Source organism: Streptomyces sp. NBC_01635, from assembly GCF_045209715.1.
GTDB lineage: Bacteria > Actinomycetota > Actinomycetes > Streptomycetales > Streptomycetaceae > Streptomyces > Streptomyces hirsutus.
Map to the genome: position 1 here is coordinate 628,964 of NZ_CP109277.1, position 55,478 is coordinate 684,441.

Consider the following 55,478-nt stretch of genomic DNA (forward strand, 5'->3'; position numbering starts at 1 on the left):
GAGTCCGAGGTGGTCGCGCAGGGTGGTTCCCTCGTACTCGGTGCGGAAGACCCCCCGTTCCTGAAGCAGCGGCACCACCCGGTCGGCGAAGCCGTCGAGGCCGCCCGGGGTGAGGTGCGGGACGAGGATGAAGCCGTCGCTCACGTCCGCCTGCACGAAGTCGTCGATCGTGGCGGCGACGGTGTCCGGGGAGCCGACGAAGGTCTGACGGTTGCCGGTGTGGATGACGAGGTCGCGGATGGACCAGTTGTTCGCCGCCGCGAGTTCCCGCCACTGCCGGGCGGTGGTCCGCGGATCGCGGTACATGCGGACCTGGGCGCGGCCCCGTGCCACGGTGTTCTCGCCGGGCAACGGGTCGACGTCGGGCAGCGGGCCGTCCGGGTCGTACGAGGAGAGGTCCCGGTTCCACACCCATTCGAGCTGCTTGATGGCGGTGGCGCCGCTGACCTGGCTGCGGCGCACCTCATGGGCCAGTTCCGCGGCCTCGGCGTCGGTGTCGCCGAGGACGAAGGTGGCGGCGGGGAGGATCAGCAGGTCTTCGTGGCCGCGGCCGTACGTGGCCAGCCGGTTCTTGACGTCCGCGTAGAAGGCCTGACCCTCGGCGAGGGTGGCGTACCGGCTGAAGACGGCGTCGGCACCGGCGGCGGCGAACTCTCGGCCCTCCTCGGAGTCGCCCGCCTGGAAGATGACGGGGCGGCCCTGCGGCGAGCGGGGGACGTTGAAGCGCCCCTGGATGTCGAAGTGCTGTCCTCGGTGGGCGAACGCTCCGGCGCGGGCGTCGCCGAGGAAGGTGCCGGTGGCCCGGTCGGCGAGGATCTCGTCACCCTGCCAGGATTCGAGGAGTTCGATCGTCGTGGCGAGGAACTCCTTGGCGCGGGAGTACCGTTCCTCCTCGGGCAGGAAGCCGCCGCGGCGGAAGTTCTCACCGGTGAAGGCGTCCCAGGAGGTGACGACGTTCCAGGCCGCACGGCCGCCGGACAGGTGGTCGAGGGAGGCGAACTGGCGGGCCACCTCGTACGGTTCGTTGAAAGTGGCGCTGATGGTCCCGGTCAGGCCGAGGCGGTCGGTGACGGCGGCGAGAGCGGCGAGGACCGTGAAGGTGTCGGGGCGGCCGACGACGTCGAGGTCGTAGATCTTTCCGCCCTGTTCGCGCAGGCGCAGCCCTTCCGCGAGGAAAAGGAAGTCGAACTTGGCGCGTTCGGCGGTCCGCGCGAAGTGGACGAAGGAGCTGAAGTCGATGTGGCTGCCGGCGGCCGGGTCGCTCCATACGGTGGTGTTGTTGACGCCGGGAAAATGGGCGGCGAGATGGATCTGCTTGATCGGCTTGCTCATGAGGAAACGGTCCTCCGGCTCAGGCGGTGGCTGCGGCGGCGTAGCGGCTGACGGGGCGCTCGAGGCCCAGGAGGCCGCGCAGGGTGCTCGCCTCGTAGGTGCGGCGGAAGGCGCCCCGGCGCTGCAGTTCGGGCACGAGCCCCTGGGTGATGCGGGGCAGGTCGTGGCCGAGCACGGCGGGGCGGAGCCGGAATCCGCTCAGCCCCGTGCTGTTCAACTCCTGGAGAAGATCGGCGAGTTCGTGGGGCGTGCCGGTGAAGACGGGGGCGTCCGGGAGGTACGGGTACCCGGCGAGGGTGTCGAGGCGGTCGCGGCGGGCCCCGGCGACCGCCGGGTCGTCGTCCAGGAAGACCACCAGGTCGCCGAAGAGGTGCAGGGGTTCGGCGGCACGGCCTGCCGCCTGCTGCTCGCCGCGGATCTCGGTGACGATGGCGCGCGCGTGGTCGGTGTCGTGCGGAGTGAGGTAGCCGATGTCGGCCTGGCGGGCGACGAGACGGTACGGGATCGTCGCGTGGGCGAGAGCGCTGACGACCGGCTGGCCCTGGGGCGGGCGCGGGGTGATGGACGGGCCCTTGACGCTGAAGTGTCTGCCCTCGAAGCCGATGTGGTGCAGTTTGTCGCGGTCGACGAAGCGGCCGGTGGCGACGTCCCGGATCTCGGCGTCGTCCTCCCAGCTGTCCCAGAGGCGGCGGACGACGTCCACGTAGTCGGCGGCCTCGTCGAAGAGGTCGGCCAGCGTGTCCTGGGCGCCGGGGCTGTCGTAGCCGTCGATGCGGGGAACGGTGCGGCGTCCGAAGTGCGCGGCCTCGTTCGGCCGGGCCGTGATCTGCACGCGTACACCGGCGCGGCCGGAGCTGATGTGGTCGAGGGTGGCGACGGCCTTGGAGTGGTGGAACGGCTCGGTGTGCGTGACGACCACGGTCGGCACCAGCCCGATGTGCCGGGTCAGCGGTGCGATGCGGGAGGCGGTCAGGACGGCGTCCAGGCGGCCGCGGACCTGGTCGGTGCGGTCGTCCGGGTCGAAGGGGTGCGAGGACTGCGGGCCGAGACCGTCCTCGAAGGTCACGAAGTCGATCAGGCCGCGCTCGGCCTCGGCGACCAGGCCGGCCCAGTAGGCGGCGGTGAACAGGTCCTGCGGCCGGGCCACGGGTTCACGCCATGAGGCGGGGTGCCAGCCGGTGCCGTCCAGGGCGACGGCGAGGTGCAGACGGGAAGCGGGGGTCGACGACACGAGGGGTGCCTTCCTGAAGGTCCGTACGGGATCACCGGGCCCGGTACGCAAAGGGGCCGCGGCGGCTTCGGGGCGACGGGTCAGGGGCGACAGAGCGCGCCGGCGACGCGCTGGAGGTCGATGTGGGGCCGGGAGGAGAGACGGACGGTGCGCGGGGCGCGTGCCACGGGTGTCACGCGCGGCCCGCCCGCCGGCTGCCGTCCGAGGAGTGCCGCGGGTCCGGATGGCGGTGCGTCCCGTATCGCTCCAGGGCTCACGGTGTCCGTCCCTCGGGCGGTGTTCCGGGACTGCGGACCTGGAGGAGGGTGGCGCGGCGGCGCACCGTGAAACCGATCGCCTCGTAGAGACGGATGGCCGGTGTGTTGTCCGCCGCGGCGTGCAGGAACGGGCGGTCGCCGCGTTCCCGGATGCCGTCGGCGACGGCCCGGACCAGTCGGGTGCCGAGGCCCCGGCCGCGGTGGCCGGGGTCGGTGCAGACCGCGCTGATCTCCGTCCACCCGGGGACTCGGATGCGTTCACCGGCCAGGGCGACGAGTCTGCCCCGGTGACGGATGCCGAGGTAGGTGCCGAGTTCGACGGTCCGGCCGAGGAAGGGCCCCGGCCGGGTGCGGGCCACCAGGTCCAGGATCTCGGGCACGTCCGCGGGGCCGAGCCGCACCGCGTCGGGGGCGGGCTCGGTCCGCAGGGCCGTGCCGACGAGTTGTACCGCTGTGCCGCGGCCCATGACCTGCCAGCCGTCGGGGACGTCGTCGGCGGGCTTGAGCCGGACGGTGGTCCCCGGCCCGACGAGAGTGTGCAGGTCGTCCCAGGCGGCCGGATCGGCCGGATCGGCGAGCGCGGCGAAGTCGTAGACGTCCGCCGGGTAGCGGGCCGCCCGGCCGGCCCGCTCGGCGAGGTGGGCGTGCGGCCCGTCCAGGGCCGCCCATACCGCGTTGTCGAGCCGGGAGGCGTCCGGGAACTCCGGGACAGGTGCGGTGGGTGCGGGGGCAGAAGGAACGAGTACGGAAGGCACGGACACGGCCGGGGCGGGTGTGGGCGGGGCGGGTGCGGGCGGGGCGGGTGCCTCGTCGTCGAGGTCGATGGGGTGGGCCAAGGGAACGGAGTCCTCTCGGGTACGGCAGTCTGGCGCGGACGCCGGGGCGGCCGGGGTCCGCGGCCGGACGGGGTCAAGGGCCGGCGGTGTACGCGCCCGAAAGGGCACGGTCGGGCCAGGTGACGATCGGCACGGCGGTTCCGGTGGCCGCCGGGGCACGGCAGTGGGCGTGGTGGCGGCGGGCGATGGCGTCGACGTCGAGGTGGCCGCCGAAGGCCGGGTGGCCGGCCAGCCGGCGGGCGTAGGTCCACAGGGTCTCGTACGCGGCGATGTCCCGTACGGCCTCGGCGTCGAGGTGGTGACGGTGCACGGTGTCGAGCTGGACCAGGGTGACCCACAGCTCCACGTCCGCCACGGTGATCCGGTCGCGGATCATGTGGTCGCGGTCGACGAGCCAGCTGTTCAGTGAGCCCAGCGTGCGCAGCAGGGTGCCGAGCGCCTCGGCGGGGTCGCCCGCGGCCGACCCCGCGGAGCGTGCCGCCTCGTCGATGCCCTGGGCACACATGCGCTCCACGGCCTCGAGCTCCGACTCCGCGCCGCACGGGTACGCCGCGGAGCGGCCGCCGTCGAACCGCCGGGCCAGGTCGCGAGCGATGTCGGGGGCGTGGGTGCTCACGATCCTCCCCGACCAGTCGTCGCTGAGCACCGGTGCCAGGGCCGGTCCGGTGTAGCGGTGGGCACTGGCGTCGTACAGCGGGGACAGCTCGGTGTACCCGCCGTCCGGGAGGTCGGGGACGGCGGGCAGGACGGTGACCGCGCAGGCGTCGTCGAGGCCGAGCAGGGTGTGCGTGATGGCGATGCGCAGACAGGCGGGGTCGGCGGTGGACAGGTGGAGGCGGTAGCGGCGCGGCACGGCGTAGTGACCGCTGCGCGCGTCCCGGCCGATCCGGCCCCGGAAGGCGGAGGCGGACGGCGCGGGCGTGTGCGTGGCGGGCGAGATGACGGACATGGCTCTCCCCAGGGCAGGCGCGCGGACGGGGCGCGGAGGAAACGTCGTCTGTGCAGGGGCGCGTGGCACACCGGCACGGCGACGGGCGGGGGCCCGTGAGTGCGGAGCGGTGGGGTGTGGACGCGCGGAGGCGAGGCCGGCTAGGCGAAGGATCCGATGGCGCTGCAGACGCGCAGCAGATCGATGTGACGGCGGGAGGTCAGAAGAAGCGACCGTCGGGGCGCGCGGCTCACTCGGCTGGTGACCGGTTCGAGGCGCCCCATGCTTCCCTACCTGTTCACTAGGAATCCTTCATCGAGTGTCGAGCCGGCCGCGCTCCGCGTCAAGAGGCGTCCACAGGGTGACCACGGCACCCTGTGGACACCCTGAGCCGGGCGCCCTGGGTCTGCCGGGGAGCGCGGAGTGCGTCCGGGTGCCCGTCCGGCGCCTACTTGTTGGTCGTGGGCAGGCCGGCCGGGTTGATCTCGGAGTCGGTCACCGCCTCGTCGGTCAGCCCCCAGCGTTCCAGCACCTCGGCGTACGTACCGTTGTCGATGATCTCGTCGATCGCGCCGGCGAGCGCGTCGACCAGGCCGCTGTCCTTCTTCGTGGTGGCCGCGATGAGGCCCTGGAGGGTGGCGCCGCCACCGGAGTACGAGCCGACGACCTCGGTCCTGCCGGTGGTGGCCGCGTAATAGGCGGAGGTCGGGCTGGGACCGAGGTAGAGGTCGATGCGGCCGGACTGGAGCGCGAGATGCATGTCGCTGTCGTTCTGGTAGTACTTGATGTCCACCGGCTCCCGGCCGGCCTTCTCGTTGTCCTTGCTCCACTCGATCAGCAGCTTCTCCTGGTTGGTGCCGCTGCTCACGGCGACGGTCCTGCCCGCCACGTCCTCGGCCCCGGCGATCTTCAGGCCGCTGTTCTTCTTCGCCTCGAACGCCAGGTTGTCCTCGCGGTAGGTGGCGAAGTCGTACTTCTCCTTGCGTTCCTCGGTGACGGTGATGTTGCTGAAGCCGACGTCGTACTTGGCGCTGTCCAGGCCGACGAAGATGTTCTCCCAGGAGACGGGGTTCAGCCGCAGTTCGAGGCCGAGGACGTCGGCGACCAGCGAGGCGATGTCCGGCTCGACGCCGATGACGGTCTTGTTGTCGGTGGCGTGGAAGGTCAACGGCGCTGCGGATCCGGAGGAGTTGACGACCTCCAGCGTGCCTCTGCCGCGGATCTCCTCCGGCACCTGTGCGGCGATGGAGTCCACCTTTCGGGTGGTGACGCGGTTCTGGTCCGGGCTCAGGTTGATCTTCGTGAGGGCGCCGGACGTCTGCTTCACCTCGGTGGTCCCGCCGTCCGAGGGATTGCCGCAGGCGGCGAGGCCGACGAGGACGGCGGTGAGTCCCAGCGCGGCGGCGGTGCGGCGGACGGGCGAGGCGGTCATGGGCGTACTCCTTGGGTGCGGGACGGAGAGAAGAAGACGAAGGAAGAGAAGAAGGGAAGGGAAGGGAAGGAGGAGACGAGAAGGGGAAAGGGGAGGCCGGATGCGGCGGGTCAGAGGACCTTGGAGAGGAAGGCCCGGGTGCGCTCGTGCCGCGGAGCGTCCAGCACGGCCGCGGGCGACCCCTGCTCCACGACGACCCCGCCGTCCATGAACACCACGGTGTCGGCGACCTCGCGGGCGAAGCCGATCTCGTGGGTCACCACGATCATGGTGGTTCCGGTGCGGGCCAGGTCCTTGATGACGTCGAGGACCTCACCGACGAGTTCCGGGTCGAGCGCCGAGGTGGGTTCGTCGAACAACAGCACCTTCGGTTCGAGGGCGAGCGCGCGGGCGATGGCCACCCGCTGCTGCTGGCCGCCGGACAGTTGCCGCGGATAGGCGTCGGCCTTGTCGTCGAGCCCGACCCGCGCGAGCAGCCGCCGGGCCGTGGCCTCGGCCTCCCTGCGCGAGCGGCGCAGCGCGGAGACCGGTGCCTCGACGAGGTTCTCCAGCACGGTCAGGTGCGGGAAGAGGTTGAAGTTCTGGAAGACGAACCCGATACCGGTCCGCTGTTTGAGGACGTCCTTCTCCTTGAGCTCGTACAGCTTTCCGCCCGAGCTGCGGTAGCCGACGAGTTCGCCGTCGATGGCGATCCAGCCCTGGCCGGCCTTCTCCAGATGGTTGATGGTGCGCAGGAGCGTGGACTTCCCGGAGCCGGACGGGCCGAGGATCACGGTGACCTCGCCCGTGCGTACCCGGAGGTCGACGCCGCGCAGCACCTCCAGCGGGCCGAAGCTCTTGTGGACGCCGTGGACGTCCACCATGACCTGACGCGTCACCGGGTCCGTCGGCTCGCTCGTCACCGCACTCATCGGCTGCCTCCCAGGGGCTTCGGTGGTACGACGGGCTGTTCGCGCTGTGCCGCGGCCGCGCGCAGGGTGCGGATCAGGCGGCGGGCGCGCTGGAGCGGGGTGGGCGGCGGAGTGCGGTCGGCGCCCCGCGCGTAGTGCCGTTCCACGTAGTACTGCGCGGCCGACAGCAGCGAGGTCAGCACCACGTACCAGGCGGTGGCGACCAGCAGCAGGGGGATCACCCGGCCGTTGCGGCCGTAGATCACCTGTACCTGGTAGAACAGCTCGCCGATGGACATGACGTAGACGACCGAGGTGCCCTTGAGCAGGCCGATGATCTCGTTGCCGGCCGTGGGCAGGATGGCGCGCATCGCCTGCGGCAGCACGATCCGCCGGATCTGGCGCAGCCGCGGGATGCCCAGGGCGGCCGCGGCCTCCAGCTGTCCCGGGTCGACGGAGACGACTCCACCCCGGACGATCTCGGCGGCGTAGGCGGCCTGATGCAGTGTCAGCCCGATGACGGCGGCACCGATGGTGCCGATCAGGCTGTTGCTGTCGACGGACCAGAACACCGGTCCGAAGGGGACACCGACGCCCAACTCCTTGTACAGAGCGCTGAGATTGAACCAGAACACCAGCTGGACGATCATCGGGATCGACCGGAAGATCCAGATGTAGGTCCAGGCGACGGTCTGCAGCAGCGGGCTGCGGGACAGTCGCATGAAGGCGAGGACGGTCCCCAGGAGGAAACCCAGCACCGTGGCGTAGGCGGTGAGCTGGAGGGTGACCCACACCGCCTGGACGATGGTCTCCGAGAGGACGTAGTCACCGAAGACGGCCCATTCCCAGACGGGATTGGTGGCCATCCCGTGCACGAACTGCGCGACCAGGACGGCCACGGCGACGGTCGCGGTCCACCGGGCGTAGTGGCGTGCGGGGACGACCTTCAACGAGCCCGGATCGTCCGGGGCGGGTGCGGCCGAGGGGCGGCCGCGGCCCGGGGAGGACGCGCCGGGCGGTGCGGCGGTGGATTCGGTGGGGAGTCCCATCGTGGCGTTCCTGCTCACTCGTCAGGTGTGTTCGGGCGGGTTGATCCGCGAGGTCCCGATCGCGGAGGCGTCGGTGCCCCACTTCTTCAGGATCCGGAGGTAAGTGCCGTTCTCGATCAGCTCGTTGACGGCGGCCTGGAACGCCTTGGTGAGCGGGGAGCCCTTCTTGAAGGCGAAGCCGACGTCGAGCCGGTGGAACTCACCGAGGAACGTGGTCCGCGACGCGGGCTGGGCCGCCTGGTGGCGCAGACCGTTGATCGTCGACATGATCACGTCGATACGACCCTGCTGGAGCGCGGTGAGGGTCGCCGCGTTCTCCGCGTAGACCTTCACGTCGTACGGCTTCCGGCCGGCCTCGGCACACCGGCCCTTCTGCGCGGCGAGGGTCGCCTCGAAGGTGGTGCCGGCACCGGTGCCGATGGTCAGCCCGCACAACTGGAGGAGGTCGGTGACCCTTTTCCCGAGGGCCTTGTTGCCCTTGGCCACGGCGAAGCCCTGGCCGTCGTTGATGTAGGTGACGAAGTCGACGGTCTTCAGACGCTCGCCGGTCACGCCGAAGTTGCCGGTGCCGTCGTTGGTGGCTGCGATGCCAAGGAACTCCACGGGCATGGGAAAGGGCCTTTCCTCGGGTTCCGGGACGCCGCCGGCCTGCATGGAAACGGTGCTGAGGCGGCTCGGGGCGGTATGAAGGCGGCGGGGAAGCAGCAGGGGACGGTGGGGAGGAGCGCACGGAATCCGGGGGGGCAGCCGCCATCCGCGCAGCCGGGTCCGGCGGCGCTCCGGTGTACTGGGTGCCGGGGTGGGCCGAGCAGGTGTGACGACGTCGGGCATGAGCCGGGACCGGGGTGGAACGGGGCGGCGGCAGCGCGTGTCAGGTCCGGCGGGACCGGCCGTCACCGAACTCAGGGTGTGGCGTCGGGTCTTCTCGACGCCCGCTGACGGCGGTTCCGCGCGGAAGGGGATCCGGCCCCACGACGGGAGCGCCGGGGAAGGGACAGGCCGGTCGGACGGCCCGCTGCCGCGTCAGACGCAACACTGGGCGGACCACACACGACCGAAGTCGATGTGGTCGCGAGTCACCAAGTGCTGCGCGGCGTTCATGCGACCCATTGAGCAGTACATCGCGCTTCTCGTCAACTGCCTCCCGGACAGCGGACCGTCGCCGTGCCGCTGTCGAACATGGTTGACACGGCTGGGCGTTGGAAACCTACGATCGACGGGCCGTGTTGGACGGCACTGGACGCCCGGAGCGCGCCCGGGGGCCGGCGTGACCGATAACCGATTCCCCTTCCCCACTTTCCCTATCGATTTACTAGGGAAGTGTTGACGAGGCACGGCGCGGGTGCACAGGATGAGGAGCGGAATCCAGGTTCCGCACCGCGTGCCTGCGCCGCGCCGAGCGGCCGACCTCGAGGAGACCACCGCCATGGGCGTTGCCCCCGCGCCGGCCGGCCCCGTCCAGGACCTCGACCGGCACTCCTTCGGCCGGCAGGACTCCGACCGGACCGGGCCGGACCGCGCGCACTGGCTGCGCGTCGCCCGCGAGACGGCGGACGACCTGGCCACCGACGCGGCGGCCAGGGAACAGGCGGGCAAGGCCCCCGTCGACGAGGTGTCCCGGCTGCGCGAGGCGGGACTGCTGGCCCTGCTGGTGCCGGCCCGGTTCGGCGGCGGAGGCGCGGACTGGCGTACGGCCTACGCCGTCGTCCGGGAGGTAGCCGCTGCCGACGGCGCGATCGGCCAGTTGCTCGGCTCGCACTACTTCCTGTCGTGGAGCGCCCGGTTCTTCACCGATCCGGCCCGTGCCGCGCGGATCGAGCGGCGGTCGGCGGCGGAGCAGTGGTGCTGGGGCGGCGGTTTCGCCCACCAGGAGCCCCCGCTGACACTGACCGGGAAGGCCGGCGGGCAGGTGCTGGACGGCCGGCAGAGCTTCGCCGCCGGGGTCCTGGTCGCCGACCGGCTCGCCGTGCGCGCCGTCCGGGCCGACACCGGTGAACCACTGGCCGTCACGGTCGACCCGGCCCTGCCCGGCGTGAGGGTCGACGGGGAGGCGGACACCTTCGGCCAGCGGCTGGCGGCCGGCGGGTCCATGGAGTTCGACGCCGTTCCGGTCACCGCCGACGACGTCCTCGGTTCCCTGTCCGCGGACGAGGACGTCCTGTCGCCCCTGACGGCGCTGGCGTCCCCGGTCAGCCGCCTCCTCTCCGTGCAGCTCCGGCTCGGTCTGGCCGAGGGCGTGCTCGCCGAGGCCCGCGAGTACAGCAGGTCGGGGCAGTGGCCCTGGCATTCCGCCTGGCCCGCCGAACCGCCCCGGGATCCGCAGACGCTCACCGCGTTCGGGGAACTCACCGTCCTCACCCGTTCCGCGGCCGCGCTCACGGACCAGGCGGTGGACGCCTTACTGACGGGGCTGGAGCGCGGAGAAGGGCTCGCCTACGGCGAGTACGCGGAGATCTCCGTCCTCGTGGCGATGGCGGAAGCCGCCGCGTCCAGGGCCGCGCAGGAGTCCACGTCCCGCGCCCTCGACATCATCGGCGCCCGCTCCGTGTCCGCACGGCTGGGCTTCGACCGGTTCTGGCGCAACGCCAGGGCCCACACCCTGTACGAGCCGGTCTCCCACCGGCTGCGCGACATCGGCGACTACTTCCTCAACGGCGCGTACCCGCCGTTCGTCCTGCCGGCCTGATCGTCCGGGGCCCGCGCCGGACACCGGCCGCGGCGTGCGGGATACTACGGACATGCGGATCTCAGCCAGGGCGGACTACGCGGTACGGGCCGCGCTGCAGCTCGCCGCCTCACGGGACGACGCTCCCCTCAAGACCGAGGCCATCGCCGGCGCCCAGGACATTCCGCACAAGTTCCTCGAAGGCATCCTGAACGACATGCGCCGGGGCGGTCTCGTCCTCAGCCGGCGCGGCGGCAACGGCGGGTACCGGCTCGCCAGGCCGGCCGAGTCCATCAGCATCGCCGATGTCATACGTGTCGTGGACGGGCCGCTGGTCTCGGTGCGCGGGGTCCGCCCACCGGACCTGTCCTACTCCGGGCCGGCCCAGTCGCTGCTGCCCCTGTGGATCGCGTTGCGGTCCAATGTGCGCGAGATCCTCGAGGGTGTGTCGCTGGCCGACGTCGCCGCGGCCGAACTGCCCGCCGACGTCGCGGCGTTGACCGACGTCCCGGACGCCTGGATGAACCCCTGAAACACCGGCCGACCGGCCGAATATCAGATCGCGGGATGACTCCATCCAGCATATGAACACCCCCTTGGGGCGGGCGTCGTCTTCTGCCACGATCCCTAGCAACCAGGTAGGAAACCTAGGGATCAGGGGGTGGTCATGGCCGTACGTACGCTCGACCGTGCGGCTCGCCCGCTGCCCCGCCTGACCTCGCGCCGCCACATCGACTTCGGCCGCACGTCGAGCGCCATCTGTCGTCGCTCCGCGCCCCAGCACTCCCCCTCCGGGCAGCCCGACTTCGGGCCGTCGGATTCCGGACGGTCCGTCAGCGGACCGTCCGCCTCCCGGCACGCCTGAGGCGACCCGCTCACGGGGCGCGCGGGCTCTGCGCAGCTCACCGCTGCGCTCCTGCCCGCCCCGGCCCCGCCCGGCGGCCCTCCCGTCCGTCCGCGCCGTACGTCCTGCCCGGCCGTGAGCCAGGGCCCGGCGCCCGGCCACCCGTCGATGCGCTCCGGCCGGCCCGCCGCCGCACCCTGCCATTTCCGTCTTCTCACCCTTCCTGAAAGGACACCTCCGTGTCTGCCGCCAGACCGCTCACCCTCCTGCGCGCCATCGCCGTCGCCGCGACGTTGCCTCTCCTGCTCACCGCGTGCGGCTACGGCTCCGAGTCCACCGACGACGGCAAGCAGTCCGAGGTCGCGGCGGACGCCGAGAAGCTGTCCGTCGACGAGGTGAAGCTCGGCTACTTCCCGAATCTCACCCACGCCAACGCGCTGGTGGGTATCGAGGAGGGCCTGCTGCAGAAGGAGCTCGGCGCCACCAGGATCAAGTCGGCGACCTTCAACGCCGGACCGTCCGAGATCGAGGCGCTGAACGCCGGCTCCATCGACATCGGCTGGATCGGCCCCTCCCCCTCCATCAACGGATTCGCCAAGTCTCAGGGCAAGAACCTGCGCATCATCAGCGGTTCCGCCTCCGGCGGCGTGAAGCTGGTGGTGAACCCGGACAGGATCAAGTCCGAGGACGACCTCAAGGGCAAGAAGATCGCGACCCCGCAGCTCGGCAACACCCAGGACGTCGCGTTCCTCAACTGGATCGCGGAGAAGGGCTGGAAGGTCAACGCGCAGAGCGGCAAGGGCGCCGTCTCCGTCGTCCGCACCGACAACAAGGTGGCACCCGACGCCTACAAGTCCGGTTCGATCGACGGCGCCTGGGTCCCGGAGCCGACGGCGTCCAGGCTGGTCGCGGAGGGCGCCGAGGTGCTGCTCGACGAGGCCGACCTGTGGCCGGACAAGAAGTTCGTGATCACGAACATCATCGTGTCGCAGAAGTTCCTCAAGGAGCACCCGGACGTCGTCGAGGCCGTGCTGCGCGGTTCGGTGAAGACCAACGACTGGATCAAGGCCAACCCCGACAAGGCCAAGGCGTCCGCGAACAAGGCCCTCGAGGAGCTGTCCGGCAAGGCCCTGCCCAAGGACGTCCTCGACCCGGCCTGGGAATCCATCACCTTCCTGGACGACCCGCTGGCCTCCACGCTCGACTCGCAGGCGCGGCACGCGGTGAAGGCCGGCCTGCTGGAGCAGCCCACTCTGGACGGCATCTACGACCTGACACCGCTGAACAAGGTGCTCGAGGCCGAGGGCAAGGAAGAGGTGGACGACGCGGGCCTCGGCGTGAAGTGACAACCGCGCCCCGATCCGGGTGAGTTCGCAGGAGCGGCGGCCGTCACCACGGCCGCCACTCCTGCGTGCTTCGTACGACGTGTGTAGTGAGCCGGCCGCACGCCTCGTGCCCCCGGCAGCGGGCCCTTCCCGAGCACTTGGGACACTGCTGCGATGCCGCCGGCCCCGCCCCCGCCCTCGGGGTTCCCGGAACCCATAACCGCCGACCCGCCCCAAGCGATCGCACGGCCGCTGCTCACCCAGTCGTGGCTCGACCTGACCTTCCTCCACTGGGCCGTGGACCCGGCCGACGTGGCCCCGCTGCTGCCGCCCGGCACCGTGCCCGACACCCTGGACGGCGTCACCTACGTCGGGCTGGTCGCCTTCCGGATGCACCGGGTCGGATGGCTGCGCCTCCCCGGTCTTCCCTACCTCGGCACCTTCCCCGAGACCAACGTCCGTCTCTACTCGGTGGACGAACACGGGCGCCGGGGCGTGGTGTTCCTCTCCCTGGACGCCTCCCGCCTGCTGCCCGTGACGGTCGCCCGGATCGGCTTCCGGATGCCCTACCTCTGGTCCCGTATGGCCGTCCGGCACAGCGGCGACACCGTCACGTACACCAGCTCCCGGCGCCGGCCCGGTCCTCGCGGCGCCCACAGCCGCATCACCGTGCGGGTCGGCGAGCGGATCGGGGAACCCACCGGGCTGGAGCACTTCCTGACCGCCCGCTGGGGCCTGCACGGCGCCTTCTTCGGCCGGTCGACGTACCTGCCCAACACCCACCCCCGCTGGTCCCTGCACCGCGCCGAGGTGGTCGAGTGCGAGGAGGACCTGGTGACGGCGGCGGGCCTGCCGAAGCCGGTGGGCGGCCCCGTGAGCGTCCTCCACTCGCCGGGCGTCCCCGCCCGCTTCGGACGCCCCGCCCGCCCGGCGGGCATCCGGCCCCCTTGACCTGCCGACGGGCCGAAGCCCGGCGCACCGCGAGGAGTTCCGGTGGTGCGGGCCCCCGCCCGGGGCCCGCACCCGGGCTCAGCCCTGCGGCTCCTGCGGCTTGACGTCCGTCTCGCGCAGGTTCCGGTCCGTGAGTTCGGTACGTTCCTCCGTCCGGTGACCGCGGGCGATGTAGTCCCGCACCACGACCTCGACGGCGTCCTGGGGCGACCCGACTCCGGCCAGGACCATGACTTCCACGACGAGTTCGGCGTCGAGTGTGACGGTGACCTTGGCCATGGCGCTCTCCTGACGGCGTCGGGCACTGCGTGGCCCGGATCACCGAACTTTACAAGGCGGGCCTCGTCGCCGTACGCGCGGACGCACGACTCCCTGTGCGCTCCCCGCCCTTCGGGGCATGCACGCGTCGCTCCTCCCGGTGTTCATTCGGTCTTTCCCGAGGTCTTCCCTCCTGCGTACTACGGGAGTTGAACTGTAGGCACGTGATCCGCAGTGGCCTCGGAAATCGCACGGACACCGTTGTCGCACCCATCGAGAGCAGAGGCGTTCCCGCCCTGTGGAAGTCGATGTTCGAGCACCCGGGCATCGGTCCGCGCGGCACCCCGGCCCGTGACGACAGCCTGCCGAACGGCAGCGGACGGCGCACGAGGCGCACATGGCGAAGGCGCCCGCCGAGACCGCGTACCACACCGACTACCAGGGGGTGCGGTTCCTCTCCCTCAGCGCCGGCACGGGTGACGCGCGCCGGCTGATGACCCCGGACGACCTGCCAGCGTGCACGGAGAACTGCCCCGATCCCGGGAAACTCTGGCTGGACGTGCAGGGCCGCCAGCTGGACGCGGCCGTCGAGGACAACCCGGGCAAGTGGGCGGTGGCGGTCTTCCACCAGCCGGTCTTCTCCGGTGCCGAGGGCCGCGACGAGAAGGCGGTGCGCGACGCCTGGCTCCCCGTGTTCCAGAGCAGCGGCATCGACCGGTGCTGACGGGCCACGACCACGTGTACGCCCGCGGGTTCGCCGACGAGGACGCCACCGGCACGCCCGGCGTGACGACCGGGCCCGTCTGCACGGTGCCCGTCTCGGGGCCGAAGTACGACGAACTCGCCCCGAGGACGACACCGTGTGGACCCGCAACGGTGCGACGCAGGCAGTCCGCGCCGGTCACACCTCCACGTTCCAGGGCATCAGGGCCACGCAGGACCACGGGGCCGAGACTGGTAGACCCGCATGTTCAGGAGTCGCTTATTCGCCGTAGCCCGTCGGCCGATCGTCACCCTGTGTCGGTGCTCTGCGGCATGATGACCGGCGTGAACACCGAGATGCTGATAAACGTCTGGCAGCGGCTTCTCACCGACCCTCGCAAGTCGTGGGTGCTGTTCGAGCATGGCACTTGTGTCGTGCTGACCGCTCCGGAAGGGAAGCTTGCTGAACAGGCCACCGACCTCCTGAAGAAGTTCGGCCCTGCGCATGCCGGATCTTCGGCAGGAGACTTTGGGGTGATCGACCTCAAGGACGCCGAGGGATGGGTCGTCACCGGGCATCACAACGACGTTCTTACCTATGTCGGCCCTGATGAGCCTCAGGATCAGTCGAAGATCGCTGTCGGGCTGTTCGGACGTTCCAAGCGCCACCGGGACGGCACCGAGCTTCACGTCGTCCACGTTGAGGACGAACGAGGCTCAGCGAACCCAGCGTGAGTACCGCGCTTCATCGCTGGTGGTCGCCGGGGGCGTATCGACTCCATGTTCCTCCGGCTCCGGTGACCGGGCGGGTGGCTGTCCTGTCGTGAGAGCCGAGCGCCTTCGCGATGACGGGAGCCGGGGCCTGGAGGACGACCTGACCTGGATCCGTCACGGGTCGGATCTGCGGGTCCTCAACGGGCAGGTACCGCCCTGGCCGGAGGCGCAGGAAGCCAGGGAAACCGGCACCGCCCTGGCAGAACACTTCAACGTGCCCTTCCACTTCGCCGGCCCGCACCAGCCCGACGACGAGGCACCCCGCTGGCGGACCACCCTCTGACATACCGCGTCCCGGTCGTCGTCACTGTGTACGTGATCTTGTACTTCGCTCTGCGGATGAGCCCGTACCCCGACAGTCGGTGCCGACGGCTCGGACGGTGCGGGGAAGAGCCGCGGTCATGCCGAGATGATGTCAAGAAGCCTCCGAGGGACGAGAGGTCAGCGGGCTGCGATCTCCTGACGGGCTGCATCCCAGACTTCCTCGAACTCTTGCGAGGTCAGCTGATCAGGTTCGCAGTCCTCCCACTGCGAGACAGGGAGTTCTGCGGTGACTCCGTACTGCTTCTCGTACTCGGCCAGGGCACCTGCCTGCTGGGCTCGCTGCCACTCTTCAAGGGAGGCAGCTGTGATCGGGGCCGGCTCAGAACCTTGGAGTTCGACCTGCCGGGTCACCCATCCTTCGGCATCGACCTCGAAGTAGTACCAGGTGACTTCCTCGTCCCAGTAGCAGCGCATCCACGTCGTCACCGGTCCATGATGACTGCCGTCGTCCCGAGCGCGAACCAGGCGGCGACATCGCCCGGAGCCGGCAGGGGCGTCGCCGGTCTGCTCCTCAGCCATCGCCGGACTCCGGGGTCGTGCCCGGCTCGCGGAGGACGTCGGCATAGTAGCGGCGGCGTTCCGCGAGGAGTGCGGTGACGTCGTCGTCGCTCGCTTCTGGGAGTTCCTGAAGGTGTCCCAGCAGGTTGTCCCGTTGTTCGTGGCCGGAGCCGACGACGTAGGCGATCGTGCGGGTCGTTCCTCCCCCGGCGAGCAGCAGCCGGTGGGGCAGGCCGCACCAGGTATCGAAGCTGGCGGTGATCGTCTGCCACAGGTGCCAGACGTCATCGGGTCGGCGGTGCTCGGCGAGTAGGAGCGCGGCGGCCTCGATGGTGTGGCTGAAGCCCCAGCAGTGGCGGTGGAACCGTGTCTCCTGGTCCAGCAGAAATCGGGCGAAGTCGTGGTCGACCGGTCCTGGGGTGAGGATGAGCGCGTCCATGACGTCCCTGCGGTCCTTCCACCACCGGTCAAGGGGCAGAGCAGCCTCGTCGTGGGCCGCTTCGAACTGCAGGAGGTCCCAGCGCTCGGGGTCCTCTGTCCACCAGGCGGGTCCGAGGGGGTCATCCTTGGGCGTGCGGGCAGCCGTTTCGTCAGGAACGGTGATCTCCCTCATGACGGGGTCTACGGGCCTGCGTCCGAGACAAGGTGATGCGACGCCGGGCGAGATCGACATCGATGATCTTCACGGTAAGGGCGTCGCCAACCTCGACGGTGTCTCCGGTCGATTCATCCAGCTCGCTGGTGTGCACGAGTCCTTCGAAGCCGTCCTCCCGGTCTTCGAGGCGCACGAAGACGCCGAACGGCACGATCTTGGTGACCGGTCCGGTGACCACCTGTCCGATCCGCTGCGCCACCTGCGGCCACGGGTCTTCCTGCACTGCTCGGAGCGACAGCGGAACCCGTTCCCGGACCGTGTCGACATCGAGGACCTCGGCCGTGATCTGCTGGCCGACGCTGACGACATCGGACGGGTGGTTGATCGGCCGCCAGGACAGCTCCGGAATGTTGATCATCGCGGTGAAGCCGCCGATGTCCACGAACGTGACGCCGAAGCTGGCGATAGGTCGTCACCGTGCCGGTGACGACCTGGCCGCGCCGCAGTGTCTTCAGGAACGCCCAGTCCCGGCCGCTGGGCGTCGGCTCGGTCTGCCAGCGCGCGGAGAACACCGTCGCTGTCGGGCAGTACAGCGGTGAACAGCGGGTGCCGCTCATCGGTAGCCAGGGAGACGACGCCGGCAGCACACGCGCCGGCGATCTCGGAGGTCACTGCCTCGAACCGGGTGTCGTCCGCGACCGTGCTGGTGATCCGCCCGGTCTGATCCTCCCGGAGGATTTCCACCAGGCCCTCTTCGGGCAGCGAGGCCACGGCCGCGTCGACGTCGGTGAGCAGGTCCGGCCAGACCGCCAGCCGGGCGCGAGGGGTCAACTGGGCGCGCACCGCCTCGATGTTGTCGCGGGTGAGGCGGTGCCATCGGGAGGCGTTCGCGGCGTAGGTCTCCTCCAGGAACGTGGCGCGGTGGGCGCTGACTGTCCAGCGCAGGCGGGCCCAGAAGTCGCCGTCGGCCGGGCGCTGCTCGTGCAGGGGGTCGTCGGGGGCGAAGTCGTACGGCGATGCGTCCAGGCGCTCCGGGAACAGGCCGAGCGAGCGGGTGCGGGCCAGCGCCGCTTCGCAGGGGTGGCTGCTGCCGACGTAGAGGTACTGGTCCCCGCCGATGTGCACCGCGAACGCTCCCTCCGTCTCGAGGCGGCACCAGGCGCCGCTGTCGCGGAGCATGGCCCGGACGAGTTCCAGGCCGACGGCGATCGGCACCAGCGCACCGTCGTGGAAACCGATGAGGTCAGCCGGGAACAGGTCGGCCGGGCCGTAGCCGTCGACCGGTGGCTCCCAGCCGAAGTGGGCGAAGCCGCCGATCTGCGGCTCGCGGATGGCCATCCGGTCGACGCAGGTGTCCTCGGCGAAGGCGGCGACGGCCTGCAGGCAGGCGGCTTCGACCGGTCCGTGGTCGCTGATCGCCGGCTCGGAGCCGGAGTAGTGGCCGTGCTGATCGCGGTCGGCCGGGTCGTACTTGGTGACCCGGTAGACGTAGGGCAGCACGTCACAGCCCCACAGAGGGCGAATGCGCTGGTGCGTTCCGGTGGCGTTCAAGGACGCGGTAGACCGTGGCGCGGCTGACGGAGAAGAGCTCGGCGAGGTCGCGGGCGTCGGGAAGTGAGCGTGCGAGGCGGTCGAGCTTCGGGGCGACGAGGGTGTCGTCGGTGCGCACGGCCGCGAGGGCCTGGGCCAGGCCAGGCCGGTCGCGGTTGGTTCCGGTCAGTCCGTGGTCAAGGTAGATCCGGTCCTCGGGGACGTCCAAGTTGAGGAGGATCTCGCGCTGGGCGGTGAGATCCTGCTTGTCCGGACTGCATCTCGCGCAGCCGACGCGTTCACTCATGCCCGGAGCGTACGGTAAGCCCCCGCTCAACGTACAGATCACCGGACACCCTGAAGGAGACGCCGTCAGCGCAGGTCGATCGCCCCCGTCAAGCAAGATCACGATTGTTCGTCGGGGGTTCCTCAAACGGACTCGACCAAGAGGTCGCGAAAGGACGGTCGGATCTTCCCCGGGGAGATCTCTTGCATAGGATGTCGGCGAACGCGGCCTCCCATCAGGTGATGCCGCCTCTTGGAAGAAGCTGTCATGGACGACACCGTCGCCCGCATCCGATCCAAACTGGCCGCTGCCTGTACGGAGCCCGTTCCTCGCCCGCGCACCTTCGTGCGGGCGGCTGGCGGTCAACGCTTGGGTACCCCTCTCAGTGAAGAGCGAGTGGTTGCCTATGAGGCAGCTCACGGCGCCCGTCTTCCCCGTAGCTATCGCACGTTCCTGCGCGAGATCGGGAACGGGGGCATCGGACCCGACTACGGACTACTCCCTCTGACGCGTTGGTCTGCCCACGACCTCCCTACCGCCGGCCAGCGACTTGGACGCGTGTTCGCGCTGGAACCGACCGACTCCGTCGCCGCTGATTGGGCCCGGCTCCGCGACGCGCAGGACAGCCCGTACGCCGGCACCCACACCGTCGTCCATCGCGGCTGCCTGGAGATGACACTGCTGGTCATCTCGGGCCCCGCCCGAGGCCGGCTCCTCGACGCCAACCTCGGAGACCTTGCCGCACCTCCGGTCTTCCATCCCCAGCCAGACTTCCTCACCTGGTACGAGCATTGGCTCGACACGCTGCCGAAGGGCCGGCTCTTCCCCGACTTCCGCGACCAGAGCCGCGGAAGTTCCGAGGAGCTCATCGCCGTCCTGGCCACCTCGGGTTCCCCTGGCGAACGACGAACCGCCGCCTACACCCTGGGCGGGCGTCAGCCCCTTACCGTCCGTGCCCGGGACGCGCTGGTCCAGGCGCTGGCCGAGGACCCCGACCGGGGAGTGAGGATGGACGCGGCACGAATCCTGGCCGAACTCGACAGCGAGGCTGCCCAGGTGCTGGTATCGGCGCTCAAGGACCGAGACCACTGGGTTCGACGTCGAGCCCTGGTCCACCTGCTCCGGGTCAGCAACGACGAGGCCACCTACGGGTCGGCAGCTCGCGAGCTTCTGCGGGACGAGAACCCGAACGTTCGGATAGCTGCAGCAGACCTTCTCGGCCGTGCTGGATGGACGTCCTGCGTGCGCCAATGATCCGGGGCCGAAGGCCCGTCGCCTGGGTCGTTCGCTCGGCAACCCGGCGCGGACTGCTCGTCCTCGGCGTCGCTGTCGGTGTCGTCAGGGGCGGTGCGGTCCCGTAGGGGCCGCAGTCCTTGGGAGGGGAGGCGGCTTCGAAGGCGTGGCGGCCGTGGAAGTTGATGTGGCTGTTCTGCAGCGGGGACAGGCGCTTCGCATCCTCCTCGGCCACCGCCTCTCCGGCGTCGCGCAGCGCGGTGACGGCGGCGTCCAGGTAGCGGGTGTATCCACAGCACAACGGCGTTCAGGACCAGTCCGAGGGCGGCGAGCTGGTCTTCTTGGCCGTCGCGGTATGCCTGACGGATTTGCCCGTTCCCGCCGTGTGCGATGGCGCGGGCGAGGCGGTGCCGCGACTCCTGGACGGTCAGCTGCCGGTTCATGGAGCGGCGGTAGGTATCGTCGATCGGGTCGACCCAGGCGAGCAGGCACAGGGTCTTGTCGATTCGCCCGCACTCGGCGAACGCCGCCCCGAGCGGGGTCGGGTGGCCCTCCCGGCCGAGCATCCGCAGCAGGTCATAGGCGGGGATCTGGTTGGTGATCAGCGATCCCGCGACGCGGAGCGTGTCGGGCCAGTGTGTCTCGATCCGCTTCGGATTGATCTTGTTGCGGGCCAGCGGCTCCAGCGGCTCGTAGGAGGTCCGCACAGCGGAGTTCGACCGAACTGACTCAAGCCAGCTGCGGCCTGTGCTACGACCCGGCTCCGACCATGATCGATCTCAGCGCCAAGGGTCTGCCGGAGAACACCATGCAGGCGAGCAGCGCACCGACCTGCGAGATCAAGCCTCAGAACCCACAGGTCAATTCCCGGTAGGCCCCAGATCCTGTCCCGAAACCACTCGGCCCCGGACCAGCTCCACTACGAGGCCGTCGTCGCGGCCGAGTGGGACGACCGGTCGACCACCGACAAGGAGGTCGGCGAGGTGCTGGACTCGTTCACCGTCACCAAGTACGACGACGGCACGAAGTACGTGACCGAGGAGGGGATGCCGGTGACGCCCGCCGCGACGGCCGGGCGCCGAGCGCACGCGGCCGGGCGCCGAGCGCACGCGGCCGGGCGCTGAGCACAGACTCCACCACGTCCCGCGACGGCCGACGAGGCGGCCGGCCCGTGCCCCCGGAATCGGCCCGGGGGCACGGGCCGGCCACGCGGCACGAGCCCGGCGGCCCCGCCGGGCTCGTGCGCCCGCCGTCCGTCAACCCGGCCGGTGTCCGGTATCGGAGTCGTCGGGGTCGACCCCGGTGAAGGCGTCCTCGTCCTTCGTGCCGCTGGGACGCCCGGAGCGGCCCCGGCGCCCGGTGCTCCGCATGCCTTTCTCCTGCTCGGCCCCGTACTCCTCGCCGCGCCGGGTGTCGCTGCTCACGACGTCACCGGGGACCGAGGTGCGCTCCTCCCCGGTGCGCTTGCGCCCCGGTCCACGCGAGGGGGCGTGCTCCTCCGTGTGGAAGGACCGGTGAGCGCTCGGATTCTCCTGCTGCCGTGTCTCGTCGACGTCCGGGGACCAGCCGTGGTGCTCGGTCCCCTTGTGGCGGCTCGCCCCGCCACCAGAGGGTTTCGACGGTTTGCGCTCCTTGGCCATGTCTCGGCCCACCTGTCCACTGTCGTAGTCGTAGGCGGCACGTCTCCTGAGTGCCCAGGACACTAAAAGTCTCCCACCGGCTCCCCTCACGGTCATGTCGAACGGCCCGTGGGAGGTGGTCCCGGCGTGAGCGCGCGAGCCCGAGGGCCGTCTGCCACGTGGCGGGAGCGGTCACTCTGTCGAGTGAGAAGCGGGATTCATGTCGACGATCGCACCCCGCCATGGTCGACGATCGCAGGCAGCCGGTCGCCCCACCCTCACGGCCGCGGTCCCCCGGAAGGGTCGTCATGCGCATCCTGCTCATCGCCAGCGCGTACAACAGCCTCACTCAGCGCGTGCACGCCGAGTTGCACGACCGTGGACACGCCGTGGCCGTGGAGGTGACGCCCCGGAGCCCGGACGTGGTCGCCGCCGTCGACCGGCACGAACCCGACCTGATCGTGGCGCCCATGCTGAAGACGGTCGTACCGCGAGAGGTGTGGACGGCCAGAACCTGTCTGATCGTCCACCCCGGGCCCGTCGGGGACCGCGGACCGTCGTCCCTGGACTGGGCGGTCCACGAGGACGCCCGGGAGTGGGGCGTGACCGTCCTCCAGGCCGAGGAGGAGATGGACGCGGGGCCCGTCTGGGCCACGGCGGCCTTCCCCGTGCCCCGGGCGGGCAAGAGCGACCTGTACCGCAACGAGCTGTCCGACGCGGCTCTCGACGCGGTGCTGACGGCGGTGGAGCGGTTCGCGTCCGGCGACTGCACCCCTCTCGACCAGCGCACCCTGCCGAGCACGCCGGGTGCCCGGACCCGCCCTCCGATGCGCCAGGAGACGCGCCGCATCGCGTGGACCGACGATGCGACCGAGACGGTCCTGCGCAAGCTGCGCGCCGCCGACTCCCAGCCCGGCGTCCTGGACGAGCTGCTCGGCGGGGAGTGGTTCCTGCACGGCGGCCACGCCGAGCGCGGCCTGCGCGGGCGGCCCGGCGAGCTGCTGGCGACCCGGGCGGGCGCGATCTGCCGGGCCACTGCGGACGGCGCGGTCTGGATTCCCGAACTGCGGGCCCGTACCGGTGCCGGCGTACCGAGGGCCTGCAAGCTGCCCGCCGTCCACGCCCTGGCCGGACGGCTGCCGCGGCTGCCGGACCTGCCCGCTCCCGTACTGCCCTGCGCGGACGACGCCGGCTGGTCGGACATCCGTTACCGGGAAGAGGGGCCGGTGGGAGTGCTGTCCTTCTCGTTCCCCGGCGGAGCGATGTCCACCGACCACTGCCGACGTCTGCTGGACGCCTACCGGGCGGCCTGCGACCGGCCCACCGCCGTGCTGGTGCTCGGCGGCGCCCGCGACTTCTTCTCCAACGGCATCCACCTCGGCGTCATCGAGGCGGCTTCGGACCCCGCCGCGGAGTCCTGGGCCAACATCAACGCCATGGACGACCTCGTCGAGGCCGTCCTGAACACCACCGACCGTCTCGTCGTCGGCGCGATCGGCGGCAACGCCGCCGCCGGCGGCGTCATGCTGGCGCTGGCCGCCGACGAGGTGTGGTGCCGCTCCGGCTCCGTGCTCAACCCGCACTACCGGCGCATGGGTCTGTACGGATCCGAGTACTGGACGTACAGCCTGCCCCGCCGGGTCGGCACCGCGACGGCCGAGCGGCTGACCCGGGAGGCGCTGCCGGTCAGCGGCGCCTCGGCCCGGGACATCGGCCTGGTCGACCGGTTGGTCGAGTGCCCTCCCGCCCGTTTCACCGCCGAGGTCACCCGGCTGGCCCAACGCTGGGCGGGCTCTCCCGGGGCGCAGTCACGCCTCGCCGCGAAGAAGGCGGAGCACGAGCGCCGGGAGGCCGTCACCCCGCTGGCGGCGGTACGCGAGCGGGAACTCGCCCGCATGCGCAGAATTTTCCTCGAACCCGACGCGCCGTACCACGCGCTGCGCCGGGCGTTCGTACGCAAGGAATCGGCTCCTGCCGGCCCCGCCTCCACGGGTGCGGAGGCGGGCGAGCGGGTCGACGCTTAGCAAGGAACCCGGCCGATCAACCGGCTCTGCCGTATTCCTCCCAGGAGGCGTTGATGAACGCAGCAACCCCGGCCACCAGCGAGGAGCCCGAGGCGTCCGGCGCAGTCGGCACGGACGAGAAACCGATCCACATCCTCTGGATCAACGCCGGGCTGAGTTGCGACGGCGACTCGGTCGCCCTGACGGCGGCCATGCAGCCCAGCATCGAGGAGATCGCCCTGGGCGCCCTGCCCGGGCTGCCGAAGATCGCCGTGCACTGGCCGCTCATCGACTTCGAGTGCGGGCCGGTCGGCGGCGCGGACACGTTCATCGAATGGTTCTTCAAGGGCGAGCGCGGCGAGATCGACCCGTTCGTCCTCGTGGTCGAGGGATCCATCCCGAACGAGTCGATCAAGAAGGAGGGGTACTGGTGCGGCTTCGGGGACAACCCCGAGACGGGCCAGCCCATCACCACCAGCGAATGGATCGACCGGCTCGCTCCGAAGGCGCTGGCGGTCGTGGCCATCGGCACCTGCGCGACCTACGGCGGCATCCACGCCATGGCGGGGAACCCGACCGGCGCCATGGGGGTGCCCGACTACCTGGGCTGGGACTGGAAGTCCAAGGCGGGTCTGCCGATCGTCTGCGTGCCGGGCTGCCCCATCCAGCCCGACAACTTCGCCGAGACCCTCACGTACCTGCTCTACCAGGCCGCCGGGTCCGCGCCGATGATCCCGCTGGACGACAAGCTCCGCCCGACCTGGCTGTTCGGGGCCACCGTGCACGAGGGATGCGACCGCGCCGGCTACTACGAGCAGGGCGATTTCGCCACCTCCTACGACTCCCCCAAGTGCTCGGTGAAGCTCGGCTGCTGGGGGCCCGTCGTGAAGTGCAACGTGCCCAAGCGCGGCTGGATGAACGGCATCGGCGGCTGCCCGAACGTGGGCGGTATCTGCATCGCCTGCACCATGCCGGGCTTCCCCGACAAGTTCATGCCGTTCATGGACGAGCCCCCCGGCGCCAAGCTCTCCAGCACGGCCAGCGGCGCCTACGGGGCGGTCGTCCGCAAGCTGCGCGGCATCACCGCGCGGACCGTGGACAAGGAGCCCAAGTGGCGGCACACGGGCCGGAAGATCACCACCGGCTACCGGCCGCCGTGGTGAGCGCCCCTCCCCCGCTCCCCCGGCCCGCCTGACGCAAGACCCGCTCACCGACCCAACCGACCGAAGGGCAGCACCGACACAATGGCGACCTCGACGACGACCGGTGACGGCACCGGCCTGGTGGAGATGGCATGGGACCCGATCACCCGGATCGTGGGCAGTCTCGGCATCCACACGAAGATCGACTTCAAGCAGAAGCGGGTCGCCGAGTGCTACAGCACCTCGTCGGTCTTCCGCGGCTACAGCGTCTTCATGCGCGGCAAGGACCCGCGCGACGCCCACTTCATCACCAGCCGTATCTGCGGCATCTGCGGTGACAACCACGCCACCTGCTCGGTGTACGCGCAGAACATGGCATACGGGGTGAAGCCGCCGCACCTCGGCGAGTGGATCATCAACCTCGGCGAGTCCGCGGAGTACATGTTCGACCACAACATCTTCCAGGAGAACCTGGTGGGGGTCGACTACTGCGAGAAGATGGTCCGCGAGACCAATCCGGGGGTGCTCGAACTCGCCGAGCGCACCGAGGCGCCGCACGCGGGCGAGCACGGCTACCGCACCATCGCCGACATCATGCGCTCGCTCAACCCGCTGGAGGGCGAGTTCTACCGGGAGGCGCTGCAGGTCAGCCGGTACACGCGGGAGATGTTCTGTCTCATGGAGGGCCGCCACGTGCACCCCTCCACGCTGTACCCGGGCGGCGTCGGCACCATCGGTTCGGTCCAGCTGTTCACGGACTACATGAGCCGCCTCATGCGCTACGTCGAGTTCATGAAGCGGGTCGTGCCGCTCCACGACGACCTGTTCGACTTCTTCTACGAGGCACTGCCCGGCTACGAGGAGGTCGGCCGACGGCGCGTGCTGCTCGGCTGCTGGGGCGCGCTCAACGACCCCGAGTACTGCGACTTCACCTACGCCAACATGACGGACTGGGGACGCCGCATGTTCGTCACCCCCGGCGTGATCGTGGACGGCAAGCTGGTCACCAACGACCTCACCGAGATCAACCTCGGCATCCGCATCCTGCTGGGCAGTTCGTACTACGAGGACTGGGCGGGCAAGGAGCAGTTCGTCACCCACGACCCGCTCGGCAACCCGGTCGACCCGCGCCACCCGTGGAACCAGCACACCATCCCCGCCCCGCAGAAGCGGAACTTCGACGACAAGTACAGCTGGGTGATGTCACCCCGCTGGTTCGACGGCAAGGACCACCTGCCGCTCGACACGGGCGGCGGCCCCCTCGCCCGCCTGTGGTCCACGGCCCTGTCGGGGCTGGTCGACATCGGGTACGTCAAGGCGACCGGACACAGCGTCGTCATCAACCTGCCCCGCACGCTCACCAAGCCGGAGACCACCTTCGAGTGGAAGATCCCGCAGTGGAGCAACGCGCTGGAGCGCAACCGCGCCCGCACCTACTTCCAGGCCTACGCCGCCGCCGTCGCCCTGCACTGCGCGGAGAAGGGCCTCGCGGAGGTGCGCGCCGGACGCACCCAGACCTGGGAGAAGTTCGAGGTGCCGGACGAGTCCATCGGCGTCGGCTTCACCGAGGCGGTGCGCGGTCTCCTCTCCCACCACATGGTCATCCGGGACGGGAAGATCGCCAACTACCACCCGTACCCGCCGACGCCGTGGAACGCGTCCACCCGTGACACCTACGGCACCCCCGGCCCGTACGAGGACGCGGTGCAGAACACGCCGATCTTCGAGGAGAACACCCCCGAGAACTTCAAGGGCATCGACATCATGCGCACCGTGCGCAGCTTCGACCCGTGTCTGCCGTGCGGCGTCCACATGTACGTCGGCGACGGCAGAACCGTGAAGTCGATGCACGTACCCACCGGCCTGAGCGGTCTGGCCGGATGAGCGGGGTGCGAGGCGGGACGGACGCGGAGACGGCCGGGCGGACGGTCGAGGAGATCCTCGACCGTCTCGCCGCCGCCGGGGACCGCGCGGCGTGCGAGGCCGCCGAGGAACTCGTGCGGGGCCTCATGGAGTTCTACGGTGCGGGGTTCGCCCGCGCCCTAGACCTGCTCGGACGTGATCCGGACAGGCCGGTGGGGGAGGCACGGGAGGCCCTCCTCGGTGACGAACTCGTCGCGAGCCTCCTGGTCCTGCACGGGCTGCACCCGGACGACGTTCCCACCCGCGTCACGCGGGCGCTGAACGCGGTCCCGCATTCCGTGGAGAGTGCCGGATTCGACCCGGCCACGGGCGAGTTGCGGCTGCGGCTCACCGAATCGGGCGGCTGCGGCTGCGGCGGCACCCGTGAGGCCGTCGAGCAGGCGGCGCGCGACGTCCTCGCCTGTTTCGCGCCGGAGGTGACCGCCGTGGTGCTGGAGGCGGACGCGGAACGCGAACCGGTCCTCCTCCAGATCGGTGCGGGCCCGCCGGCCCCGTCCGGTCCGAGCGGCCGGCCGCCGGCCACCACCGCGCCGTGAGCGCGCTGCCGGCCGGGCCGGAACGGCTCCGGCAACCTTCCGCGCCCCGGGGCCTGTTCCGTTTCACCGGGCCCCGTCCGCCCCGCGAGGAACGCTGCGAGCTGTGCGCGGTGCCGCTGCCCGACGAGCGTCACCGGCACCTCGTGGACGTCGAGAACCGTGCGCTGGCCTGCGCCTGCGGCCCCTGCGCCCAGCTCCTGGACCGTACGGGCGCGCCGACGGGCCGCTTCCGCACGGTTCCCGACCGCTGCCTGAGCGACCCGGAGCACCGCTTCGACGAGCAGACCTGGGAGCGGCTGCGCATCCCCGTCGGCGTCGTCTTCTTCTTCCGCAACTCCGCGCTCGACCGCCTGGTCGCGCTCTATCCGAGCCCGGCCGGAGCGACCGAGAGCGAACTGGAGCCGGATTCCTGGCAGTCCGTCCTGGACGGCTCGCCGCTCACCGGGGTTCTCGAACCCGACGTGGAGGCACTGCTGCTGCGCCGCCATCAGGGGCAGGTGGAGTGCTACCTGGTGCCGATCGACATCTGCTACGAGCTGGTGGGCCGTATGCGACTGACGTGGCAGGGCTTCGACGGGGGCGCGGAGGCGCGGGCCGACCTGGACGCCTTCTTCACCCAGGTGCGGGGCCGGGCCCGTGCGTTCGGGGGTGACCGGTCGTGACCGGGTTCGCCTTCGCCTGCACCGGTGTGCGCGCCGATCCGTACGCCGCGGGCCCCACGCTCGTGTTCCGGCTGCGCATCACCGCCTCGCCGGGTACCCGGATCCACGCGCTGGCGCTGCGCTGCCAGATCCGTATCGAGCCCGCGCGCCGGGGCTACGGCGACGCCGAGGCCGAGGCGCTGACCGACCTGTTCGGGGAGCGGTCCCGCTGGGGCAGCAGCCTCCACCCCGTGCAGTTCGCCCAGGTGCCCGTGATGGTGCAGGGATTCACCGGCGAGACGGAGACCGATCTGGTGGTGCCCTGCACCTACGACATGGACATCGCCTCCTCCCGCTACTTCCACGCGCTGGAGGAGGGGGAGGTCCCGCTGCTGATGCTGTTCTCCGGTACGGCCTTCACCGGAGCCGGGGGCTTCCAGGTCGAGCCCGTCCCCTGGGACCGGGAGGCCACGTTCCGGATGCCGGTGAAGACCTGGCAGGAGATGGTCGAGCAGCATTTCCCGGGCTCGGGCTGGATCCGTCTGCCCCGGGACGCCATGGACGCGCTGCTCGCCCACCGATCGCGGCAGGCGCTGCCCTCGTGGCAGGCGACCGTCGAGCACCTGCTGCACGCGGCCGGGGAGAGCACACCGTGACCACGACGACGTTCACTTCCCGGGCCGAGGCCCGGCTGGCGGTGGCACGCCACGTCGCCGACGCCGTGCTGTTCGAGGGGTACGTGCTCTACCCGTACCGTGCCTCGGCGGCCAAGAACCGGCTGCGCTGGCAGTTCGGCGTGCTCGTGCCGCCGTCCTGGACGGCGGCCGCCGCGGAGCACGACGTCCAGCACACCGAACTGCTGATGGAGCCGCGTCGGGACGCGACCCTCTTCGTCGAGGTGCGCTTCCTCCACGCCCAGCGGCGCACGGTTCAGCGCGTTCTGCCGGACGGCGGTTTCGAGACCGTACGCGAGCTGCCCCTGAAGGACCGGGTGCTGGTGCCGTGGGACGAGGGCCGGGAGGAGCGGGTCCGGCTGGCCGTCGATGCGGACGAGCTGGCGAGGACCGGTGCCGTCGTGCCCTTCACCCGTCCCGCGGCCGAGGAGACCGAGCCCGTCAGGGACGCCACGGGGGCGGTCGTGGGACGGCTGGTGCGGCGCCGTGAGGAGATCGACGGAGTCCTGCGCCTGTCGGCGAGCCCGCTGGACGGACCGTACGCCACGCAACGGCTGCGGGTGGTCGTGGAGAACACCAGCGACTGGCTGCCCGAGGACGGTGCCGGCCGGGATGCGGCGCTGCCCCGTTCCCTGGTCGCCACCCACACCCTGCTGCATCTGGACTCCGGGCAGTTCCTGTCGCTGACGGACCCGCCCCAGTGGGCCGCGGGCGCCGTGGCGGCCTGCCGCAATCTGCACACCTGGCCGGTACCGGCCGGTGAGCCGGGCTCCCGTGACCTGGTGCTCTCCTCTCCGATCATCCTGGAGGACCATCCGGCCATCGCCCCGGAGAGTCCCGGCGCCCTGTACGACGCCACGGAGATCGACGAGATCCTCGCGCTGCGCACCGCCGCCCTCACCGACGAGGAGAAGCGCGAGGCCAGAGGCACCGACGACCGGGCGGCAGCGGTGATCGACCTCACCGAATCGATGCCGGCGGAGATGCTGGAGCGACTGCACGGCGCGGTACGGAGCCTGCGCGAGGTCGCCACGCCCGGGGGGTCCGCGCTGCGCTCCCCGGCGCCGGACGTACCGGGGTTCGGCACCGGCGCCGGGGCGTCCGGCGTCTTCGGGGAGGACGGCTTCGTCCGGCAGGAGACGCCCTGGTGGGATCCGGGCGCGGACGCCTCCGTGGATCCCGCCCGTGATCATGTCCTGGTCGACGGACGGGAGGTGCGGGCGGGCAGCCGCGTCGTGCTGCGGCCCGGGCCGCGCCACTCCGACGCCCAGGACCTGTTCGTCGCCGGCCGGCGCGCCCTGGTCGAGGCGGTGCTGCACGACGTCGACGGCGGTGTGCACATCGCGGTCACCCTCGAGGACGATCCCGGCGCCGACATCCGCCGTGAACAGGGCCGGTATCTCTACTTCCAGCCCGACGAGGTCGGCGTCGTGGAGGGCGAGGAGATCCCATGACCAGTGGTCCGGCGCCCCGTCCGCGCACCCTGGTCGCCGGGGTGGGCAACATCTTCCTCGGCGACGACGGCTTCGGGGTGGAGGCCGCCCGCCGGCTGACTGAACAAGGATGCCCCGCGGACGTCGAAGTCGCCGACATCGGCATCCGCGGCGTCCATCTGGCGTACCGGCTCCTCGACGGCTACGACACGCTCGTCCTCCTCGACGCGACGGCACGCGGCGGGGAGCCCGGAACGCTGTACCTGATCGACGCCACGGAGCCTGCAAGCAGGCAGCCGCCGGACGGTGTCGCCCTGGACGGCCACCGGATGTCGCCCGATGCCGTACTGGCCCTGCTGGACACCCTGTGCGCGGGCACCGGAGCGGTGCCACCGCGGCGCACCCTGGTGGTCGGCTGCGAACCCGAGACCGTCGAGGAGGGCATCGGCCTCAGCCCGCCGGTGGCCGACGCCGTGTCCGGAGCGGTGCGCATGGTCGGCGAACTGATCCGGGACGAAGCCGTCGTCCGACCCGCACACCACGTCGTACGACCGAGCCCCGTCGGTCGGCGAGAACACCTTCCGCCTTCAGGAGAGCAACCATGAAGAAACGCCTCATCGGCAGTGCCACGGCCGCCGTCACCGCAGCGGCCCTGGCAGCGCTCGTCGCGAACGTCTGGCCGGACGTCCGTCGTTATCTGCGCATCCGCAGGATGTGACCCACCGGACGCCCGCTCGACGGCCCAACCGGCGTGCCCCGAAAGAGCTATGCGTGCGCCTCGCCCCGGCGTGCCGGTCGGACCGGCGGCGCGAGCCCCCTACTACTGGGCGGTGCGACACGACCCCGGCCGAGAACGGAGAGGCGATGCACGAGATGTCCGTCGCCCTGTCGATCGTGGACCAGGTCGAGCAGGCGGCACGGTCCCGCTCCGCGCGCGGCGTGCGCCGGGTCCGCCTCGACATCGGCGAACTCGCCGGAGTCGTCCCCGACGCACTCGCCTTCTGCTTCGAACTCGCCTGTTCCGGGACGGTTCTCCAGGGCGCCGAACTCGTCACCGGGTCCGTGCCCGGCCGGGCGTCGTGCGCGCCGTGCGGGCGGACCTGGGACACCGGGATGCCCCCGGACATGATCTGCGCCTCCTGTCGCGGGGGTGCCACCGAGCTGTTGTCGGGCCGTGAGCTGAGGATCACCGAAGTGCACTGGGCGGCGGATTCCCCCGCCCCCGGCCCCTCCCCCGCACCTGCCCCTGCCCCTGCCCCTGCAACCCTTCACAAGGAGAGCTGATGATGTGCCGCACAGTCGACCTCCGGCAGGCCGTGCTCGCCAAGAACACCATGGCGGCAGGCATCCTGCGCACCGAACTGTCGGCCCGGGGGACGACGGTGGTCAACCTCCTGTCGAGCCCCGGCAGCGGCAAGACGGCCCTGCTGGAGCGTGAACTGCTGCTGGCCCGGGAGCGCGGCATCAGGGCCGCGGCCCTCACCGCGGACCTCGCCACCGAGAACGACGCCTTGCGCCTGGCCCGTTCGGGCGTCCCGGTCAAGCAGGTGCTCACCGACGGGCTGTGCCATCTGGAGGCGGACATGCTCGCCGGGCATCTGCACGACTGGCTGCCCGAGGGCACCCGCCTGCTGTTCGTGGAGAACGTGGGCAATCTCGTCTGTCCGGCCTCCTACGACCTCGGGGAGTCGCTGCGCGTGGTCCTCGCCTCCGTCACCGAGGGTGAGGACAAGCCGCTCAAGTACCCCACCTCGTTCGGTCTCGCCCAGCTGGTGCTGGTCACCAAGTCCGACCTCGCCGGGCCCGCCGAGTTCGACGAGGCCGCTTTCCGCGCCCACGTGGAGCAGGTGAACCCCGGCGTGGACGTGGTGCTCACCTCCGCACGCACCGGCGAGGGGGCCGGTGTCCTGGTCGACCAGGCGCTCGCGGCGGCCGAGGGGAACGCCGTTCACGCTCCGGTGATGGCCCGGGCGCAGGCGTGAGCACCCTCCCGCCCGCCGACGTGGCGGCCGCCGTGCGGCGCGCCCGCGTCGTCGTACGGGGCGTGGTGCAGGGGGTGGGCTTCCGCCCCTTCGTGTACGGGATGGCCACCGATCTGCGGCTCACCGGGTACGTCACCAACACCGGCGACGGTGTGGTCGTGGAGGTCGAGGGTCCGCCTTCGGCCGTCGATCTGTTCTGCTCCCGCCTCCTGCCCGACGCTCCCCCGCTCGCGGTGGTGGAATCGGTGGAGACGACCGGGATCGCCGCCGTCGCGGACAGCGGGTTCCGCATCGTCCCGTCCCGCGCCGGCGATCCCGTCCGCACGCTGGTCGCGCCCGACACGGCGACCTGCGACGACTGCCTGGCCGAGCTCGGCGACCCCGCCGACCGGCGCCACCGGCACCCGTTCGTCACCTGTACGCACTGCGGGCCGCGTTTCACCATCGTCACCGGCCTGCCGTACGACCGCGAGCACACGACGATGGCGCGCTTTCCCCTGTGCCCCGACTGCGCCCGCGAGTACCACGATCCCGCCGACCGGCGGTTCCACGCGCAGCCCGTCGCCTGTCCGTCCTGCGGTCCGCGTCTGCGGCTCGTCGCGGGCCCCGGGGTCACCGCGCCTCCCGGCGACGACCCCGTCGCCGGGGCGCGCTCGCTGCTCGCCGCGGGAGCCGTCCTCGCCGTCAAGGGCATCGGCGGCTACCACCTGGCCTGTGACGCCACCCGGCCGGAGGCGGTCACCGCGCTCCGCCGCCGCAAGGCCCGCGGGGACAAGCCGTTCGCGCTGATGGCCGCGCACGTGCGGGACATCGAGCACCTGGTGCACATGAGTGCCGCGGAACGGGAGCTGCTCACCGGGCGGGTGCGGCCCGTCGTCCTGATGCGACGGCGCACCGGCGTCCGGGCGACGTCCCGCATGCTCGTTCCCGCCGACGCCGTCGCGCCGGGCAGTCCCGACCTCGGCATCATGCTGCCGTACACCCCGGTGCATCACCTGCTGCTGGGGACCGCGGATGCGGTGGCGCCCGCGGGAGCACCGCGTCTGCTGGTGATGACGAGCGGCAACGTGTCGGGGGAACCCATCGTCACGGACGACGAGGACGCCCTGGAACGGCTGGCCGGTCTGGCCGACGCCTGGCTCACGCACGACCGCCCCATCCATGTGCCGTGCGACGACTCCGTGGTCCGCGTCTGTGACGGCGAGCCGCTGGTGCTGCGCCGCTCACGCGGCTATGCCCCCCTGCCGGTCACCCTGCCCGTGCCGGTGGTCCCCGCGCTCGCCGTCGGCGGCGATCTGAAGAACGCCTTCTGCCTCGCGCAGAGCGACAAGGCCTGGCTGTCCGCCCATGTCGGGGACATGGACGACCTGGCCACGCAGCGGGCGTTCGGCCGTGCCGAGCGGCAGTTGGAGTCGGTGACCGGTGTGCGTCCGACGGTGCTGGTCACCGACGGTCACCCGGGATACCGGTCGGGGGCGTGGGCCCGGCGGCACGCCGAGGGCCGCCCGGTGGTCCGGGTCCAGCACCATCACGCGCACATCGCCGCCGTGATGGCCGAGCACGGCGTGCCGGCCGGCGACCGGGTGATCGGGGTGGCCTACGACGGCACCGGGTACGGGGACGACGGCGCCGTGTGGGGCGGCGAGTTCCTGGTCGCGGACTACGACGGATTCCAGCGGTTCGCGCATCTGGCCTACGTACCGCTGCCCGGCGGCGACACGGCGGTGCGACGGCCGTACCGCATGGCCTTGGCGCATCTGCACGCGGCGGGCATCGCCGCCGGCCCCGGCCTGCCGTGCACGGCCGCCTGCCCGCCCGCTGAACTTACTGTCCTGGATGCCCAGTTGGCGCAAGGACTGAACTGTGTGCCGACATCCAGCATGGGCCGACTCTTCGACGCCGTCGCATCGCTGGCGGGAGTCTGCCAGCACACGGGATACGAGGCGCAGCCGGCGATCGAACTGGAGGCGGCGGCGGTGGCCGCCGGCGACGTGGCCGACGACCCGCGCTACGTCTTCCGCCTGGAGGGGCGTCCGGACCCGGGCACCGCGCCGCTCACCGCCGCCCCGGGGCCCCTGCTGGCCGCGGTCGTCGAGGACGTGGAGCAGGGCGTGCCCGTGGGGGTGATCGCCGCTCGCTTCCATCTCGCCGTCGCCCGCCTGGTGCGGACGGTGTGCGCCGCGGCCGGGGAGGCCACCGGTCTGCGGACGGTTGCGCTGACCGGCGGCGTGTTCTCCAACACGCTGCTCTCCTCGGCCTGCGCCCGAGACCTGCGCGCGGACGGTTTCACCGTGATGCGTCACCGCGAAGTCCCGCCGAACGACGGCGGACTGGCCCTCGGACAGATGGTGGTGGGCGCCCGGGCGCGAGCCGGGACCGGGTGACGGGCGCAGGCCCGAACCACGAGCCACGAGCCACGAGCCACGACAAGTGAGGAGATACGTATGTGCCTGGCGGTACCCGGCAGAGTGCTGAGCGTCGAGGACCGGGACGGCACCCGGATGGCCACCGTCGACTTCGGCGGGGTGGTCAAGGAGGTGTGCCTGGAGTACCTGCCCGACCTGCGGGTCGGCGAGTACGCCATCGTCCATGTCGGCTTCGCCCTGCAGCGGCTGGACGAGGAGTCGGCCCGCCGGACCCTGGAGCTGTTCGAGAACCTCGGCATGCTGCAGGAGGAGTTCGGCGATCCATGGGAGCAGGCCGCGCAGGCCGGCGACAGTGACGGCCTCGGCCGGGAGGTGCAGCGATGAAGTACATCGACGAGTTCCAGGACCCCGATCTGGCGGCACGGCTGCTCGACGACATCAGGGCGACGGTGACCAGGCCGTGGGCGCTGATGGAGGTGTGCGGCGGCCAGACCCACAGCATCATCCGGCACGGAATCGACCAACTGCTGCCCGATGAAGTGGAGTTGATTCACGGACCGGGTTGCCCGGTGTGTGTGACGCCGCTGGAGGTGATCGACAAGGCACTGGAGATCGCCTCGCGACCGGAGGTGATCTTCTGTTCCTTCGGCGACATGCTCCGGGTCCCGGGTTCGGGCCGTGACCTGTTCCAGGTCCGCGCCGAAGGCGGTGACGTGCGCGTCGTGTACTCCCCGCTCGACGCGCTCCGGCTCGCGGAGGAGAACCCGGACCGGGAGGTCGTGTTCTTCGGCATCGGCTTCGAGACCACGGCGCCGCCCAACGCCATGACGGTGCACCAGGCCCGCAGGCGCGGCATCCGCAACTTCAGCCTGCTCGTCTCGCACGTCCGGGTCCCACCCGCGATCGAGGCGATCATGCAGTCGCCGGACTGCCGGGTGCAGGCGTTCCTGGCGGCCGGACATGTGTGCAGTGTGATGGGAACGGCCGAGTACCCGGCGCTCGCCGAGCGGTTCCGGGTGCCCATCGTGGTGACCGGTTTCGAGCCGCTGGACGTCCTGGAAGGCGTACGGCGGACCGTGCGGCAGCTGGAACGGGGGGAGCACACGGTCGACAACGCCTACCCTCGGGCGGTCCCGCCCGAGGGCAACCCCGCCGCGCGGGCCATGCTGGACGACGTCTTCGAGGTCGCCGATCGCGCCTGGCGCGGCATCGGCGTCATCCCGGACAGCGGCTGGCGCCTGTCGGCGCGCTACCGGGACTACGACGCCGAGCACCGCTTCCAGGTCGGGGACATCACCACGCTCGAACCGGCCGAGTGCCGCAGCGGAGAGGTGCTCCAGGGGCTGCTGAAGCCGCACGAGTGCGAGGCGTTCGGGACGACGTGCACCCCGCGCACTCCGCTCGGCGCCACCATGGTCTCCAGTGAGGGCGCCTGCGCCGCGTACTACCTGTACCGGCGGCTGGACCTGCCGGCCCGCCCCGGCTCCCGCCCGTCGCCGGCCGTCGCGCCGACGGCCGGCGACACGACGGCCGTGAGGGTCCCGAACCGGGAGGACAGCTCCGTTGTCTGACACCACCGCACGCCCGGACCTGCTCTCCTGGACCTGCCCGGCGCCGGTGCGCGACCGGCCGCGCGTGGTGATGGGCCACGGCGGGGGCGGCGCCATGTCCGCCGAGTTGATCGAGCAGGTCGTCCTTCCGGGGCTCGGCGGGCCCGTGCAGGCCGCGCTGACCGACTCCGCCGTGGTCGAACTCGGCGGTGCGCGGCTCGCGTTCTCCACCGACTCCTTCGTCGTCCGGCCCTTGTTCTTCCCCGGGGGGAGCATCGGTGACCTCGCCGTCAACGGCACCGTCAACGACCTGGCCATGAGCGGGGCGCGCGCGGCCTTCCTGTCGTGCGGCCTGATCCTGGAGGAGGGGGTCGAACTCGACACCGTCTCCCGCGTGGCCGAGGCGCTCGGTGCCGCCGCCCGGGCGGCCGGAGTGCGCGTGGTCACGGGCGACACCAAAGTCGTGGAGGCGGGGCACGGTGACGGCGTCTACATCAACACCTCGGGCATCGGCCTGGTGCCGGCGGGGGTCGACCTGCGCCCGGAGCGGGTGACCCCCGGCGATGTCGTCGTGGTCAGCGGCGCCATCGGCGTCCATGGCGTGGCCATCATGAGCGAGCGCGAGAACCTGCGGTTCGAGGTCGGGATCGAGAGCGACTGCGCGGCGCTCGGCGGACTCGTCGACGCGATGCTGTCCGTCACGTCGGACCTGCGTGTGCTGCGCGACCCGACCCGCGGCGGCCTGGCCGCCTCGCTCAACGAGATCGCCGCGGCCTCGGGTTGCGGGGTCGTCGTCCAGGAACGCGCCGTTCCGGTGCCGCCGCCCGTGGCCGGTGCCTGCGCCATGCTGGGACTCGACCCGATGTACGTGGCCAACGAGGGCAAGCTCGTCGCCTTCGTGCCCCGGGAGCACGCCGACGCGGTCCTGGCCGCGATGAAGGCGCACCCCCTCGGTTCCGAGGCCGCGATCATCGGTGAGGCGGTCACGGACCATCCGGGCATGGTCGTCGCGCGGACCGGACTCGGCGGCACCCGTGTGGTGGACATGCCGATGGGGGAACAGCTCCCGCGGATCTGCTGACCGCGCCGATCGGCCCCCGCTCCTCGTGCGTCATGACGGGCGGGGGCCGGACCGGTGTCTGTGGCCCCTCCCGCCGGCGGCACCGCCGTCGCGGGCCTCCGTCATTTCTCCGCTCACGCGTTCCGACCGACAATGATGGTGGTGACGGCCTCAGGCGCACAGGGGTCGTCCCTACATCGGTCTTGCGCCGGCAGTAGAGAGGAACCACCACGATGAGCCACCAGAAGGTGCGCGACGTGATGAGCGGTGCGGTCGTCCGGATCCAGGGCGCAACGCCGTTCAAGGAGATCGCGCACCTGCTGCTCGAGTACGACATCACGGCCGTTCCCGTCGTGGACGCCGACGACCGCCCGGTGGGCGTGGTGTCCGAGGCGGATCTGCTGCACAAGATGTGGGGCCGGCAGGAGAGCGATGCCGGGGAGCCGGGCGTGGTGCCCCAGCAGGAGAAGGCGTGGGCCACCGATGCCGCCGGGCTGATGACGTCGCCCGCGCTGTGTGCCGCCGAGGACTGGAGCGTGGTGGACGCCGCCCGGGTGATGGCGCAGCACAGGATCAAGCGGCTGCTGGTGGTCGATTCGGCGGGGCGGCTGAGGGGTGTGGTGAGCAGGAGCGACCTGCTGCGCGTCTTCGTGCGCGAGGACCGGGCGATCCGTACGGAAATCGTCGAGGACGTGCTGGTGCGGGCGCTCGGCGAGGCGCCCTCGGCCGTCGAGGTGAATGTGACGCACGGTCACGTCAGTCTCATCGGTCAGCTGTCGTCCCGGGCGACGGCCGAGGAACTCGAGGAACTGTGCCGCAACGTCGACGGAGTCGTCGACGTGGAGTTCCGTACGGTGCCCGAGGCCGGCGCCGACGGCGACCCGGCACGGGCGGGCTGACCGCGGCGGTCCGACAGGGCCGGACGGGGCCCGCCGGGGTCGGCCCCGGCACCGGGAGCCGAGCCGGAAGGGGCCGTCGCATGGCGGGACGGCCCCGGTGCGTTCGCTTGTCGTCCGTGGTCCGTCAGGGGCGCTGTGCGGCGATCATCCGCCGGTACCAGTGGTAGCTGTCCTTGGGGGTGCGCCGCTGGGTGTCGTAGTCGACGCGCACGATGCCGAAGCGCTTGCCGTGGCCGTGGGCCCACTCGAAGTTGTCGAGCAGGGACCAGACGTAGTAGCCGCGTACGCCGACCGTGGAATTCCAGGCCCTTGGGGTTCACCGGTCCGCTGCCGTCGGGCACGACGCGCGGCCAGGCGACGGAGAAGCGGTGGGAGCCGACGTCCAGGTCGCGCAGCAGGGCGACGTCCTCGGGGGAGCGGTGGTCGTGGTCGCAGGCGACGTCTCCGGTGTCGCCGCCCTCCACCAGGCCGGGGGTGTGACGGTAGGTGTCCCAGATCGACGGGCCGCGGCCGTCCTCCCGGACCGCTCCCTCGATCCGGTAGGACGCGGTCGCGGCGCCGAGGACGAATCCGGGCGGGAAGGCCGGGAAGTCGGACATGCGCCGGGGGCTCTCCCCGGGGCGTGCGGTGGTCACTTGACGGAGCCTCCGGTGATGCCGGCGGCGATGTACTTCTGGGCGAGGACGAGCAGGATCGCCGCAGGCACGGCGGAGAGCACGGACGCCGCCATCACCGCGCCCCAGTCGCCGACATGGGCGCCGATGTACTGGTAGATGCCCAGGGTGATCGGTTTGACGTCATCGGTGGTGTTCAGGGTGAGCGCGAACATGAAGTCGCTCCACGAGAACAGGAAGGCGAACAGACCCGAGGTGATCAGGGCGTTGCGGCTCATCGGCAGCACCACGCGGACGAAGGTGCGCAGCGGGCCGGCGCCGTCGATCTGCGCGGCCTCGACGACCTCTCCCGGGATGGACACCATGAAGGCGCGCATCAGCACGATGGAGAAGGGGATGCCGAGCGAGGCGTCCGCGAGCATCAGGCCGAAGTGGGAGTTGACCAGGCCGAGGTCGACGTAGGAGGTGTAGAGCGCGTTGGCGATGACGATGCCCGGCACCATCTGGGTGATGAGGGTGCCGAACACGATGGCGCGGCTGCCGCGCAGCCCGAAGCAGGCCAGTCCGTAGGCGGCGGGTGCGGAGACGGCGAGGCAGATGGCGACGGCGCCGAGGGAGACGACCAGTGAGGTGAGCAGGTGCCCGCCCTGGTCGCTGAGGGCCTTCGAGAATCCGGACAGGTCCAGACTGCCGGGTACCGGGTCGACCTGGAGCAGTCCGGCCTCGGGCTGGAGTGCCGTGTTGAGCATCCAGTAGAGCGGGAAGAGCATGACGCCCAGGACGAGCAGGCCCGCCGCGGTGGAGCCCGGGCGGCGTCCCCGTGCACGTGGTGCGGCGGGGGCGGGGGTGTGAGCGGCCATGTCGGTCACTTCCCGTCGGTGCGGTTGGCCCGCAGATAGAACACGGCGAACGCCGCGGAGATGAGGATGAGGAGGTTGCCGACGACGGCGCCCGCTCCGAAGTCGAGCTGGACGAAGGAGTTCTGGTAGGTGAGCGTGCCCAGGGTCTGGGTGGCGTCGGCGGGGCCGCCGTCGGTGAGGGCGAGGATGAGGTCGAGGATCTTCACCGTCGACATGAAGCCGAGGACGAGGACGACCGTGATCACCGGTCTCAGCAGGGGCAGGGTGACGGAGCGGAAGGCGCGCCAGGCCGAGGCGCCGTCCAGGGAGGCCGCCTCGTAGAGCTCTCTCGGGATCTCCTGGAGGCCGCCGTACAGGATGACCATGTTGAACGGGATGCCGATCCAGATGTTGACCAGGATCACCGACAGCAGGGCCATGTCGGGGCTGGTCAGCCAGGGGGTGTCGCCGCTGAGGCCGAGGGCGCCCAGGAAGGTGTTGAGTACGCCGGTGTCCTGGTCGAGGATGCGGCGCCAGACGATGCCGGAGACCACCATGGGCACCAGCCAGGGCAGCAGGATCAGGGACCGCAGGACGCCGTTCAGGGGGAACCTGCGGCTGAAGAAGACGGCGAGCGCGAGCCCGATGCAGAACTGGCCGAGCAGGGAGCCCGCGGTGAAGACGAGGGTGTGCCACAGCGCCTTGGCGAAGAGGGCGTCCTGGAGGACGGCCGACCAGTTGTCGGTGCCGTTGAAGGGTGCCCGGCCGGTGAAGAACGTCTTCGGGGTGTAGTGCTGGAAGCTCATCACCACGTTGCGGACGAGCGGGTAGCCGAAGAACAGCAGCATGAAGACGACGGCGGGGGCGACGAAGCCCCACTGGGCGAGCCGGCGCCGGCGGCGCAGCCGGGCCGGGTCCGGGGCGGCGGTCTTCTCGGAAGCCTTCGTGGAGGCCGCGGCGGTGGCGGTGGACGTGGTCATGGGCGCGTACCTCGGTTCCCGCTCGCGGCCCGCTGCTGGGCGCGCTTCAGAGCGGCCTCGCTGGACTGGCCGGTCAGGGCGGACTGGAAGGCGCTCTGCAGCGCGAGGGACACGGAGGACCAGCCGGCGCCGAGCCTGCCGGTGCGGGAGCGGGCCTCGGCGACCTGGTCGGCCAGCGCGTCGAGTTCGGGCACGCGGTCGCGCCAGACGGCGGCGGCCTTCTCGTGGGCCGGGACCATCCAGCTGTTCAGGGCGTAGGTGAGCTGTTCCTTCTCGCCGGCGAGGCAGGCGACGATGTGGCCGGCCGTCCTCTCACGGTCCTCGTCACCGGTTTTCGGCACGGTGAGCACCGCGCCGCCGAGCGGTCCCACCGAGGCGTCGCCGGCCCGCGGGACGGGGATCCGGGCGATGCCCCAGTGCAGGGACTCATCGCTGTTGAGGGTCTCGACCTGCCACGGACCGTTGATCATCATGGCGGCGTTGCCGGCCATGAACTGGTCATTGACGTCGGCCTGGGTCCAGTTGACGGTGGACTTGGACAGCGAACCGTCCTGGAGCAGCGCCTTCCAGTAGTCGAGCGCCTCGACGACCTGCGGGCCGTCCAGCCGGGTCTCGTCGCCGCCGTTGGACCACATGAAGGGCGTGAACTGGAAGACGCCGTCCTCGGCGCCGCCCGCGCTGAGCGCCAGGCCGTAGCGCTTGCCCTCGGTGAGCTGTTTCGCCGTGTCGCGCAGTTCGTCCCAGGTGGCGGGGACCTCCAGGCCGGCCCGGTCCAGGATGTCCTTGTCGTAGAAGAGGGCGAGGGTGTTCACGGAGCGGGCCGCGCCGTAGTAGGTGCCCCGGTAGGAGCCGAACTCCACGATGCCCCGGGGGATCTCGTCGGTTTCGAGGCCGAGGGTGCGCAGGTCGACGAGTCCGCCCGCCTCGGCGAAGGTCGGCATCTCGGAGGCGTCGAACTGCACGATGTCAGGCAGCGACTTCGACGAGGCCATGCGCAGTGCCTTCGTCATCACCTGCGCGGCGGGGACGCTCTGCTGCTCGATGCGGAGGCCGAGCCGCTTGCCGCAGCGGGCCATCGCCTCGGCGTCCCAGCGGTGGTAGGACTCGTCGGTCGAGGAGTTCATCACGGTGTACACGTCACTGTCCCGTTGCTGTGCGCAGCCGGTGAGTGCCGCCCCGGCGACCAGGGCGGCGACAGCGGCGAAGGACGTGACGGCTCTGCGTGGACGGTGCCGACCACGCTGCGCGGCGACCGGGGGATGTGCTGTCACGGTGGGTGCCCTTGGGTGGGCCCGGCTCGGCGTTCCGCCGGGCCGGGCGGCTCGTGGGAGGGATACGGCCGAGGAAGGATCCGAGCAGGTGAAGCGCTTCGACGATTAGTCGGCCCTGCTCGTGGGAAACTCGGCTCTGAGGTCGGGTGTAATTTGTTTTTCCTGATTACTAATACGTCAGCGGACGCCGGTCGCGCTAGCCCTCCGACAGCGCGATCTCACCGCGCCAGGACGTGACAGAAACCCTTGAACCTGTCATAGTTCCTGGTCAAATACCGCTTTCCTCCCGTCATCACCCCCTCCCCCATCGAGGAAGATCATGAAGTTCACCGACGGCTTCTGGCGCATCCGCGACGGTGTCCAGATCTCGTACGCCACCGAGGTACGCGAGGTGCGCCCGGAATCGAAGCGCTTCACCAGCTACGCTTCCGTACGGAAGGTGGCACGGAGGGGCGACACCCTCAACGCACCGCTCGTCACGGTCGAGTGCTTCTCCCCCGCCGAGGGCGTCATCGGTGTCCGCGTCACCCATCACGCGGGCAAGCGGCGGCCGGGGCCCGACTTCGCCCTGGGCGGCGACGCCGACGGCGCCGGGACGGTACGCCAGGACGGCCCGGTCACCGAGCTGACCAGCGGTCCGCTGACGCTCCGCCTCGACGGGTCCGGCCCCTTCGCGCTCACCTTCCACGACGCCGGCGGGCGTGAGCTGACCCGCGCGGACGCCAGGAACACCGCCTTCGTCACCACCGGCCACGGGGCGGGACACCACATGCTGACCCGGCTGGCACTGGGTGTCGGGGAACAGGTCTACGGCCTCGGCGAACGCTTCACCCCGTTCGTCAAGAACGGCCAGACGGTCGACGTCTGGCAGGCCGACGGCGGCACCAGCAGCGAGCAGTCCTACAAGAACATCCCGTTCTACCTGTCGTCCCGCGGTTACGGCGTCTTCGTCAACCACCCCGGTGCGGTGTCCTTCGAGGTGGGCTCGGAGTCGGTCGGCCAGGTGCAGTTCAGCGTCGAGGACCAGGCGCTGGAGTACTACGTCGTCGCCGGCCCCACCCCGAAGGACGTCCTCACCCGTTACACGGCCCTCACCGGCCGCCCCGCCCTGCCGCCGGCCTGGTCGTTCGGCCTGTGGCTCAGCACCTCGTTCACCACCTCGTACGACGAGGAGACGGTGACGTCGTTCGTGGACGGCATGGCCGAACGCGGCATCCCGCTCACGGTGTTCCACTTCGACTGCTTCTGGATGCGCGAGTACCAGTGGTGCGACTTCCAGTGGGATCCCGACGTCTTCCCGGACCCGGACGGCATGCTGGCCCGGCTCAAGGAGAAGGGCCTGCGGATCAGTGCCTGGATCAACCCGTACATCGCGCAGAAGTCGCCGCTGTTCGACGAGGCCGCCGCTCTCGGGCACCTGGTGCGCCGGGCCGACGGCGACGTGTGGCAGTGGGACCTGTGGCAGGCCGGCATGGGCCTGGTCGACTTCACCAGCCCCGAGGCGCGGGCCTGGTTCCAGTCGAAGCTGAAGCCCCTGCTCGACCAGGGTGTGGACTGTTTCAAGACGGACTTCGGCGAGCGCATCCCCACCGACGTGGTCTGGCACGACGGCTCGGACCCCGAGCGGATGCACAACTACTACACGCAGCTCTACAACCGGACGGTGTTCGAGCTTCTCGAGAAGGAGCGCGGGCAGGGCGAGGCCGTGCTCTTCGCCCGGTCCGCGACCGCCGGCGGGCAGCAGTATCCGGTGCACTGGGGCGGCGACTGCTGGTCGTCCTTCGAGGCGATGGCCGAGTCGCTGCGGGGCGGCCTGTCGCTGTCGCTGAGCGGGTTCGGTTTCTGGAGTCACGACATCGGCGGTTTCGAGGGCACGCCGGACCCCTCGGTGTTCAAGCGGTGGCTCGCCTTCGGTCTGCTGTCGTCCCACAGCCGGCTGCACGGTTCCACGTCGTACCGGGTGCCGTGGGAGTTCGGCGACGAGGCGGTGGACGTCGCCCGGCGGTTCACCCTGCTCAAGCACCGGCTGATGCCCTACCTGTACGGCGCCGCCGTCGAGGCGCACGACACCGGGGTGCCGATGATGCGGCCGATGGTGCTGGAGTTCCCGGGCGACCCGTCGTGCCGTCAGCTGGACCGCCAGTACATGCTGGGCCCGGATCTGCTCGTCGCCCCCGTGTTCGACACGGGCGGCGAGGTGGAGGTCTACCTGCCCGAGGGCACCTGGACCCATCTGCTGAGCGGCGAGACGGTCACCGGCCCGCGCTGGCGCACCGAACGGCACGGCTACGACAGCCTCCCGCTGTACGTCAGGGAGGGCGCCGTGCTGCCGCTGGCCTCCGACGACGCGCGGCCGGACGGCGACTGGCTGGACGCGCCGGTCCTGCTCGTCCACCCGCCCTCCTCGCCCCGTTACGAGGCCGAGGTCACCGTGCCCGACACGACGGGCGCGCGGGCCGCGTCCTTCCGGGTCGTGCGCGACGGCGACGTCCTGCGGGTCACCGCGTCGGGCACCGGGCGGCCGTTCACGGTGCGCGTGGCGGGCGGGCCGGAGGTCCGGGGAGCGGGCGAGGTGACGGTGCCGCTGGGGTGACGGGGGCCGGGGCCCCGGCCCTGCGGGAGACCGGTGGCGCCCCGCCCGCCCGGAAGAGGTTCTCGGACGGGCGGAACGCGGGCACGGCGGGTCCGGCGCGGGGCCGGGTCGAGCGGTTGGGCCGAGCGGCCGGGTCAGGCGGCGGGGAAGCCGTCCGGGGTCCGGACACGGTCGCGGACCCAGACTCCGGCGGGTTTCAGGGACGCCGTGCCGGCCCAGGGGCCGTTGCTGTCGCAGGTGCCGGTGGTGAAGACGGCACCGGAGCGGTGGTCGTCGGAGAAGTTCCAGTTGACCCAGCCGATCTTCTTCTCGGCCATCAGGTCGAGATACCGCTGGGACGTCGCGAAGTCGTCGGCGCCCTCCCCCGCGTAGTTCTGGGTGCCGAACTCGGTGACGAAGACGGGGATCCGGTCGGCCGCGCGGGAGAGGGCCGCCAGGTACTCGTCGCGGTGCGAGGCGGCGTAGAAATGGAACGTGTACATGATGTTCGAGGCGTGGACCGGATCGTTCACCACCTCGGCCTCGTCGGCGCCCGCGGAGACTCCGAACGAGGACCAGGCGCGGGTGCCGACCAGGACGGGGGCGTCCGCGTCGATGTTCCGGACGACCGGGATGATCTGCTCCGCGTAACCCTTGACCGCCGGCCAGCTCACACCGCTGGGCTCGTTGGCGATCTCGTAGAGGATGTTGTTCCGGCCCTGGTTGCGGTGGGCGATCTCGGTGAAGAACCGCCGCGCGTTCTCGAGGTTGAGGTGCGGGTCACCGGGACTGAGCATGTGCCAGTCGACGATCACGTACAGGCCGCGCTCGCGCGCCTCCCGGATCAGGGAGTCGGCCAGGTCGGTGAAGCGGGCGGGGTCGGTCTCGTAGCCGCCCTCCTGCACATGGGTGGAGACGCGCAGGACGTCGGCCCGCCAGCCGTGGGCGAGGGCGTCGAGCGAGCCGTCGGTCAGGCACTGGGCGTACCACTGGGTTCCGTGCGCGCTCATGCCGCGCAGTTGGACCGGGTTCCCGTGCTCGTTGCAGAGCTTGGTGCCGCAGACCTCGAGCTGTCCGTTGGCGGCGACCGGAAAGTCGGCCGCGGCCGTGGTGGCCTGGGAGTCCACTGTCTCCGTACGGGGGGTGGCGGCCTGCCCGGTGGGGGTGGCGGGGGCCGCGGGGCGGCGATGCCGTTCGCCGTCTCGATGAAGGTCATCGAGACGGCGAACGGCATCGCCGCCGGTACCAGTAGACCCGCGCGGGGCGCGCCCTGCTGGTGTCGATCTGCGGAGGGCTGGACCTGCCGGCCGGCAGGTCGGACTCCCTCCCACGACGGATCACGGCGTCGGCGATCAACCAGTCTCACACATCAACACGCCTGCGGGCAGGGTGAGTTGAGCCGGGCCGGGCCGCCTCAGCCGCCCGTCCGCGGCTGAGGCGCCGGCGGCGGCGCCGTACTGGCGCGCGGTACCAGGCGGGTCGGGACGAGGGTGGTCCCCCGCTCGGGGCCGTCATGACGCATCTTGCTCAGGACGGCCGCCACACAGCGCCGCCCCACCTCGGCGAAGTCCTGGTGGACGGTGGTCAGCGGGGGCAGGAAGGAGGACGCCTCGGGGATGTCGTCGAAGCCGATGACGCTGACGTCCTCGGGGACGCGCCGGCCGCGTTCGTGGAAGGCACGCAGCAGGCCGAGAGCCATCTGGTCGTTGGCCGCGAAAACGGCGGTGCACTCGTCGAGGGCGGCGAGTTCGAGGCCCGCGTGGTAACCGGACTCCGCGGACCAGTCACCGCGGACGAGTTCCGGCGGGACGCGTCCGGCGTCGGTGAGGGCGGCACGCCAGGCGTCGGTGCGGCGCTGGGCGGCGAAGGAGCCCTCGGGCCCCGCCAGGTGCCACACCGTGCGGTGACCGAGGCCGAGCAGGTGGCGCACGGCGGTACGGGTGCCGCCGGCCTGGTCGGTGTCGACGACCGTGTAGCGCTCGCCGGCGTCGGAGTCGACGACCACGACCTGGACGTGCGGGGGCAGTTGGATCGTCGCAGCGTCCAGCAGATGGACCTCCATGATGACGATCACCGCATCGACGGCGAGCTCCTCCAGGCGGGAGAACGCGCCGCGCACCTCGTCCTGGGTCGGTATCGCGACCGGGAGGAGGGTCACCGCGTAGCCCTCGTGCGCCGCGGAGGTGGCGATCGCCTCGAGGGTGCGCACGTTTCCGGTCGTGGCCAGCGAGAAAGTGATGACGCCGATGGTGCGGAACTCGCCGCGTTTGAGCGCGCGGGCCGCGCTGTTGGGCCGGTAGCCGAGCTCCTGCATCGCGGCCAGCACCTGCTCGCGGGTCTCCTCGTTCACCCCGGCGTAGCCGTTGGAGACGCGGGAGACGGTCTGGGAGGAGACGCCGGCGAGGCGGGCCACGTCCGCCATGGAGGCCCTGGCGCGGCGGCCGCCCCGCGGACGGGGGCTCGGCGCGGCGCCGGCGGCCTGGTCCGTGCCCACCGGGCCCACGCCTGCCGAACCCACGCTTGCGGGGTCCGGGACGGCCGGGTCCTCGCCGGCCGCGGCCGTCCCGGTGACGGGCTCCCGCCCCGGCGCGCTGTCCACCGTCTCCACTCGCTTCCGGCCGCCTTCCCGTCGCCACTTGCCGCGTCAGGGTTTTCCTGAGAACCCTTGACCGTCGTCTTCGGGGCAGTGTAGACATGCCGCCACCGAATGTTTACGCAAACATACCACCCCGTCGCATTTCTGCGGCGCTCGATGTTTGCGCAAACATCGGCTGCAGGGGGCGGGGCTCCCGGCCCCGAGGAGGGCGCCGTGACCACCCGGCCCGAACGTGGACGAGCGAGGACGACATGACGACGCTGCAACCGCCGGCGACCGCCGAGCCGCGGCCGGCACCACCTCCGGTGGGACGGGACCGCCGGTCCTGGACGGGGTGGGGGTTCATCGGTCCCTTCGTGGCCGTGTTCGCCCTGGTCTTCCTGGCCCCGATCGTGTATTCGGTCTACCTCAGCCTCTTCCGGGACCAGCTCATCGGCGGCACCAGTTTCGTCGGGTTCGACAACTACCGGCAGGCCCTGCAGGACGAACGGTTCTGGGCCGCGCTCGGCCGGGTCTCGCTCTTCCTGTGCGTGCAGGTGCCGGTCATGCTCGGCATCGCCCTGCTGGTGGCACTGGCGCTGGACAGCGGACGGCTCTACGGCAAGAGCTTCTTCCGTATCTCGGTCTTCCTGCCGTACGCGGTGCCCGCCGTTGTCGCCACCCTCATGTGGGGCTTCATGTACGGAACCCGCTTCGGCCTGGTCGGCGACGTCAACGAGGCCTTCGGGCTCTCGCTGCCCGACCCGCTCTCCCCCGACCTGGTGCTGGCCTCGATTGGCAACATCGTCACCTGGGAGTTCGTCGGCTACAACATGCTGATCTTCTACGCGGCACTGCGGGTGATCCCGCACTCCCTCTACGAGGCGGCCGAGATCGACGGCGCCGGGCAGATCCGCGTCATCACCGCCATCAAGCTGCCCGCGATCCGCGGTGCCCTGGTCATCGCGACGATCTTCTCCGTCATCGGCAGCTTCCAGCTCTTCAACGAGCCCAGCGTCCTGCAGAAGCTGGCGCCCAACGCCATCACCACGGACTACACGCCGAACTACTACACGTACTCACTGTCCTTCTCCGGCCAGCAGCACAACTACTCCGCGACGGTCGCCATCGTCATGGGGCTGATCACCACGGTCATCGCCTATGTCGTCCAGCTGCGCGGCATGCGCAAGGGAGCGTGAAACAGCGATGAGCAGTACCGTCTCCCCCGCCTCCGCGAGCCGGGCCGGCTCCGCGTCCGACGCCTCCGGTTCCGCCCCCTCCGGTTCCGTCCCCAAGCTGCGTACGCGCCGGCGCGGCCCCGCTCCCGGGCGGCCGCGCCGCAGTGTGCTGCTGACCGTGCTCACCGGCCTGGTGCTGCTGTACAGCCTGGTTCCGCTGGTGTGGCTGGTCATCAGCGCCACCAAGACCCAGGAGGGGCTGTCCCGTTCGTTCGGCCTCTGGTTCGACGGCGACTTCGCCCTCTGGGGCAACATCGTCGATACGTTCACCTACAACGACGGTGTCTTCACCCGCTGGCTGCTGAACACCGTGCTGTACGTGGGTCTCGGCGCGGGAGGCGCGACCCTCCTCGCCGTGCTGGGCGGCTACGCCCTGGCCAAGTTCGAGTTCCCCGGACGCCGGGCGGTCTTCGCCGTCGTCATCGGCGCCGTGGCTGTGCCGGGGACGGCGCTGGCGGTGCCGACCTTCCTGATGTTCAGCACCATGGGGCTGACCAACACCCCGTGGGCGGTGATCATCCCGTCGCTGATCTCGCCGTTCGGCCTGTATCTGATGTGGGTGTTCGCCAGTGAGGCCGTCCCGAACGAACTCCTCGAGGCGGCCCGGATCGACGGCGCGGGCGAGCTGCGCACCTTCTTCCTGGTGGTGCTGCCGCTGCTGGCGCCGGGCATCGTCACCGTCTCGCTGTTCACCATGGTCGCGACCTGGAACAACTACTTCCTCCCGCTGATCATGCTCAAGGACCCCGACTGGTACCCCCTCACCCTGGGGCTGCACAGCTGGAACGACCAGGCCGCGACCGCCGGCGGACAGCCCGTGTTCCACCTGGTCATCACCGGCTCGCTGATCGCCATCGTCCCGCTGATCGCCGCGTTCCTGCTGCTGCAGAAGTACTGGCAGTCGGGGCTCTCCGCCGGAAGCGTCAAGGAATAGCGCCGCCCCTCTTCCCTCCCGCACATCACCCCGTCCCGGCCCCGGAATCCCGGCCCACGAAGAAGTGGAAGCACGCCCATGCACAAGCAGTCCCGCCGCCTCCTGCGCGGCATCGGCATCGTCTGCGCCCTGACCCTGGGCGCCACCGCCTGCGGCGGTTCCGACGACGGGGGCGCCGCCCCGAAGGCGGTCTCCGAGTCGGACGTCGAGGCCGCCCTGGAGAAGGGCGGCACCGTCACCGTCTGGGCATGGGAACCCACGCTCGAGCAGGTGGCGGCCGACTTCGAGAAGGAGCACCCCGGAGTCGAGGTGAACCTCGTCAACGCGGGCACCGGCAACGAGCAGTACAAGGCGCTGCAGAACGCCATCTCCGCGAAGAAGGGCGTCCCCGACGTCGCCCAGGTCGAGTACTACGCCATGGGCCAGTACGCGCTGACCGAGGGGCTCACCGACCTCGGCGGCTTCGGCGCCGACAAGCTCGCCGGCCAGTACTCCCCCGGCCCCTGGAACGGTGTGAAGGCCGGCGGCGAGGGGATCTACGGCCTGCCGATGGACTCCGGCCCGATGGCGCTGTTCTACAACAAGAAGGTCTTCGACAAGCACGGGATCGACGTGCCCACCACGTGGGACGAGTACGTGGACGCGGCCCGCGCCCTGCGCAAGGCCGACCCGAAGGCGTACATCACCAACGACGCGGGTGACGCGGGCTTCACCACCAGCATGCTGTGGCAGGCCGGTTCGCGCCCCTACGAGGTGAACGGCACCGAGGTGAAGATCGGGTTCGGTGACAAGGGGGCCAAGGACTTCACCGGAACCTGGCAGAAGCTGCTCGACGAGAAGCTTGTCGCCCCGGTCACCAGTTGGTCCGACGAGTGGTACAAGGGCCTCGGCGACGGCACCATCGCCACCCTGGCCATCGGTGCCTGGATGCCGGCCAACCTCGCCTCCGGGGTGAAGGAGGCCGCCGGTGACTGGCGCGTCGCCCCGCTGCCGCAGTGGACGGCGGGCGCCGACGCCGGCGCGGAGAACGGCGGCAGCGCCCTCACTCTGCCCGAGCTCGGCGAGAACGAGGCGCTCGCCTACGCGTTCGTAGAGTACGCCAACGCCGGCGACGGTGTCGAGACCCGTGTGAAGGGCGGCGCCTTCCCGGCGACCACGGCTCAGCTCGACTCCGAGGAGTTCCAGAACACCGAGTTCCCGTACTTCGGCGGGCAGCGGGCCAACAAGGTGTTCGCCGGGTCGGCCGCGAACGTCGCCGACGACTGGGCGTACCTGCCGTACCAGGTGTACGCCAACTCGATCTTCAACGACACCGTCGGCAAGGCCTACGTCTCCGGCACCACGCTGGCGGACGGCCTGAAGGCCTGGCAGGACGCGTCGGTGCAGTACGGCAACGAGCAGGGCTTCACCGTAGAGAAGTAGCACACCGGGGCGGCACGCACGTCGTACCGCCCCGGTGCGAGACACCCGGAAGGACCGCCATGATCTCCACTCTCCTGTCCCGTACCAGCGGGGCGGACGGTGACCGTGCCCCCCGCCTCCTGTACGGCGCCGACTACAACCCCGAGCAGTGGTCCCGCAGCGTCTGGGAGGAGGACGTCCGGCTGATGCGGGAAGCCGGTGTGAACGTCGTGTCCGTAGGGATCTTCTCCTGGGCGCGGCTGCAACCGGCCGAGAACACCTGGGACTTCGGCTGGCTCGACGAGGTGCTGGACCTGCTGCACGCGGGCGGCATCGGTGCCGACCTGGCGACCGCCACCGCCTCCCCGCCGCCCTGGCTGACGACGGCCCACCCGGAGATCCTGCCGGTCACCGCGGACGGCACCGTCCTGTGGCCGGGGGCGCGCCAGCACTGGCGTCCCACCTCCCCGGTGTTCCGCGCCCACGCGCTGCGCCTGGTACGGGAGCTGGCGACCCGCTACGCGGGTCACCCGGCCCTGGTCGCCTGGCACGTGAACAACGAGCTGGGCTGCCACAACGTCTACGACTTCTCCGACGACGCGGCACGCGCGTTCCAGAACTGGCTGCGAGTCCGGTACACCACCCTGGATGCGCTCAACTCCGCCTGGGGCACCGCCTTCTGGTCCCAGCGCTACACCGACTGGGAGCAGATACTGCCGCCCCGGCAGGCCGCGTCCCACCCCAACCCCACCCAGCAGCTTGACTTCAAGCGCTTCTCGTCGGACGCGCTCAAGGAGCATCTGCGGGCCGAGCGGGACATCCTGCGGGAGATCACCCCGGACGTCCCCGTCACCACCAACTTCATGGTGATGGGCAACACCAAGGGGATGAACTACCCCGACTGGGCGCAGGAGATCGACTTCGTCTCCAACGACCACTACGTCCATCCTGGGCCGCAGGCCCGCGACGAGCTGTCCTTCTCCGCGAACCTCACCAGCGGCATCTCCGGCGGCCGGCCCTGGTTCCTGATGGAGCACTCCACCAGTGCCGTCAACTGGCAGCCCGTCAACGTGGCGAAGCGTCCGGGCGACCTGGCCCGTGACTCGCTGCTGCACGTGGCGCACGGGGCCGACGCGGTGTGCTACTTCCAGTGGCGTCAGTCGGCGGCCGGTGCCGAGAAGTACCACTCGGCGATGGTTCCGCACGCCGGCGCGGACAGCGACCTGTTCCGCGCGGTGGCCGCACTCGGTGCCACCCTCAAGGCACTCGCGCCGGTCGCCGGCAGCGAACGGGAGGCCGCCCGGGTCGGCATCCTCTACGACTGGGAGTCGTGGTGGGCGAGCGAGCAGGACTCCCATCCCTCCTCGCTGCTCGACTACCGGCAGGAGGCGCTCGACTGGTACTCGGCGCTGCTGGCCCTCGGTGTCCGCGCCGACCTCGTCACCACCCGCGCCGATCTGCACCGCCACCAGGTCCTCGTCGCACCGGTGCTGCACATGGTCCCCGCCGACCTGGCCAAGACGCTCACCCGGTACACCGAGCAGGGCGGCCACCTGATCACCACGTACTTCTCGGGTGTCGTCGACGAGCACGACCACGTCTGGCTCGGCGGCTATCCGGGGGCGCTGCGCGAGCTGCTCGGCATCCGCATCGAGGAGTTCGGTCCGCTGCTCGACGGTGACACGGTGGAGCTCGACGACGCGACGACGGGCAGCCTGTGGACCGACCGGATCACCGTCGCGCCGGGGACGGACGTCCTGGCCCGCTACCGCACCGGCGTACACGCCGGCCGGGCTGCCGTCACCCGGAAGGCCACGGGCACCGGTTCGGCCGCCTACGTCTCCACCCGGCTCGGTGTCGCAGGGCTCACCTCGCTGCTGCCCCGGCTGCTCGCACCGGCCGGTGTGGAGAGCGAACTGCCCACCGAGGTCCGCGGACTGATCGAGACGACGGTCCGCAGCGGTCCCGGCGGCCGGTTCCTGTTCCTGGTGAACCGGACCGACACGGCAGTCCCCGTGCGCGGCCTCGACGGGGAGGTACTGCTCGGCACCACGGAAGGGGACGGCGGTGCGCTGGTCCTCGGACCGCGCGCCGTCGCCGTACTGCGGCAGCCGGCCGGCTGAGACGCGGCGACCGCCTCGGCTCCCGGGCCCGGCAGGGGCGGGGCGGGAGCGCCTGTTCCGCCTCCCCGGCACGGCACGGTCGTTCCGGGAGGCCGTCTTCTCCTCCGGCCGCGCGCACCGCGCGGCCGGAGGGTTCCACCAGAGCGCGACCACACCTCAATGTTGGGAGCACACCGATGGCACACCGCACCCGTAGAGGACGGCTCCTGACAGCCGCCGGCCTCACCGCCCTGGCCACCGGGGCCGCCCTGGTCCCCGCCCCGGCGTCCACCGCTCGGGCGGAGGCCTCCGTCCCCTCCGTCACCGTCCGGCCCGATCCGTCCTATCAGCAGGAGGAGTTCGAGGGCTGGGGCACCAGTCTGGTCTGGTTCGCCAACGCCACGGGCGACTACCCGCCGGAGATACGCGAAAAACTCGCCGAACTCCTCTTCGGCGACAAGGGCCTCGCCCTGAACATCGCCCGCTACAACGTGGGGGGTGGCAACGCCCCCGACGTCAAGGACTATCTGCGTGCCGGCGGCGCCGTCGAGGGCTGGTGGAAGGCGCCGGCGGGCACCACCCGAGAGGACACCGGCTGGTGGGACGCCGACGACCCGGCGGACTGGAACCCCGACGCCGATGCCACCCAGCGCTGGTGGGTGGACCGCATCAAGAAGGACATCACCCGCTGGGAGACCTTCAGCAACTCCCCGCCCTGGTTCATGACCGTCAGCGGCTACGTCTCCGGCGGGTTCGACGCCTCCGAGGACCAGCTCAAGGCCGAGTCGGTCGACGACTTCGCCGCCTATCTGGCGGGCGCGACCAAGCGGCTGGAGAAGGTGCACCGCATCGAGGTCGACACCGTCGACCCGTTCAACGAGCCGAACACCACCTACTGGAGCACCCGTCTCGGCCCGGACGACGAGCCCGTCGGCGGCCGGCAGGAAGGCGCCCACATCGGCCCCGAGCTCCAGGAGAAGGTGCTCCGCGCCCTGGCGCCGGCGCTGAGGAAGGCGAGGACCGGGGCCAGAATCTCCGCCATGGACGAGACCAACCCGTCCACGTTCGCCCGGAACTGGAACACCTACTCCCCCGCGGCCCGCGACCTAGTGGACCAGATGAACGTCCACACCTACGGAACCGGGCAGCGCACCACCGTCCGCGACCTCTCCAAGGCGGCGGACAAGCGGCTGTGGATGAGCGAGGTCGAGGGTGACTGGGGCGACGGACAGAGCTTCACCGACATGCGTCCCGGTCTCGGTCTCGCCCAGCGCATCGTGGACGATCTGCGCGAACTCGAACCGCGTGCATGGGTGTTCTGGCAACCCGTCGAGGACCACGACAACATGAGGCCCGGCGGGGAGTCCGCGAAGGGCGGCAACTGGGGCGAGATCCAGTTGCCGTTCAGCTGCACGGCGGCCGACACCCTCGAGTCCTGCCCCGTTCGCACGAACACCAAGTTCGACACCGCCCGTAACTTCACCCATTTCATCAAGCCCGGCGACCGGCTGATCCAGGTGAACGACACCTCCAGCGCGGCGGCGGTGACGAAGAACGGCAAGGGCGCCTCGATCGTCCACGTCAACAGCACCACCGGGGCCCGCGACGTCACCGTGGACCTCTCGAAGTTCCGCACCGTCAACCGGAACGCGACCGTCACGCCCGTGGTGACCAGTGCGGACGGCAAGCTGGAGCGGCACAGGGCCATCAGGGCCGGCGACCGCACGACCACCTTCACGGTGCCCGCCCAGTCGGTGACGTCCTTCGTCGTCAAGGGTGTCTCCGGCGTCGCCGCCGACGCCCCGCTGCTGCGCAAGGGCCACACCTACACCCTGACCGGCACGCAGAGCGGCAAGGCCGTCACCGTCGGCGACGACGGCAGCAGCCTCGTCATCGGTACCGGCGACGGCTCGGCGGCCCAGCGGTGGCGGCTGAGCACGGTGCGTCCCGGTGACGGAGTGCGGCAGCGCTACGAATTCACCAGTGCGCAGGACGGTGAGCGCAGGCGTCTGACCGTGCGTGACGGCGTCCCGGTCGCCGCGCCCGACACCGGCAAACGGGACAGGGCCGCCGAGTGGATCGTGTCGGGCGCCGGCGACGGCACCTGGACGCTGATCAACGCGGGCGCCGGGCGCCTCCTGGAGGTCGGCGGCCAGGCCACCCACGAGGGCGCCGCGGTGACGACCTGGGAGCCCAACTCCGGTGCCAACCAGCGGTGGACGGTCACGGATGTGACCGGGGCCTGACGCCCTCCGGGTCCCGGCCCCCCAGGTCGGTGGGCCGGGGCCCGGGGCCCGGCACCGTGCAGCCGGAGCCGCGTTCGGTTCACCGGCTGCCGGGGCCCTCGGTGATGGTCACCACCCGGGCCCAGCCGGGCGGTGCGTCCGGTCGGTACTCGGGGTCGTCCTCGTCGTACGAGGAGGCGGCCGTGTGGCGGCGGGGGAACAGGCCGACCACCGTCCGGCACGGGGGCCGCCGGTCCGGCCAGGGTGTCTGACCGTCGGTCAGCACCACGAGGGCGTCAGGCCGGGGACGCGACCCGAGGGCCGTGGCGAAACCCGTGCGCAGATCCGTTCCGCCGCCACCCACCAGCGGTATCCCCTCGGCACGGCACAGGGACCGCACAGCCGTGGCCGCGGCGTCGCACGACACCACCGACACCATGTCGCGGCGGCCGCCCACCGCCTGGGAGATCGCCGCCACCTCCCGGAGCGCGCTGCCCAGTTCGGCGTCGCTGACCGAGCCGGAGGTGTCGATGACCACCGCGACGCGGGGCGGCGTGCGCCGCAGGCTCGGCAGCACGACGCCGGGCAGACCGGCCGAGCGCCGTGCGGGACGGCCGTAGGAGTAGTCGTCGCCCGCGCCGGAGCCGGAGACCGCCGCGCGCAGTGCCGCACCGAGCAGTTCCCACCAGGGCTGCGGCGGCTGGAACGCCTCCTCGGCCCACCGCTGCCAGCTCTTGGGAACGTCTCCCGGCCGGGCGTTGATGCCCTGCGCGACCCGGAACCGGACCGCGTCGCGTTCCTGCTCGCTGAGGCCGTGCGCGCCGTCCGGCCCGAGGTCCCACTCCCGGTCCAGTCCGTCGGCGCCACTGCCGCAGTCCAGCCAGGCCATGCCCTGGGTGTACGGTCCGAGCCGGAACCGGCCCAGGTAGTCCTCCATCAGCTCCCCGGCCGGAAGCCTC

The 55,478-nt window shown here is 71.0% G+C and carries 55 protein-coding genes and 4 pseudogenes (2 of these 59 running past the window's edge); 33 read left to right on the forward strand and 26 right to left on the reverse strand.

The annotated features are described in order from the left end of the window. The 10 genes and pseudogenes from OHB56_RS03180 to OHB56_RS03225 all read right to left on the reverse strand — a co-directional run. Nucleotides 1–1,332, reverse strand: partial view of an NtaA/DmoA family FMN-dependent monooxygenase gene (locus OHB56_RS03180; RefSeq protein ID WP_406351507.1) — the 5' portion only. It extends 102 nt beyond the left edge of the window; 1,332 of the gene's 1,434 nt are visible here — the first part of the coding sequence; its start codon is at nucleotides 1,330–1,332; the stop codon falls past the left edge of the window. Between the two features lie 19 nt (nucleotides 1,333–1,351). After that, nucleotides 1,352–2,563 (reverse strand): LLM class flavin-dependent oxidoreductase, encoded by a 1,212-nt coding sequence (locus tag OHB56_RS03185; RefSeq protein ID WP_406351508.1) that lies wholly within the window; start codon nucleotides 2,561–2,563, stop codon nucleotides 1,352–1,354. 80 nt (nucleotides 2,564–2,643) lie between these two features. Further along, entirely contained in the window at nucleotides 2,644–2,820 is a 177-nt protein-coding gene (locus OHB56_RS03190; RefSeq protein ID WP_406351510.1) for a putative leader peptide, read from the reverse strand. Beyond that, nucleotides 2,817–3,575 carry a GNAT family N-acetyltransferase gene (locus OHB56_RS03195; protein ID WP_406358900.1) on the reverse strand — a complete coding sequence of 253 codons (759 nt, stop codon included), beginning with the start codon at nucleotides 3,573–3,575 and terminating at the stop codon, nucleotides 2,817–2,819. The genes OHB56_RS03190 and OHB56_RS03195 overlap by 4 nt, the downstream gene beginning before the upstream one ends. A gap of 154 nt (nucleotides 3,576–3,729) precedes the next feature. Further along, the gene (locus OHB56_RS03200; protein ID WP_326756622.1) at nucleotides 3,730–4,605 is read right to left on the reverse strand and encodes a glutathione S-transferase family protein; all 876 of its coding nucleotides are present in this window, start codon (nucleotides 4,603–4,605) and stop codon (nucleotides 3,730–3,732) included. Nucleotides 4,606–4,745: 140 nt separating this feature from the next. Next, the gene (locus OHB56_RS03205) at nucleotides 4,746–4,868 is read right to left on the reverse strand and encodes a putative leader peptide (RefSeq protein ID WP_326756621.1); all 123 of its coding nucleotides are present in this window, start codon (nucleotides 4,866–4,868) and stop codon (nucleotides 4,746–4,748) included. A gap of 164 nt (nucleotides 4,869–5,032) precedes the next feature. After that, nucleotides 5,033–6,016: an ABC transporter substrate-binding protein gene (locus OHB56_RS03210; RefSeq protein ID WP_326756620.1), complete on the reverse strand. Its 984-nt coding sequence runs from the start codon at nucleotides 6,014–6,016 to the stop codon at nucleotides 5,033–5,035. A 110-nt stretch (nucleotides 6,017–6,126) separates the two neighbouring features. Further along, complete coding sequence (locus tag OHB56_RS03215; protein WP_406351511.1) at nucleotides 6,127–6,927, reverse strand: amino acid ABC transporter ATP-binding protein; 801 nt, start codon at nucleotides 6,925–6,927, stop codon at nucleotides 6,127–6,129. Continuing rightward, a complete protein-coding gene (locus OHB56_RS03220) occupies nucleotides 6,924–7,955 on the reverse strand; it encodes an amino acid ABC transporter permease (RefSeq protein WP_406351513.1) in 1,032 nt (343 codons plus the stop codon). The genes OHB56_RS03215 and OHB56_RS03220 overlap by 4 nt, the downstream gene beginning before the upstream one ends. 21 nt (nucleotides 7,956–7,976) lie before the next feature. Further along, a pseudogene (locus OHB56_RS03225) lies at nucleotides 7,977–8,528 on the reverse strand (transporter substrate-binding domain-containing protein); the annotation flags it as partial. An 853-nt stretch (nucleotides 8,529–9,381) separates the two neighbouring features. On the opposite strand from OHB56_RS03225, the gene OHB56_RS03230 reads away from it, so the two are divergent. The 5 genes from OHB56_RS03230 to OHB56_RS03250 all read left to right on the forward strand — a co-directional run bounded on the left by OHB56_RS03230 (nucleotide 9,382) and on the right by OHB56_RS03250 (nucleotide 13,740). Continuing rightward, complete coding sequence (locus tag OHB56_RS03230) at nucleotides 9,382–10,641, forward strand: acyl-CoA dehydrogenase family protein (RefSeq protein WP_406358902.1); 1,260 nt, start codon at nucleotides 9,382–9,384, stop codon at nucleotides 10,639–10,641. Nucleotides 10,642–10,693: 52 nt separating this feature from the next. After that, nucleotides 10,694–11,152, forward strand: coding sequence for an RrF2 family transcriptional regulator (locus tag OHB56_RS03235; protein ID WP_406351514.1), 459 nt, complete (start codon nucleotides 10,694–10,696; stop codon nucleotides 11,150–11,152). 135 nt (nucleotides 11,153–11,287) lie between these two features. After that, a complete protein-coding gene (locus OHB56_RS03240; RefSeq protein WP_141666134.1) occupies nucleotides 11,288–11,485 on the forward strand; it encodes a hypothetical protein in 198 nt (65 codons plus the stop codon). Nucleotides 11,486–11,703: 218 nt separating this feature from the next. Next, nucleotides 11,704–12,810, forward strand: coding sequence for an aliphatic sulfonate ABC transporter substrate-binding protein (locus OHB56_RS03245; RefSeq protein ID WP_406351516.1), 1,107 nt, complete (start codon nucleotides 11,704–11,706; stop codon nucleotides 12,808–12,810). Between the two features lie 153 nt (nucleotides 12,811–12,963). Further along, on the forward strand, nucleotides 12,964–13,740 hold the full coding sequence (locus tag OHB56_RS03250; protein WP_406351518.1) for a YqjF family protein: 777 nt from the start codon (nucleotides 12,964–12,966) through the stop codon (nucleotides 13,738–13,740). 78 nt (nucleotides 13,741–13,818) lie between these two features. Here the strand turns inward: OHB56_RS03250 and OHB56_RS03255 are convergent, their stop codons facing one another. Beyond that, on the reverse strand, nucleotides 13,819–14,019 hold the full coding sequence (locus OHB56_RS03255; RefSeq protein WP_326756612.1) for a type II toxin-antitoxin system VapB family antitoxin: 201 nt from the start codon (nucleotides 14,017–14,019) through the stop codon (nucleotides 13,819–13,821). 376 nt (nucleotides 14,020–14,395) lie between these two features. On the opposite strand from OHB56_RS03255, the gene OHB56_RS03260 reads away from it, so the two are divergent. The 3 genes from OHB56_RS03260 (at nucleotide 14,396) to OHB56_RS03270 (ending at nucleotide 15,757) form a co-directional block, all read left to right on the forward strand. Beyond that, nucleotides 14,396–14,722, forward strand: a complete 327-nt coding sequence (locus tag OHB56_RS03260; RefSeq protein ID WP_406351520.1) for a hypothetical protein — start codon at nucleotides 14,396–14,398, stop codon at nucleotides 14,720–14,722. A gap of 311 nt (nucleotides 14,723–15,033) precedes the next feature. Next, nucleotides 15,034–15,435, forward strand: coding sequence for a hypothetical protein (locus OHB56_RS03265; protein WP_406358904.1), 402 nt, complete (start codon nucleotides 15,034–15,036; stop codon nucleotides 15,433–15,435). Nucleotides 15,436–15,523: 88 nt separating this feature from the next. Continuing rightward, the gene (locus tag OHB56_RS03270) at nucleotides 15,524–15,757 is read left to right on the forward strand and encodes a hypothetical protein (protein ID WP_406351522.1); all 234 of its coding nucleotides are present in this window, start codon (nucleotides 15,524–15,526) and stop codon (nucleotides 15,755–15,757) included. Between the two features lie 158 nt (nucleotides 15,758–15,915). Here OHB56_RS03270 and OHB56_RS03275 read toward each other — a convergent pair whose 3' ends face one another. The 5 genes from OHB56_RS03275 to OHB56_RS03295 form a co-directional block, all read right to left on the reverse strand. Beyond that, complete coding sequence (locus OHB56_RS03275) at nucleotides 15,916–16,224, reverse strand: hypothetical protein (RefSeq protein ID WP_406351524.1); 309 nt, start codon at nucleotides 16,222–16,224, stop codon at nucleotides 15,916–15,918. 85 nt (nucleotides 16,225–16,309) lie between these two features. Further along, entirely contained in the window at nucleotides 16,310–16,909 is a 600-nt protein-coding gene (locus OHB56_RS03280) for a hypothetical protein (protein WP_406351526.1), read from the reverse strand. Further along, on the reverse strand, nucleotides 16,887–17,333 hold the full coding sequence (locus OHB56_RS03285) for a S1 RNA-binding domain-containing protein (RefSeq protein ID WP_406351528.1): 447 nt from the start codon (nucleotides 17,331–17,333) through the stop codon (nucleotides 16,887–16,889). Before OHB56_RS03285 ends, OHB56_RS03280 begins: the two co-directional genes overlap by 23 nt. After that, a complete protein-coding gene (locus OHB56_RS03290) occupies nucleotides 17,306–18,442 on the reverse strand; it encodes an RNA-binding protein (protein ID WP_406351529.1) in 1,137 nt (378 codons plus the stop codon). The genes OHB56_RS03285 and OHB56_RS03290 overlap by 28 nt, the downstream gene beginning before the upstream one ends. Continuing rightward, on the reverse strand, nucleotides 18,393–18,728 hold the full coding sequence (locus OHB56_RS03295) for a recombinase family protein (protein WP_406351531.1): 336 nt from the start codon (nucleotides 18,726–18,728) through the stop codon (nucleotides 18,393–18,395). Before OHB56_RS03295 ends, OHB56_RS03290 begins: the two co-directional genes overlap by 50 nt. Before the next feature lie 246 nt (nucleotides 18,729–18,974). Here OHB56_RS03295 and OHB56_RS03300 point away from each other — a divergent pair. Beyond that, a pseudogene (locus OHB56_RS03300) lies at nucleotides 18,975–19,220 on the forward strand (SMI1/KNR4 family protein); the annotation flags it as partial. Nucleotides 19,221–19,265: 45 nt separating this feature from the next. Further along, nucleotides 19,266–19,961, forward strand: coding sequence for a HEAT repeat domain-containing protein (locus OHB56_RS03305; protein WP_406358906.1), 696 nt, complete (start codon nucleotides 19,266–19,268; stop codon nucleotides 19,959–19,961). 89 nt (nucleotides 19,962–20,050) lie between these two features. On the opposite strand, the pseudogene OHB56_RS03310 reads toward OHB56_RS03305, so the two are convergent. Next, nucleotides 20,051–20,692 (reverse strand): annotated as a pseudogene (locus OHB56_RS03310) (Tn3 family transposase); the annotation flags it as partial. 231 nt (nucleotides 20,693–20,923) lie between these two features. Between OHB56_RS03310 and OHB56_RS03315 the strand changes: the two are divergent. Then, entirely contained in the window at nucleotides 20,924–21,064 is a 141-nt protein-coding gene (locus OHB56_RS03315; protein ID WP_406351533.1) for a hypothetical protein, read from the forward strand. Nucleotides 21,065–21,196: 132 nt separating this feature from the next. Here OHB56_RS03315 and OHB56_RS03320 read toward each other — a convergent pair whose 3' ends face one another. Then, a complete protein-coding gene (locus OHB56_RS03320) occupies nucleotides 21,197–21,580 on the reverse strand; it encodes a hypothetical protein (RefSeq protein WP_055596633.1) in 384 nt (127 codons plus the stop codon). A gap of 287 nt (nucleotides 21,581–21,867) precedes the next feature. On the opposite strand from OHB56_RS03320, the gene OHB56_RS03325 reads away from it, so the two are divergent. The 16 genes from OHB56_RS03325 to OHB56_RS03400 all read left to right on the forward strand — a co-directional run bounded on the left by OHB56_RS03325 (nucleotide 21,868) and on the right by OHB56_RS03400 (nucleotide 37,768). Beyond that, entirely contained in the window at nucleotides 21,868–23,583 is a 1,716-nt protein-coding gene (locus OHB56_RS03325) for a hydrogenase maturation protein (protein WP_326756609.1), read from the forward strand. A gap of 53 nt (nucleotides 23,584–23,636) precedes the next feature. After that, nucleotides 23,637–24,725, forward strand: coding sequence for a hydrogenase expression protein HypE (locus tag OHB56_RS03330; protein WP_406351535.1), 1,089 nt, complete (start codon nucleotides 23,637–23,639; stop codon nucleotides 24,723–24,725). 81 nt (nucleotides 24,726–24,806) lie between these two features. Then, entirely contained in the window at nucleotides 24,807–26,588 is a 1,782-nt protein-coding gene (locus tag OHB56_RS03335) for a nickel-dependent hydrogenase large subunit (protein ID WP_055595282.1), read from the forward strand. Continuing rightward, a complete protein-coding gene (locus OHB56_RS03340) occupies nucleotides 26,585–27,163 on the forward strand; it encodes a hypothetical protein (protein WP_406351536.1) in 579 nt (192 codons plus the stop codon). The genes OHB56_RS03335 and OHB56_RS03340 overlap by 4 nt, the downstream gene beginning before the upstream one ends. Continuing rightward, nucleotides 27,160–27,825, forward strand: coding sequence for a DUF5947 family protein (locus tag OHB56_RS03345; protein WP_326756607.1), 666 nt, complete (start codon nucleotides 27,160–27,162; stop codon nucleotides 27,823–27,825). Before OHB56_RS03340 ends, OHB56_RS03345 begins: the two co-directional genes overlap by 4 nt. Next, the gene (locus OHB56_RS03350) at nucleotides 27,822–28,460 is read left to right on the forward strand and encodes a DUF6084 family protein (RefSeq protein WP_326756606.1); all 639 of its coding nucleotides are present in this window, start codon (nucleotides 27,822–27,824) and stop codon (nucleotides 28,458–28,460) included. The genes OHB56_RS03345 and OHB56_RS03350 overlap by 4 nt, the downstream gene beginning before the upstream one ends. Beyond that, nucleotides 28,457–29,932, forward strand: coding sequence for a hypothetical protein (locus OHB56_RS03355; RefSeq protein ID WP_326756605.1), 1,476 nt, complete (start codon nucleotides 28,457–28,459; stop codon nucleotides 29,930–29,932). Before OHB56_RS03350 ends, OHB56_RS03355 begins: the two co-directional genes overlap by 4 nt. Continuing rightward, on the forward strand, nucleotides 29,929–30,516 hold the full coding sequence (locus OHB56_RS03360; RefSeq protein ID WP_406351539.1) for a hydrogenase maturation protease: 588 nt from the start codon (nucleotides 29,929–29,931) through the stop codon (nucleotides 30,514–30,516). Before OHB56_RS03355 ends, OHB56_RS03360 begins: the two co-directional genes overlap by 4 nt. Further along, a complete protein-coding gene (locus OHB56_RS03365) occupies nucleotides 30,513–30,629 on the forward strand; it encodes a DUF6893 family small protein (RefSeq protein ID WP_406351541.1) in 117 nt (38 codons plus the stop codon). The genes OHB56_RS03360 and OHB56_RS03365 overlap by 4 nt, the downstream gene beginning before the upstream one ends. 146 nt (nucleotides 30,630–30,775) lie before the next feature. Beyond that, nucleotides 30,776–31,195, forward strand: a complete 420-nt coding sequence (locus OHB56_RS03370) for a hydrogenase maturation nickel metallochaperone HypA (RefSeq protein ID WP_406351543.1) — start codon at nucleotides 30,776–30,778, stop codon at nucleotides 31,193–31,195. 2 nt (nucleotides 31,196–31,197) lie between these two features. Then, nucleotides 31,198–31,893, forward strand: coding sequence for a hydrogenase nickel incorporation protein HypB (hypB, locus tag OHB56_RS03375; RefSeq protein WP_406358908.1), 696 nt, complete (start codon nucleotides 31,198–31,200; stop codon nucleotides 31,891–31,893). A 101-nt stretch (nucleotides 31,894–31,994) separates the two neighbouring features. Beyond that, entirely contained in the window at nucleotides 31,995–34,277 is a 2,283-nt protein-coding gene (gene hypF, locus OHB56_RS03380; RefSeq protein WP_406358910.1) for a carbamoyltransferase HypF, read from the forward strand. A 60-nt stretch (nucleotides 34,278–34,337) separates the two neighbouring features. Next, the gene (locus OHB56_RS03385; RefSeq protein WP_326756602.1) at nucleotides 34,338–34,643 is read left to right on the forward strand and encodes a HypC/HybG/HupF family hydrogenase formation chaperone; all 306 of its coding nucleotides are present in this window, start codon (nucleotides 34,338–34,340) and stop codon (nucleotides 34,641–34,643) included. Next, nucleotides 34,640–35,830: a hydrogenase formation protein HypD gene (gene hypD / locus OHB56_RS03390; RefSeq protein WP_326756601.1), complete on the forward strand. Its 1,191-nt coding sequence runs from the start codon at nucleotides 34,640–34,642 to the stop codon at nucleotides 35,828–35,830. Before OHB56_RS03385 ends, hypD begins: the two co-directional genes overlap by 4 nt. After that, nucleotides 35,823–36,890 (forward strand): hydrogenase expression/formation protein HypE, encoded by a 1,068-nt coding sequence (gene hypE, locus OHB56_RS03395; RefSeq protein WP_055592943.1) that lies wholly within the window; start codon nucleotides 35,823–35,825, stop codon nucleotides 36,888–36,890. Before hypD ends, hypE begins: the two co-directional genes overlap by 8 nt. A 212-nt stretch (nucleotides 36,891–37,102) precedes the next feature. Then, entirely contained in the window at nucleotides 37,103–37,768 is a 666-nt protein-coding gene (locus OHB56_RS03400) for a CBS domain-containing protein (RefSeq protein ID WP_326756600.1), read from the forward strand. Between the two features lie 124 nt (nucleotides 37,769–37,892). Here OHB56_RS03400 and OHB56_RS03405 read toward each other — a convergent pair whose 3' ends face one another. The 5 genes and pseudogenes from OHB56_RS03405 to OHB56_RS03425 form a co-directional block, all read right to left on the reverse strand. Next, nucleotides 37,893–38,030 (reverse strand): family 1 glycosylhydrolase, encoded by a 138-nt coding sequence (locus tag OHB56_RS03405; RefSeq protein WP_406358912.1) that lies wholly within the window; start codon nucleotides 38,028–38,030, stop codon nucleotides 37,893–37,895. 25 nt (nucleotides 38,031–38,055) lie between these two features. Beyond that, a pseudogene (locus OHB56_RS03410) lies at nucleotides 38,056–38,367 on the reverse strand (family 1 glycosylhydrolase); the annotation flags it as partial. A gap of 32 nt (nucleotides 38,368–38,399) precedes the next feature. Next, nucleotides 38,400–39,242 (reverse strand): carbohydrate ABC transporter permease, encoded by an 843-nt coding sequence (locus OHB56_RS03415; protein ID WP_406351545.1) that lies wholly within the window; start codon nucleotides 39,240–39,242, stop codon nucleotides 38,400–38,402. A gap of 5 nt (nucleotides 39,243–39,247) precedes the next feature. Then, the gene (locus tag OHB56_RS03420; RefSeq protein ID WP_406351547.1) at nucleotides 39,248–40,201 is read right to left on the reverse strand and encodes a carbohydrate ABC transporter permease; all 954 of its coding nucleotides are present in this window, start codon (nucleotides 40,199–40,201) and stop codon (nucleotides 39,248–39,250) included. Next, nucleotides 40,198–41,472, reverse strand: coding sequence for an ABC transporter substrate-binding protein (locus OHB56_RS03425; RefSeq protein WP_406351549.1), 1,275 nt, complete (start codon nucleotides 41,470–41,472; stop codon nucleotides 40,198–40,200). Before OHB56_RS03425 ends, OHB56_RS03420 begins: the two co-directional genes overlap by 4 nt. Before the next feature lie 319 nt (nucleotides 41,473–41,791). Here OHB56_RS03425 and yicI point away from each other — a divergent pair, with 319 nt between their 5' ends. After that, entirely contained in the window at nucleotides 41,792–44,065 is a 2,274-nt protein-coding gene (gene yicI, locus OHB56_RS03430; RefSeq protein ID WP_406351551.1) for an alpha-xylosidase, read from the forward strand. A gap of 134 nt (nucleotides 44,066–44,199) precedes the next feature. Here yicI and OHB56_RS03435 read toward each other — a convergent pair whose 3' ends face one another. Then, a complete protein-coding gene (locus OHB56_RS03435; protein WP_406351553.1) occupies nucleotides 44,200–45,171 on the reverse strand; it encodes a glycoside hydrolase family 5 protein in 972 nt (323 codons plus the stop codon). Between the two features lie 287 nt (nucleotides 45,172–45,458). Continuing rightward, the gene (locus OHB56_RS03440) at nucleotides 45,459–46,466 is read right to left on the reverse strand and encodes a LacI family DNA-binding transcriptional regulator (RefSeq protein ID WP_406358914.1); all 1,008 of its coding nucleotides are present in this window, start codon (nucleotides 46,464–46,466) and stop codon (nucleotides 45,459–45,461) included. A gap of 425 nt (nucleotides 46,467–46,891) precedes the next feature. Between OHB56_RS03440 and OHB56_RS03445 the strand changes: the two genes are divergently transcribed. From OHB56_RS03445 to OHB56_RS03465, 5 genes are all read left to right on the forward strand, one after another. Further along, on the forward strand, nucleotides 46,892–47,818 hold the full coding sequence (locus tag OHB56_RS03445) for a sugar ABC transporter permease (protein ID WP_326756595.1): 927 nt from the start codon (nucleotides 46,892–46,894) through the stop codon (nucleotides 47,816–47,818). 7 nt (nucleotides 47,819–47,825) lie between these two features. Next, complete coding sequence (locus tag OHB56_RS03450; protein ID WP_406351555.1) at nucleotides 47,826–48,791, forward strand: carbohydrate ABC transporter permease; 966 nt, start codon at nucleotides 47,826–47,828, stop codon at nucleotides 48,789–48,791. Nucleotides 48,792–48,869: 78 nt separating this feature from the next. Then, nucleotides 48,870–50,213, forward strand: a complete 1,344-nt coding sequence (locus OHB56_RS03455; RefSeq protein WP_326756593.1) for an extracellular solute-binding protein — start codon at nucleotides 48,870–48,872, stop codon at nucleotides 50,211–50,213. Between the two features lie 59 nt (nucleotides 50,214–50,272). Next, the gene (locus OHB56_RS03460) at nucleotides 50,273–52,315 is read left to right on the forward strand and encodes a beta-galactosidase (protein WP_326756592.1); all 2,043 of its coding nucleotides are present in this window, start codon (nucleotides 50,273–50,275) and stop codon (nucleotides 52,313–52,315) included. 176 nt (nucleotides 52,316–52,491) lie between these two features. Continuing rightward, nucleotides 52,492–54,540 carry an RICIN domain-containing protein gene (locus OHB56_RS03465; protein ID WP_406351557.1) on the forward strand — a complete coding sequence of 683 codons (2,049 nt, stop codon included), beginning with the start codon at nucleotides 52,492–52,494 and terminating at the stop codon, nucleotides 54,538–54,540. A gap of 79 nt (nucleotides 54,541–54,619) precedes the next feature. Here OHB56_RS03465 and OHB56_RS03470 read toward each other — a convergent pair whose 3' ends face one another. Next, nucleotides 54,620–55,478: the 3' portion of a DUF2201 family putative metallopeptidase gene (locus OHB56_RS03470; protein ID WP_326756590.1), read on the reverse strand. It continues 530 nt past the right edge of the window; 859 of the gene's 1,389 nt are visible here — the last part of the coding sequence; its start codon lies off the right edge, out of view; it ends in the stop codon at nucleotides 54,620–54,622.

Excerpts from the sequence above, each read along its gene's own strand:
- OHB56_RS03200 (WP_326756622.1), bottom strand. The coding sequence starts at position 4,605 with ATGTCCGTCATCTCGCCCGCCACGCACACGCCCGCGCCGTCCGCCTCC.
- OHB56_RS03205 (WP_326756621.1), bottom strand. The coding sequence starts at position 4,868 with ATGGGGCGCCTCGAACCGGTCACCAGCCGAGTGAGCCGCGCGCCCCGA.
- OHB56_RS03210 (WP_326756620.1), bottom strand. The coding sequence starts at position 6,016 with ATGACCGCCTCGCCCGTCCGCCGCACCGCCGCCGCGCTGGGACTCACC.
- OHB56_RS03215 (WP_406351511.1), bottom strand. The coding sequence starts at position 6,927 with ATGAGTGCGGTGACGAGCGAGCCGACGGACCCGGTGACGCGTCAGGTC.
- OHB56_RS03220 (WP_406351513.1), bottom strand. The coding sequence starts at position 7,955 with ATGGGACTCCCCACCGAATCCACCGCCGCACCGCCCGGCGCGTCCTCC.
- OHB56_RS03230 (WP_406358902.1), top strand. The coding sequence starts at position 9,382 with ATGGGCGTTGCCCCCGCGCCGGCCGGCCCCGTCCAGGACCTCGACCGG.
- OHB56_RS03235 (WP_406351514.1), top strand. The coding sequence starts at position 10,694 with ATGCGGATCTCAGCCAGGGCGGACTACGCGGTACGGGCCGCGCTGCAG.
- OHB56_RS03240 (WP_141666134.1), top strand. The coding sequence starts at position 11,288 with ATGGCCGTACGTACGCTCGACCGTGCGGCTCGCCCGCTGCCCCGCCTG.
- OHB56_RS03250 (WP_406351518.1), top strand. The coding sequence starts at position 12,964 with ATGCCGCCGGCCCCGCCCCCGCCCTCGGGGTTCCCGGAACCCATAACC.
- OHB56_RS03255 (WP_326756612.1), bottom strand. The coding sequence starts at position 14,019 with ATGGCCAAGGTCACCGTCACACTCGACGCCGAACTCGTCGTGGAAGTC.
- OHB56_RS03260 (WP_406351520.1), top strand. The coding sequence starts at position 14,396 with ATGGCGAAGGCGCCCGCCGAGACCGCGTACCACACCGACTACCAGGGG.
- OHB56_RS03265 (WP_406358904.1), top strand. The coding sequence starts at position 15,034 with ATGATGACCGGCGTGAACACCGAGATGCTGATAAACGTCTGGCAGCGG.
- OHB56_RS03280 (WP_406351526.1), bottom strand. The coding sequence starts at position 16,909 with ATGAGGGAGATCACCGTTCCTGACGAAACGGCTGCCCGCACGCCCAAG.
- OHB56_RS03295 (WP_406351531.1), bottom strand. The coding sequence starts at position 18,728 with ATGAGTGAACGCGTCGGCTGCGCGAGATGCAGTCCGGACAAGCAGGAT.
- OHB56_RS03320 (WP_055596633.1), bottom strand. The coding sequence starts at position 21,580 with ATGGCCAAGGAGCGCAAACCGTCGAAACCCTCTGGTGGCGGGGCGAGC.
- OHB56_RS03325 (WP_326756609.1), top strand. The coding sequence starts at position 21,868 with ATGCGCATCCTGCTCATCGCCAGCGCGTACAACAGCCTCACTCAGCGC.
- OHB56_RS03330 (WP_406351535.1), top strand. The coding sequence starts at position 23,637 with ATGAACGCAGCAACCCCGGCCACCAGCGAGGAGCCCGAGGCGTCCGGC.
- OHB56_RS03335 (WP_055595282.1), top strand. The coding sequence starts at position 24,807 with ATGGCGACCTCGACGACGACCGGTGACGGCACCGGCCTGGTGGAGATG.
- OHB56_RS03340 (WP_406351536.1), top strand. The coding sequence starts at position 26,585 with ATGAGCGGGGTGCGAGGCGGGACGGACGCGGAGACGGCCGGGCGGACG.
- OHB56_RS03360 (WP_406351539.1), top strand. The coding sequence starts at position 29,929 with ATGACCAGTGGTCCGGCGCCCCGTCCGCGCACCCTGGTCGCCGGGGTG.
- OHB56_RS03365 (WP_406351541.1), top strand. The coding sequence starts at position 30,513 with ATGAAGAAACGCCTCATCGGCAGTGCCACGGCCGCCGTCACCGCAGCG.
- OHB56_RS03370 (WP_406351543.1), top strand. The coding sequence starts at position 30,776 with ATGCACGAGATGTCCGTCGCCCTGTCGATCGTGGACCAGGTCGAGCAG.
- hypB (WP_406358908.1), top strand. The coding sequence starts at position 31,198 with ATGTGCCGCACAGTCGACCTCCGGCAGGCCGTGCTCGCCAAGAACACC.
- hypF (WP_406358910.1), top strand. The coding sequence starts at position 31,995 with ATGGCCACCGATCTGCGGCTCACCGGGTACGTCACCAACACCGGCGAC.
- OHB56_RS03385 (WP_326756602.1), top strand. The coding sequence starts at position 34,338 with ATGTGCCTGGCGGTACCCGGCAGAGTGCTGAGCGTCGAGGACCGGGAC.
- hypD (WP_326756601.1), top strand. The coding sequence starts at position 34,640 with ATGAAGTACATCGACGAGTTCCAGGACCCCGATCTGGCGGCACGGCTG.
- OHB56_RS03400 (WP_326756600.1), top strand. The coding sequence starts at position 37,103 with ATGAGCCACCAGAAGGTGCGCGACGTGATGAGCGGTGCGGTCGTCCGG.
- OHB56_RS03415 (WP_406351545.1), bottom strand. The coding sequence starts at position 39,242 with ATGGCCGCTCACACCCCCGCCCCCGCCGCACCACGTGCACGGGGACGC.
- OHB56_RS03420 (WP_406351547.1), bottom strand. The coding sequence starts at position 40,201 with ATGACCACGTCCACCGCCACCGCCGCGGCCTCCACGAAGGCTTCCGAG.
- yicI (WP_406351551.1), top strand. The coding sequence starts at position 41,792 with ATGAAGTTCACCGACGGCTTCTGGCGCATCCGCGACGGTGTCCAGATC.
- OHB56_RS03440 (WP_406358914.1), bottom strand. The coding sequence starts at position 46,466 with ATGGCGGACGTGGCCCGCCTCGCCGGCGTCTCCTCCCAGACCGTCTCC.
- OHB56_RS03445 (WP_326756595.1), top strand. The coding sequence starts at position 46,892 with ATGACGACGCTGCAACCGCCGGCGACCGCCGAGCCGCGGCCGGCACCA.
- OHB56_RS03450 (WP_406351555.1), top strand. The coding sequence starts at position 47,826 with ATGAGCAGTACCGTCTCCCCCGCCTCCGCGAGCCGGGCCGGCTCCGCG.
- OHB56_RS03455 (WP_326756593.1), top strand. The coding sequence starts at position 48,870 with ATGCACAAGCAGTCCCGCCGCCTCCTGCGCGGCATCGGCATCGTCTGC.
- OHB56_RS03460 (WP_326756592.1), top strand. The coding sequence starts at position 50,273 with ATGATCTCCACTCTCCTGTCCCGTACCAGCGGGGCGGACGGTGACCGT.
- OHB56_RS03465 (WP_406351557.1), top strand. The coding sequence starts at position 52,492 with ATGGCACACCGCACCCGTAGAGGACGGCTCCTGACAGCCGCCGGCCTC.